Source organism: Pseudomonas fortuita (assembly GCF_026898135.2).
Lineage (GTDB): Bacteria > Pseudomonadota > Gammaproteobacteria > Pseudomonadales > Pseudomonadaceae > Aquipseudomonas > Aquipseudomonas fortuita.
This window is the reverse complement of the sequence record NZ_CP114035.2, coordinates 4,228,908-4,286,172: the sequence shown is the minus strand read 5'-3', so window position 1 is coordinate 4,286,172 and position 57,265 is coordinate 4,228,908. Positions and strand designations below refer to the sequence as shown.

48 protein-coding genes and 2 pseudogenes (2 of these 50 only partly in view) are annotated in these 57,265 nt (G+C 61.9%); 17 read left to right on the top strand and 33 right to left on the bottom strand.

Annotated elements, in window-relative coordinates:
• Window positions 1-2,099: the 5' portion of an aminotransferase gene (locus OZ911_RS19810; RefSeq protein ID WP_070086418.1), read on the bottom strand. The gene continues 832 nt to the left of window position 1, outside the view; the window shows 2,099 of its 2,931 coding nt (coding positions 1-2,099); its start codon is at window positions 2,097-2,099; the stop codon falls past the left edge of the window.
• 191 nt (window positions 2,100-2,290) lie between these two features.
• On the opposite strand from OZ911_RS19810, the gene OZ911_RS19805 reads away from it, so the two are divergent.
• Window positions 2,291-4,480, top strand: a complete 2,190-nt coding sequence (locus OZ911_RS19805; protein WP_031311971.1) for a TonB-dependent receptor — start codon at window positions 2,291-2,293, stop codon at window positions 4,478-4,480.
• 100 nt (window positions 4,481-4,580) lie between these two features.
• Here OZ911_RS19805 and OZ911_RS19800 read toward each other — a convergent pair whose 3' ends face one another.
• The 8 genes from OZ911_RS19800 to gloB all read right to left on the bottom strand — a co-directional run bounded on the left by OZ911_RS19800 (window position 4,581) and on the right by gloB (window position 14,972).
• Window positions 4,581-6,188: an ABC transporter ATP-binding protein gene (locus tag OZ911_RS19800; protein WP_016488247.1), complete on the bottom strand. Its 1,608-nt coding sequence runs from the start codon at window positions 6,186-6,188 to the stop codon at window positions 4,581-4,583.
• 1 nt (window position 6,189) lies between these two features.
• A complete protein-coding gene (locus OZ911_RS19795) occupies window positions 6,190-7,209 on the bottom strand; it encodes an ABC transporter permease (protein WP_016488246.1) in 1,020 nt (339 codons plus the stop codon).
• A 1-nt stretch (window position 7,210) separates the two neighbouring features.
• Window positions 7,211-8,284: a microcin C ABC transporter permease YejB gene (locus OZ911_RS19790; RefSeq protein WP_016488245.1), complete on the bottom strand. Its 1,074-nt coding sequence runs from the start codon at window positions 8,282-8,284 to the stop codon at window positions 7,211-7,213.
• Window position 8,285: 1 nt separating this feature from the next.
• Window positions 8,286-10,121 (bottom strand): extracellular solute-binding protein, encoded by a 1,836-nt coding sequence (locus tag OZ911_RS19785; protein ID WP_268968458.1) that lies wholly within the window; start codon window positions 10,119-10,121, stop codon window positions 8,286-8,288.
• Window positions 10,118-11,947: an extracellular solute-binding protein gene (locus OZ911_RS19780; RefSeq protein ID WP_207268618.1), complete on the bottom strand. Its 1,830-nt coding sequence runs from the start codon at window positions 11,945-11,947 to the stop codon at window positions 10,118-10,120. Before OZ911_RS19780 ends, OZ911_RS19785 begins: the two co-directional genes overlap by 4 nt.
• A 98-nt stretch (window positions 11,948-12,045) precedes the next feature.
• On the bottom strand, window positions 12,046-12,555 hold the full coding sequence (locus OZ911_RS19775; protein WP_016488242.1) for a hypothetical protein: 510 nt from the start codon (window positions 12,553-12,555) through the stop codon (window positions 12,046-12,048).
• Between the two features lie 106 nt (window positions 12,556-12,661).
• Window positions 12,662-14,092: a lytic transglycosylase domain-containing protein gene (locus OZ911_RS19770; protein WP_016488241.1), complete on the bottom strand. Its 1,431-nt coding sequence runs from the start codon at window positions 14,090-14,092 to the stop codon at window positions 12,662-12,664.
• A 100-nt stretch (window positions 14,093-14,192) separates the two neighbouring features.
• Window positions 14,193-14,972: a hydroxyacylglutathione hydrolase gene (gloB, locus tag OZ911_RS19765; protein ID WP_023047866.1), complete on the bottom strand. Its 780-nt coding sequence runs from the start codon at window positions 14,970-14,972 to the stop codon at window positions 14,193-14,195.
• Between the two features lie 85 nt (window positions 14,973-15,057).
• Between gloB and OZ911_RS19760 the strand changes: the two genes are divergently transcribed.
• From OZ911_RS19760 to ldcA, 4 genes are all read left to right on the top strand, one after another.
• Window positions 15,058-15,831: a class I SAM-dependent methyltransferase gene (locus OZ911_RS19760; protein ID WP_016488239.1), complete on the top strand. Its 774-nt coding sequence runs from the start codon at window positions 15,058-15,060 to the stop codon at window positions 15,829-15,831.
• A 15-nt stretch (window positions 15,832-15,846) separates the two neighbouring features.
• Complete coding sequence (rnhA, locus tag OZ911_RS19755) at window positions 15,847-16,293, top strand: ribonuclease HI (RefSeq protein ID WP_016488238.1); 447 nt, start codon at window positions 15,847-15,849, stop codon at window positions 16,291-16,293.
• 51 nt (window positions 16,294-16,344) lie between these two features.
• Window positions 16,345-17,103, top strand: coding sequence for a DNA polymerase III subunit epsilon (gene dnaQ, locus OZ911_RS19750; protein WP_016488237.1), 759 nt, complete (start codon window positions 16,345-16,347; stop codon window positions 17,101-17,103).
• A 146-nt stretch (window positions 17,104-17,249) separates the two neighbouring features.
• Entirely contained in the window at window positions 17,250-19,499 is a 2,250-nt protein-coding gene (gene ldcA / locus OZ911_RS19745; RefSeq protein WP_023047507.1) for a lysine-specific pyridoxal 5'-phosphate-dependent carboxylase LdcA, read from the top strand.
• On the opposite strand, the gene OZ911_RS19740 is transcribed toward ldcA, so the two are convergent.
• On the bottom strand, window positions 19,483-19,701 hold the full coding sequence (locus OZ911_RS19740) for a hypothetical protein (protein WP_016488235.1): 219 nt from the start codon (window positions 19,699-19,701) through the stop codon (window positions 19,483-19,485). The genes ldcA and OZ911_RS19740 overlap by 17 nt on opposite strands.
• A 157-nt stretch (window positions 19,702-19,858) precedes the next feature.
• Between OZ911_RS19740 and chrR the strand changes: the two genes are divergently transcribed.
• Window positions 19,859-20,419, top strand: coding sequence for a class I chromate reductase ChrR (gene chrR / locus OZ911_RS19735; protein WP_023047506.1), 561 nt, complete (start codon window positions 19,859-19,861; stop codon window positions 20,417-20,419).
• 76 nt (window positions 20,420-20,495) lie between these two features.
• On the opposite strand, the gene OZ911_RS19730 is transcribed toward chrR, so the two are convergent.
• Entirely contained in the window at window positions 20,496-22,568 is a 2,073-nt protein-coding gene (locus OZ911_RS19730; protein ID WP_070086419.1) for a TonB-dependent receptor family protein, read from the bottom strand.
• A 219-nt stretch (window positions 22,569-22,787) separates the two neighbouring features.
• Between OZ911_RS19730 and OZ911_RS19725 the strand changes: the two genes are divergently transcribed.
• The 3 genes from OZ911_RS19725 to OZ911_RS19715 are packed head-to-tail and all read left to right on the top strand — an operon-like array spanning window position 22,788 to window position 23,750.
• A complete protein-coding gene (locus tag OZ911_RS19725; RefSeq protein ID WP_024717878.1) occupies window positions 22,788-23,036 on the top strand; it encodes a helix-turn-helix domain-containing protein in 249 nt (82 codons plus the stop codon).
• 11 nt (window positions 23,037-23,047) lie between these two features.
• Window positions 23,048-23,395, top strand: coding sequence for a head completion/stabilization protein (locus tag OZ911_RS19720; protein WP_016488231.1), 348 nt, complete (start codon window positions 23,048-23,050; stop codon window positions 23,393-23,395).
• Window positions 23,388-23,750 carry a hypothetical protein gene (locus OZ911_RS19715; RefSeq protein WP_023047504.1) on the top strand — a complete coding sequence of 121 codons (363 nt, stop codon included), beginning with the start codon at window positions 23,388-23,390 and terminating at the stop codon, window positions 23,748-23,750. The genes OZ911_RS19720 and OZ911_RS19715 overlap by 8 nt, the downstream gene beginning before the upstream one ends.
• Here OZ911_RS19715 and OZ911_RS19710 read toward each other — a convergent pair.
• Window positions 23,747-24,115, bottom strand: coding sequence for a helix-turn-helix domain-containing protein (locus OZ911_RS19710; RefSeq protein ID WP_016488229.1), 369 nt, complete (start codon window positions 24,113-24,115; stop codon window positions 23,747-23,749). The two genes, OZ911_RS19715 and OZ911_RS19710, sit on opposite strands and share 4 nt — an antisense overlap.
• A 179-nt stretch (window positions 24,116-24,294) precedes the next feature.
• On the opposite strand from OZ911_RS19710, the gene OZ911_RS19705 reads away from it, so the two are divergent.
• Window positions 24,295-24,558 (top strand): Ogr/Delta-like zinc finger protein, encoded by a 264-nt coding sequence (locus tag OZ911_RS19705; RefSeq protein ID WP_016488228.1) that lies wholly within the window; start codon window positions 24,295-24,297, stop codon window positions 24,556-24,558.
• Window positions 24,559-24,638: 80 nt separating this feature from the next.
• Here OZ911_RS19705 and nuoN read toward each other — a convergent pair whose 3' ends face one another.
• From nuoN to OZ911_RS19635, 14 genes are all read right to left on the bottom strand, one after another.
• The gene (gene nuoN, locus OZ911_RS19700; protein ID WP_016488227.1) at window positions 24,639-26,108 is read right to left on the bottom strand and encodes an NADH-quinone oxidoreductase subunit NuoN; all 1,470 of its coding nucleotides are present in this window, start codon (window positions 26,106-26,108) and stop codon (window positions 24,639-24,641) included.
• A 7-nt stretch (window positions 26,109-26,115) separates the two neighbouring features.
• Complete coding sequence (gene nuoM / locus OZ911_RS19695; protein ID WP_023047503.1) at window positions 26,116-27,648, bottom strand: NADH-quinone oxidoreductase subunit M; 1,533 nt, start codon at window positions 27,646-27,648, stop codon at window positions 26,116-26,118.
• Between the two features lie 40 nt (window positions 27,649-27,688).
• Window positions 27,689-29,542 (bottom strand): NADH-quinone oxidoreductase subunit L, encoded by a 1,854-nt coding sequence (gene nuoL, locus OZ911_RS19690; RefSeq protein WP_016488225.1) that lies wholly within the window; start codon window positions 29,540-29,542, stop codon window positions 27,689-27,691.
• Window positions 29,539-29,847: an NADH-quinone oxidoreductase subunit NuoK gene (gene nuoK / locus OZ911_RS19685; RefSeq protein WP_003251446.1), complete on the bottom strand. Its 309-nt coding sequence runs from the start codon at window positions 29,845-29,847 to the stop codon at window positions 29,539-29,541. Before nuoK ends, nuoL begins: the two co-directional genes overlap by 4 nt.
• 3 nt (window positions 29,848-29,850) lie before the next feature.
• The gene (gene nuoJ, locus OZ911_RS19680; protein WP_016488224.1) at window positions 29,851-30,351 is read right to left on the bottom strand and encodes an NADH-quinone oxidoreductase subunit J; all 501 of its coding nucleotides are present in this window, start codon (window positions 30,349-30,351) and stop codon (window positions 29,851-29,853) included.
• A 10-nt stretch (window positions 30,352-30,361) separates the two neighbouring features.
• Complete coding sequence (gene nuoI / locus OZ911_RS19675; protein WP_016488223.1) at window positions 30,362-30,910, bottom strand: NADH-quinone oxidoreductase subunit NuoI; 549 nt, start codon at window positions 30,908-30,910, stop codon at window positions 30,362-30,364.
• An 11-nt stretch (window positions 30,911-30,921) separates the two neighbouring features.
• Window positions 30,922-31,929: an NADH-quinone oxidoreductase subunit NuoH gene (gene nuoH / locus OZ911_RS19670; RefSeq protein ID WP_016488222.1), complete on the bottom strand. Its 1,008-nt coding sequence runs from the start codon at window positions 31,927-31,929 to the stop codon at window positions 30,922-30,924.
• A complete protein-coding gene (nuoG, locus tag OZ911_RS19665; protein WP_060516973.1) occupies window positions 31,926-34,640 on the bottom strand; it encodes an NADH-quinone oxidoreductase subunit NuoG in 2,715 nt (904 codons plus the stop codon). Before nuoG ends, nuoH begins: the two co-directional genes overlap by 4 nt.
• 132 nt (window positions 34,641-34,772) lie before the next feature.
• Window positions 34,773-36,134 carry an NADH-quinone oxidoreductase subunit NuoF gene (nuoF, locus tag OZ911_RS19660; RefSeq protein ID WP_016488220.1) on the bottom strand — a complete coding sequence of 454 codons (1,362 nt, stop codon included), beginning with the start codon at window positions 36,132-36,134 and terminating at the stop codon, window positions 34,773-34,775.
• A complete protein-coding gene (gene nuoE / locus OZ911_RS19655) occupies window positions 36,131-36,628 on the bottom strand; it encodes an NADH-quinone oxidoreductase subunit NuoE (protein ID WP_016488219.1) in 498 nt (165 codons plus the stop codon). Before nuoE ends, nuoF begins: the two co-directional genes overlap by 4 nt.
• 2 nt (window positions 36,629-36,630) lie before the next feature.
• Entirely contained in the window at window positions 36,631-38,412 is a 1,782-nt protein-coding gene (nuoC, locus tag OZ911_RS19650; RefSeq protein ID WP_016488218.1) for an NADH-quinone oxidoreductase subunit C/D, read from the bottom strand.
• A 79-nt stretch (window positions 38,413-38,491) separates the two neighbouring features.
• Entirely contained in the window at window positions 38,492-39,169 is a 678-nt protein-coding gene (locus OZ911_RS19645) for a NuoB/complex I 20 kDa subunit family protein (RefSeq protein WP_012313769.1), read from the bottom strand.
• A 10-nt stretch (window positions 39,170-39,179) separates the two neighbouring features.
• Window positions 39,180-39,593: an NADH-quinone oxidoreductase subunit A gene (locus tag OZ911_RS19640; RefSeq protein WP_003251427.1), complete on the bottom strand. Its 414-nt coding sequence runs from the start codon at window positions 39,591-39,593 to the stop codon at window positions 39,180-39,182.
• Between the two features lie 381 nt (window positions 39,594-39,974).
• The gene (locus OZ911_RS19635) at window positions 39,975-40,637 is read right to left on the bottom strand and encodes a lysoplasmalogenase (protein ID WP_031311858.1); all 663 of its coding nucleotides are present in this window, start codon (window positions 40,635-40,637) and stop codon (window positions 39,975-39,977) included.
• A gap of 875 nt (window positions 40,638-41,512) precedes the next feature.
• Here OZ911_RS19635 and OZ911_RS19630 point away from each other — a divergent pair.
• Window positions 41,513-41,776, top strand: a complete 264-nt coding sequence (locus tag OZ911_RS19630) for a DUF3077 domain-containing protein (protein WP_023047501.1) — start codon at window positions 41,513-41,515, stop codon at window positions 41,774-41,776.
• 235 nt (window positions 41,777-42,011) lie between these two features.
• Here the strand turns inward: OZ911_RS19630 and OZ911_RS19625 are convergent.
• A pseudogene (locus OZ911_RS19625) lies at window positions 42,012-42,470 on the bottom strand (isocitrate lyase); the annotation flags it as partial.
• A gap of 668 nt (window positions 42,471-43,138) precedes the next feature.
• On the opposite strand from OZ911_RS19625, the gene OZ911_RS19620 reads away from it, so the two are divergent.
• Window positions 43,139-44,278 (top strand): MFS transporter, encoded by a 1,140-nt coding sequence (locus OZ911_RS19620; RefSeq protein WP_019470491.1) that lies wholly within the window; start codon window positions 43,139-43,141, stop codon window positions 44,276-44,278.
• An 18-nt stretch (window positions 44,279-44,296) separates the two neighbouring features.
• Window positions 44,297-45,037, top strand: a pseudogene (locus tag OZ911_RS19615) (SDR family NAD(P)-dependent oxidoreductase).
• 97 nt (window positions 45,038-45,134) lie between these two features.
• Here the strand turns inward: OZ911_RS19615 and aceA are convergent.
• Together aceA and OZ911_RS19605 are read right to left on the bottom strand one after the other, a co-directional pair.
• On the bottom strand, window positions 45,135-46,460 hold the full coding sequence (aceA, locus tag OZ911_RS19610) for an isocitrate lyase (protein ID WP_023047499.1): 1,326 nt from the start codon (window positions 46,458-46,460) through the stop codon (window positions 45,135-45,137).
• A 493-nt stretch (window positions 46,461-46,953) separates the two neighbouring features.
• Window positions 46,954-47,718 (bottom strand): secretin N-terminal domain-containing protein, encoded by a 765-nt coding sequence (locus OZ911_RS19605; RefSeq protein ID WP_172901768.1) that lies wholly within the window; start codon window positions 47,716-47,718, stop codon window positions 46,954-46,956.
• Between the two features lie 112 nt (window positions 47,719-47,830).
• On the opposite strand from OZ911_RS19605, the gene OZ911_RS19600 reads away from it, so the two are divergent.
• A complete protein-coding gene (locus OZ911_RS19600) occupies window positions 47,831-49,540 on the top strand; it encodes a S8/S53 family peptidase (protein ID WP_023047498.1) in 1,710 nt (569 codons plus the stop codon).
• A 74-nt stretch (window positions 49,541-49,614) separates the two neighbouring features.
• Complete coding sequence (locus OZ911_RS19595; RefSeq protein WP_016488212.1) at window positions 49,615-51,057, top strand: SulP family inorganic anion transporter; 1,443 nt, start codon at window positions 49,615-49,617, stop codon at window positions 51,055-51,057.
• Window positions 51,058-51,169: 112 nt separating this feature from the next.
• Here OZ911_RS19595 and fusA read toward each other — a convergent pair whose 3' ends face one another.
• Together fusA and OZ911_RS19585 are read right to left on the bottom strand one after the other, a co-directional pair.
• Window positions 51,170-53,281 carry an elongation factor G gene (fusA, locus tag OZ911_RS19590; protein WP_016488211.1) on the bottom strand — a complete coding sequence of 704 codons (2,112 nt, stop codon included), beginning with the start codon at window positions 53,279-53,281 and terminating at the stop codon, window positions 51,170-51,172.
• A gap of 73 nt (window positions 53,282-53,354) precedes the next feature.
• Entirely contained in the window at window positions 53,355-53,780 is a 426-nt protein-coding gene (locus OZ911_RS19585; RefSeq protein WP_023047497.1) for a hypothetical protein, read from the bottom strand.
• A 140-nt stretch (window positions 53,781-53,920) separates the two neighbouring features.
• Here OZ911_RS19585 and OZ911_RS19580 point away from each other — a divergent pair, with 140 nt between their 5' ends.
• Complete coding sequence (locus OZ911_RS19580) at window positions 53,921-54,223, top strand: hypothetical protein (protein ID WP_016488209.1); 303 nt, start codon at window positions 53,921-53,923, stop codon at window positions 54,221-54,223.
• A gap of 3 nt (window positions 54,224-54,226) precedes the next feature.
• Here the strand turns inward: OZ911_RS19580 and OZ911_RS19575 are convergent, their stop codons facing one another.
• Window positions 54,227-55,477: a 2-aminoadipate transaminase gene (locus OZ911_RS19575; RefSeq protein ID WP_023047496.1), complete on the bottom strand. Its 1,251-nt coding sequence runs from the start codon at window positions 55,475-55,477 to the stop codon at window positions 54,227-54,229.
• Window positions 55,478-55,598: 121 nt separating this feature from the next.
• Entirely contained in the window at window positions 55,599-56,495 is an 897-nt protein-coding gene (gcvA, locus tag OZ911_RS19570; RefSeq protein ID WP_016488207.1) for a transcriptional regulator GcvA, read from the bottom strand.
• Window positions 56,496-56,751: 256 nt separating this feature from the next.
• Between gcvA and OZ911_RS19565 the strand changes: the two genes are divergently transcribed.
• A protein-coding gene (locus OZ911_RS19565) for an amino acid permease (RefSeq protein WP_016488206.1) crosses the window boundary here: on the top strand, window positions 56,752-57,265 show its start. 869 nt of this gene lie beyond the right edge of the window; only the first 514 of its 1,383 coding nucleotides appear in the window; the start codon lies at window positions 56,752-56,754; its stop codon lies off the right edge, out of view.

Sequence of the window (57,265 nt, the reverse complement as noted above, 5' to 3'; positions counted from 1 at the left end):
TGCGGGTTGTCGGCGATCGACGTGGAGATGGCATCGGTGGCAACCGACCAGCCGTGGTAGGCCTCCAGCACACTGAGCAGGTCACGCCCGCCGCTGTAGGCCCAGGCCAGGCGGATTGCCAGGTCGTTGGCTTCGGTACCGCTGTTGACCATGAACACCCGGTCGAAACCTTCGGGGGCCAAGTCCAGCAGCCGTTCGGAGAACTCGGTGATGGCTGCGTAGTGAAACCGCGAGTTGGTGTTCAGCAGTGACCACTGTCGTGCCGACTCGGCGACCATGCGGGGGTGGCCATGGCCCAGTACCGCGACGTTGTTCAGCATGTCGAGGTAAGAGCGACCCTGCATGTCGATGAGGTAGTTGCGCCAGCCGCGTTCGATGTGGGGTGGCTGCGCGTAGTAGTGCTTCTGCGAACGGGCGAAGCTGGCATCGCGGCGTGCCAGCAGGGCCTGCGGATCAGGCAGCGGATCGGCATCGCAATCGAAGCCCAGCAGTGCGGCTGGTGACGGGCACAGCGCCAGCCAGGCGGCAGCCTGGGACGGGGTGGCGAACAATGGCGGCTGAATGCAGTTGTCCAGGCACAGCTGCACGGTGAGGAAACCGCAGCTGATGCCCAGCGACTGGCCTTGTTCAACGGCCAGGCCATTTGCCGGGGCATTTTCCAGACCCTGCAGCCACAAGGCCCAGTGCGCGGTGCGCAGGCAGCCACGGCCATCCCCATGGCGATGCCAGGTGCCCGCTGCCGGCGCTTGCACCGCGCTACCGTTGGCTACATGCAGCTCTACGCCAAGGGCGCAGGTGGCTGGCTCCTCGGGGCGGTCGATATGGGTTTGCGACAGGCGATACTGCCCGTGCAGGCTGCAGGCCGGGGCAGGGTGCAGGGTTAGCAGGCGTTGGTCGAAGCCGGGTTGCTCCCAGTTGCCCGCTTCACAATGCTTGCTGAGCACACCGAGGTCGATGCGCGTCACAGATTGCCCCGCCAGTTCGGGCAGCAGGGGCGTGCAGCCGTTCAGGTCTGGCGTGGCGGGTTGCACGCCGGCAGCCTGCAGGATGGCCGCTTGCATGAGTGCGAAAGGCACGGCGGTAGCGGTGTCGAAAATTTCCCACTCATGGGCCACGTTGTCGCGGGTGTACTGGTTACCCGGGTCCACGGCCAGTTGCTGCGCGCTGCTCAGCACCAACACTGCCGCGCGGTTTAGTACCAGAGGCCACAGGGCACGCAGCTCGGCGTCGGTCAGCGGGTTGAGCGCCTGGTAGGCGCTGACCGCCGGCAGGACCCGCAGCGGGTCGCCTTCGGCGTGGTGCAGCAGTGCTGCACAGGTCACTGACAGGTCGGCGATGCGCCAGGTGCGCAGCAGGTCGCCGAAGTCGATCACCCCTTGCAACTGCCACTGGCGCTCGCCGTCAAGGGCCCACACGGTGTTGTCGTCGGTGATGTCCAGATGCACGGCCTGGCTTGGCAGTTGCTCGGCAAGCGGGGCGAGGTGTTGGGCGGCGACGCCGGTGGCGTGTTCGATGCGGGCGCGTTGCTCGCTGTTGTCCAGTACGGGCAGCAGGTGCTGGATCAACGCCTGGGCGTGTTGCGGGTCCCATTGCAGGGTGCGCGCAAGGCCGGGGTGGTCGAAGTCGGCCAGGGTGCTGTCGAGCCGCGCACACAGCCTGCCCATTTCGGCCATCAGCTGCGCCGGCATGTGCTTGAGGCGCGTCAACGGTTGACCTTCGATGTAGTCGAGCAGGCGTACGCGCAGTGGTTGGCCACCAATCTCCACGGCCAGCAAGTTTTCGCCGCTGTGCGCCGCACGTACGGCAGGCACCGACAGGCCGTGCTCACGCAAATAGGCGAGGGCGGCATGCTGCGCCTCCAGCTCCAGCTTTGCGTAGCTGCCATGGCAGGCCTTGAGGACGAACTGCCCTTGGGCCGTATCGACCCGGAAGTTCAGGTCCTGCTGGCTGCCCAGTGCCGACAACCCACCGGCAACGCCGTAGTGCATCTGCAACAAGGCATGTGCCTGGGTTTCGCTGAGCGTGGGGCCGGGCAGGCTGGCGCGCTGGATCATCTGCTCAAGGGCAGGGGAGACGTTCTTTTGTGGATGACTGGGCATGGGCTCTACCGTTGAAGCAGGAGTGACAGCAGCGACTGTATGCCCGATCTGACTGATGATGAAAGACGATCGTGATCAGAAATCCTGATAAGTGGCGGCCCTTTGCCACAGCCGCAGGTTGATGTTTGTGTTTGGTAAGCATTACCATTTGCGTTCTGTTTCACATCCTCCGCGCTGTCAGGAATTATCCCATGCCTTCCCGTGTCCCCTCGCGTCCCGCATTACTGGCGATCTGCTGTTCCGTAACCCTGATGGCGCAGGCTGCCGAACCGATCCAGCTGGAGGCGACCGATGTCAGCGCCGATGCCCTGAAAGCGCGCCCCGACGCATTGCCCGACGAGTTTGCCGGCGGCCAGGTGGCCCGTGGCGGGCGAATGGGCGTGCTGGGTAACCAGGACTACATGGATGTGCCCTTTACCATGACCAGCTATACCGCCAAGGTGATCGAAGACCAGCAGGCGGAAGACATCGGTGACGTCCTGGCCAACGACCCCTCGGTGCGTGAATCATTCGGCTTCGGTAACCAGTCCAAGGTCTTCGTGATCCGGGGGTTGCCGCTGGCCGGCGATGATATTTCCTTCAATGGCCTGTACGGCATCTTGCCGCGGCAGATCATGTCCACCGACGGCGTCGAGCGGGTCGAAGTGTTCAAGGGGCCCAATGCCTTCCTCAATGGCGTGAGCCCGACCGGCACGGGCCTGGGCGGCAACGTCAACCTGCAGCCCAAGCGCGCCGGTGATGAGCCGACCCGCCGCTACACCCAGGACATCAGCGCCGATGGCCGTATTGGCGAGCACCTGGATATCGGCCAACGCTTCGGTGAGGACAACCGTTTCGGCGCGCGCCTGAACCTCAGCCAACGCGAAGGTGAAACTGCCGTGGATGACCAGGACCAGCGCACCAAGCTGTTCACCGCTGGCCTGGACTACCGTGGCGACAACTTCCGCGTGGCGACTGACATCGGCTACCAGAAACAGCGCATCAACCATTTGCGCAATTCCGTGCGCCTGGGCAGTACCACGACCAAGGCCCCGACCGCGCCGGACGCCAGCCACAACTATGGCCAGAGCTGGAGCTACAGCGAGTCGGAAGATACCTTCGGCATGGTCCGTGGCGAATGGGACCTGAGCGACAACTGGACCGCCTACCTCGCCGGCGGCGCCCGGCACACGCGCGAGCAGGGCACCTACGGTACCCCGGTACTGGTCGGCAACAGCGGTGCAGCGACGATGACCCCTTCGGACATCGTGCACGGTGAAGACAACACCAGCTTCAGTACTGGCCTGAATGGGCGCCTGCAGACCGGGCCGATCAGCCACCAGATCGCCTTGGGGGCCAATACCATGTGGACCCAGGCGGAAAACGCCTACACCTTCTATTCGCCGGTCAGCACCAACATCTACGACGGCGTGCAAAAGGCCAAGCCGGGCACTGTCACCAGCACGGGTGGCGAAATGGGTGACCCCGGTGTTACCGGCAAGACCCGCGCACGGAGCATCGCCATTTCCGACACCATTGGCGTCTTCGATGATCGCCTGCTGCTGACTTACGGCTTGCGGCGGCAGCAGCTGCGGGTGGAAAGCTATACTTACGATGGCACGACCTCTCAAGGGCAGGCCAACCTGGCGAATGACGGCAGCCGCAAAGGCGACCCGTACGAGGAGTCGATCACCACACCGGTGTATGGCATCGTGTTCAAGGCCACCGACAGCATTTCCTTGTATGCCAACCGCATCGAAGGCCTGGCTCAGGGGCCAACGGCGCCAGCGAATGTGTCGAATGCCAACGAGATGTTCCCGCCAGGCCGCACCAAGCAGCTTGAGGCTGGTATCAAGTTCGACCGACAGACCTTTGGTGCGAACCTGGGCGTATTCCGTATCGAGAAGCCTTCAGACGGCTATACGTTGAACAATGTCTTCATTCGCGACGGTGAACAGGTCAACAAAGGCCTGGAGTTGAGCCTGTTCGGCGAGCCGGTCCAGGGTCTGCGCCTGATGGCTGGCGGCACGCGCATGACCTCGGAGCAGAAAAAAACAGCCAACGGCAGCAACGATGGCAACCATGCCATTGGCGTGCCGACGTTCCAGCTCAATGCCAGCGTCGACTGGGACGTGCCTGGCGTACCTGGGCTGGCGCTGAATGCGAGGATGCTGCGCACCGGTGGCCAGTTCGTCGATGCGGCGAACAACGTCAGTTTGCCGACCTGGAACCGTTTCGATGCCGGTGCCCGTTACAAGTTGAAGGTAGCGGAGAAAGACCTGACCCTGCGGGTGAATGTGGAAAACCTGACCGACAAGAACTACTGGGCCTCGGCTAACGGTGGTTACCTGACCCAGGGCGATCCGCGACTGCTGAAGTTCTCCGGCACCATTGACTTCTGATAATCCGGGCGGTGGTGGTGCGATGTCGCGTAAATCGAGCGCCGCCCGCGCGGCGCTGGATCTGCAACGTGCAACAAGGAGCGAGGCCAACACGCAGCCCCTACGAAACTTCAACCTCTAAGAACGCCGCCTCCAGCAACTGTCGCGTGTACGGGTGCTGCGGCGCATGGAAGATCGCCTGCGCATCCCCTTGTTCAACCACCTGCCCATGCTTGATCACCATCAACTGGTGGCTCAGCGCCTTGACCACCGCCAGGTCATGGCTGATGAACAGGTAGGTCAGGTTGTACTTCTGCTGCAGACTGCGCAGCAACTCGACCACCTGCCGCTGCACGGTACGGTCCAGCGCTGACGTGGGTTCATCCAGCAGAATCAGTGCTGGCTTCAACACCAGCGCCCGGGCAATGGCGATGCGCTGGCGCTGGCCGCCGGAAAACTCATGGGGGTAGCGGTGGCGTGTGCGGGGGTCCAGGCCTACCTCCTCCAGGGCCGCGATAATCGCTGCTTCCTGTTCCTGCGCGGTGCCAATGCCGTGAATGCGCAGCCCTTCGCCCACAATGTCCGCCACGCACATACGCGGGCTCAGGCTGCCAAACGGATCCTGGAACACCACCTGCATTTCCCGCCGCAGCGGCCGCACGGCCTTCTGGTTCAGCCCTTGCAAGTCCTGCCCATGGAAACGGATGCCTCCCTGGCTGGAAATCAGCCGCAGGATCGCCAGACCGAGCGTTGACTTGCCCGACCCGGACTCCCCGACAATCCCCAGCGTTTGCCCTTGGGGCAAGCTGAAGTTGACCCCGTCCACGGCCTTTACATGGTCAACCGTGCGCCGCAGCAGCCCCTTCTTGATCGGGAACCACACCTTGAGATCATCCACCTCCAGCAGTGGCGCGCCGACCGGGTTGTGGGCCGGCAGCCCGCTGGGCTCAGCATTGATCAGCATCTGTGTGTAGTGGTGCTGTGGCGCGCTGAACAGCGTGGCACATTCGGCTTGCTCGACAATTTGCCCGCGCTGCATCACGCACACGCGGTGGGCGATGCGACGCACCAGGTTCAGGTCATGGCTGATCAGCAGCAGCGCCATGCCCAGGCGCGCCTGCAGTTCCTTGAGCAGGTCGAGAATTTTCAACTGCACGGTCACGTCGAGCGCCGTGGTCGGCTCATCTGCAATCAGCAGTTCAGGCTCGTTGGCCAGTGCCATGGCGATCATCACCCGTTGGCGTTGCCCGCCCGACAGCTCATGGGGCAGGGCCTTCAAGCGCTTGTGCGGCTCGGGAATGCCGACCAGATCCAGTAGCTCCAGGGTGCGAGCGGTCGCTTCCTTGCCGCTCAGGCCCTTGTGCAGCAAAAGGATTTCGTTGATCTGCTTCTCGATGCAGTGCAGCGGGTTGAGCGAGGTCATCGGCTCCTGGAAGATCATCGCGATGCGGTTGCCTCGGATTCGCTGCAAGGTCTTCTCGTTCTGCTGCAGCAGGTCCTTGTCCTGGTAACGGATGCTGCCGCTGGGGTGGCGGGCCAGGGGGTAGGGCAGCAGGCGCAGGATCGAGTGCGCCGTGACCGATTTGCCTGAGCCGCTTTCGCCCACCAGCGCCAGTGTCTCGCCTTTGCGGATATCGAAGCTGATGCCGTCTACCACCCGGTTGATCTGGTCCCCGGTCACGAACTCCACTGCCAGGTCCCGCACTTCGATCAGGTTCTGTTCACTCATGTCACTTCCTCGGGTCGAAGGCATCGCGGGCGGATTCGCCGATGAACACCAGCAGGCTCAGCATCAGCGCCAGCACCGCAAAGGCGCTGATGCCCAGCCATGGCGCTTGCAGGTTGGACTTGCCCTGGGCTACCAGTTCGCCCAGCGATGGCGAACCGGCGGGCAGGCCGAAGCCGAGGAAGTCCAGGGCAGTGAGGGTGCCGATAGCGCCGGTGAGAATGAACGGCATGAAGGTCATCGTCGAGATCATGGCGTTGGGCAGGATATGGCGGTACATGATTGCGCCGTTGCGCATGCCCAGGGCACGGGCGGCGCGCACATATTCCAGGTTGCGCCCGCGCAGGAACTCGGCGCGGACCACATCCACCAGGCTCATCCACGAGAACAGCAGCATGATACCCAGCAGCCACCAGAAGTTAGGCTGCACGAAGCTGGCCAGGATGATCAGCAGGTATAGCACCGGCAGGCCCGACCAGATTTCCAGGAAGCGCTGCCCGGCCAGGTCGACCCAGCCGCCATAGAAGCCCTGCAAGGCGCCGGCGATGACGCCGACGATGGAGCTGGCCACCGTCAAGGTGAGGGCGAACAGTACCGAAATGCGAAAGCCGTAGATTACCCGCGCCAGCACGTCTCGGCCCTGGTCGTCGGTACCCAGCCAGTTATCGGTCGAGGGCGGAGCGGGGGCGGGCACGCGCAGGTCGTAGTTGATGCTTTGATAGCTGAACGGGATTGGCGCCCACAGCACGAAGCTGTCTTTCTTCGCCAGCAGTTCGCGGATGTACGGGCTTTTGTAGTTGGCCTCCAGCGGGAATTCGCCGCCGAAGGTGGTTTCCGGGTAGCGCTTGAACGCCGGGAAGTACCATTCACCGTCGTAACGCACGGCAACGGGCTTGTCATTGGCGATCAGCTCAGCGCCCAGGCTCAGGCCGAACAGGATCAGGAACAGCCACAGCGACCACCAGCCACGGCGGTTTGCCTTGAAACGCTCGAAGCGCCGGCGGTTGAGGGGGGACAAGGCCATGTCAGTGCTCCCGGCTGGCGAAGTCGATGCGTGGATCGACCAGGGTGTAGGTCAGGTCGCCGATCAGTTTCACCACCAGCCCTAACAGGGTGAAGATGAACAGGGTGCCGAAGACCACCGGGTAGTCGCGGTTGATGGCCGCTTCGAAACTCATCAGGCCCAGGCCGTCGAGGCTGAAGATGACCTCGATCAGCAACGACCCGGTGAAGAAGATGCCGATGAACGCCGACGGGAACCCGGCAATCACCAGCAGCATGGCGTTACGGAATACGTGGCCGTACAGCACCCTTGGCCGGCTGAGGCCCTTGGCCTTGGCGGTGACCACATATTGCTTGTTGATCTCGTCGAGGAAGCTGTTTTTGGTCAGCAGGGTCATGGTGGCGAAGTTGCCGATGACCAGTGCGGTGATCGGCAGCACCAGGTGCCAGAAGTAGTCCAGCACCTTGCCGGTGGTGCTCAGTTCGTCGAAGTTGTTGGAGGTGAGGCCACGCAGCGGGAACCAGTCGAAGTAGCTGCCACCGGCGAACAGCACGATCAGCAGGATGGCGAACAGGAACGCCGGGATGGCATAGCCGACGATGATCGCCGAGCTGGTCCACACGTCGAAGTGGCTGCCGTGGCGCACGGCTTTGGCGATGCCCAGCGGGATTGACACCAGGTACATGATCAGCGTGCTCCACAGCCCCAGCGAGATCGACACCGGCATCTTCTCCACGATCAGGTCGATTACCTTGGCATCGCGGAAGAAACTGTCGCCGAAGTCCAGCCGGGCGTAGTTCTTGATCATGATCCACAGGCGCTCGGGCGGCGACTTGTCGAAGCCGTACATGCGCTCGATTTCGGCGATCAGCGCCGGGTCCAGGCCCTGGGCGCCACGGTAGTTGGAGCCGGCCACGGAAACCTCGGCGCCACCACCGGCAATGCGGCTGGTGGCGCCTTCGAAGCCTTCAAGCTTGGCGATCATCTGCTCGACCGGGCCACCGGGTGCGGCCTGGACGATGATGAAGTTGATGATGAGGATACCGAACAGGGTCGGGATGATCAGCAGCAGGCGGCGCAGGATGTAGGCCAGCATCTTAGTTGGCCTCGTCCGCAGGGGCTTCGCTGACCGCCGGGGTTACCCCGGGCTTGATCCACCAGGTGTCGATGCCGATGTCGTATTTGGGCGACACTTTCGGGTGGCCGATGTGGTTCCAGTAGGCCACGCGCCAGGTCTTGATGTGCCAGTTGGGGATCACGTAGTAGCCCCATAGCAACACGCGGTCGAGGGCACGGCAGTGGTCGATCAGGCTCTGGCGGGAGTCGGCGTTGATCAGTTGTTCCACCAACTGGTCGATGGCCGGATCGCGCAGGCCGATGAAGTTGCGGCTGCCGGGGTTGTCGGCGGCGGCACTGGACCAGAACTCGCGCTGTTCGTTACCCGGCGAGTTGGACTGCGGGTAGCCGCCGACGATCATGTCGTAGTCACGTGAACGCAGGCGGGTGATGTACTGGGAAACGTCGACCCGGCGGATGCTCAGGTCAATGCCGAGGTCGGCGAGGTTCCGCTTGAACGGCAGCAGAATGCGTTCGAACTCGGTCTGCGCCAGCAAGAACTCGATGGTTACCGGCTTGCCTTGGGCGTCGACCATCTTGTCATCGACGATTTTCCAGCCGGCGTCCTGCAGCAGCTTGTAGGCCTGGCGCTGCTGCTCGCGGATCATGCCGCTGCCGTCGCTGACCGGGTTCTTGTAAGCCTCGGTGAATACCTGATCGGGGATTTTGCCCCGCAGCGGCTCGAGGATGTTCAGCTCGTTGGGGCCAGGCAAGCCATGGGCGGCCATTTCCGAATTCTCGAAGTAGCTGCCGGTGCGGGTGTAGGCGCCGTTGAACAGCTGCTTGTTGGTCCACTCGTAGTCCAGCAGAAGGCTCAGTGCCTTTCGCACGCGAATGTCCTGGAACACCGGGCGGCGGATGTTGAAGACGAAACCTTGCATGCCGGTGGGGTTGCCATTGGGCAGCTCTTCCTTGATCAGGCGGCCTTCGCGCACGGCGGGCACGTTGTAGGCGGTGGCCCAGTTCTTCGCGCTGACTTCCAGTGCATAGTCGAACGCCCCGGCCTTGAGCGCTTCCAGGGCGACGGTGGTGTCGCGGTAGGAATCGAAGGTCATGACGTCGAAGTTGTAGAAGCCACGGTTGATCGGCAGGTCCTTCGCCCAGTAGTCCTTGACCCGCTCGTAGCGCACCGAGCGGCCGGCCTTGACCTCGGCGACCTTGTACGGGCCGCTGCCCAGAGGGATTTCCAGGTTGCCACGGTTGAAGTCGCGGTTTTCATACCAGTGCTTGGGCAGCACGGGCAGTTGGCCGAGAATCAGCGGCAGCTCGCGGTTGCCCTTGTGCTTGAACCTGAACAGCACCTTCAGCGGGTCTTCGGCGACCACCTCAGCGACGTCGGCGTAGTACTGGCGGTACAGCGGTGCACCGTGCTTGATCAGGGCGTTGAAAGTGAACACCACGTCCTCGGCACGCATCGGGTGGCCGTCGTGGAAGCGGGCTTCGGGGCGCAGGTAGAAGCGCACCCAGCTGTTGTCCGGGGCTTTCTCGATTTTGCCGGCCACCAGGCCGTATTCGGTGAACGGCTCGTCCTGGCTCTGGCGCATCAGCGTGTCGTAGATGCTGGCGATGTTCTCGGCCGATACGCCTTTGTTGATGAACGGGTTGAGGCTGTCGAAGCCGCCGAAGCTGGACTGGCGGAAGGTGCCGCCCTTGGGCGCGTCGGGGTTGACGTAGTCGAAGTGCTTGAAGTCGGCAGGGTACTTGGGTGGCTCGTCGTACAGGGTGAGCGCGTGCTGCGGTGCGGCCAGGGTGGGAAGGCTCAGGCAGGCGAGCAACAGGCTGCATGCCAGCCGGCGCAGACGGTGCGTTGGCGTCATTGGGCTTTCTCCGAAGTCTTGATCCACCAGCTGTTCAGCCCGAGGGTATAGGGCGGCGTGGTGACGAAGGCGAACCGGTTGCGGTAGGCCAGGCGATGGTTGTCGAGGTACCAGTTGGGGATCATGTAGTACTGCCATGAGAGCACGCGGTCCAGGGCGCGGGCGGCGGCGACCTGATCGTCGCGGGTGCGTGCGGCCAGCAGGGTGTCGAGCAGGTGATCGACCACCGGGTCCTTGACCCCAGCATAGTTCTTGCTGCCCTTGGTCGCGGCCTGGCTGGAATGGAAGTACAGCCACTGCTCCAGGCCGGGGCTCAGGGTCTGGTTCAAGGTCATCAGAATCATGTCGAAATCGAACTGGTCCAGACGTTGTTTGTACTGGGCACGGTCCACGGTGCGCAAGCGTGCATCGATGCCGATGCTGGCCAGGTTTTCGACATAAGGTTGCAGGATGCGTTCAAGGTTGGGGTTAACCAGCAGCAGTTCCATGCGCAGTTGCTGGCCCTTGCTGTCGAGCAGGCGCTGGCCGTTCAGCTTCCAGCCAGCCTCGGCAAGCAGGCCCAAGGCCTGGCGCAGGGTCTGGCGGTTGATGCCGCGGCCATCGGTCTGGCTGACCTTGTAGGGTTCGCTGAACAGCTTGGCCGGCAACTGGTCGCGGAACGGCGCCAGTAACAGCCATTCCTTACCGGTAGGCACGCCGCTGGCGGCGAACTCGCTGTTGGGGTAGTAACTGGTCGAGCGGCGGTAGGCGCTGCTGAACAGGGCGCGGTTGGTCCACTCGAAGTCCAGCATCAGGCCCAGCGCCTGGCGTACCCGTGGGTCGCTGAAGGTGGCCCGACGGCTGTTCATGAACAGGCCCTGGGTTTGCGTGGGGATGCGGTGCGGGATCTGCGCCTTGATCACCTCGCCGCGGCGCACGGCCGGGAAGTTGTAGCCGTTGGCCCAGTTCTTCGCCTGGTGCTCGATGTAGATGTCGAATTCGCCAGCCTTGAACGCTTCGAACGCGACCGTGGCGTCGCGGTAGAACTCGTATTCCACGCGCTTGAAGTTGTACTTGCCACGGTTGACCGCGAGGTCCTTGCCCCAATAGTTCTTCACCCGTTCGAACACCAGCCGGCGCCCGGGTTGTACCTGGGTGATGCGGTAGGGGCCGCTGCCCAAGGGTGGCTCGAAGGTAGTGGCTTTGAAGTCGCGCTTTTGCCAGTAGTGCTTGGGCAGCACCGGCATTTCGCCCAGGCGCAGGATCAGCAGCGGGTTGCCGGCGCGCTTGAACACGAAACGGATGCGCAGCGGGCCGAGGATGTCTACCCGCTGCACTTCCTGCAGGTTGGTGCGGTAGATCGGGTGGCCGTCCTTGAGCAACGTGCGGTAGGAAAAGGCCACGTCTGCCGAAGTGATCGGCTGGCCGTCATGCCAGCGGGCTTCCGGGCGCAGGTTGAACACCACCCAGCTGCGGTCCTCGCTGTATTCGACCGAACGGGCGATCAGGCCGTAGCTGGAGGTCGGCTCGTCACCCGACGGGTCGTACTGGCCGGTGCCGACCATCAGCGGCTCGTTCAGCTCGCTGATGCCGTACTGCTGGAAATTGGGCGTGGTGATCGGGCTCGACCCCTTGAAGGTGTAGGGGTTGAGGGTATCGAAGGTGCCAAAAGCCATGGCGCGCAAGGTACCGCCCTTGGGCGCTTGCGGGTTGACCCAGTCGAAATGGGTGAATGTGGCTGGGTACTTGAGCGTGCCGAACTGCGCGTATCCGTGGCTTTCGCTCACCATCGCGGCTACGGGAAAGCTCAAGGCCAGGCTGAGTGACAGCAGGAGGGGACGTATCAAGTCGGCATCCGATCCAGAGGCGTTGGGCTTTGATCGGGTACAGTAACAGCTTGGTGAGATTGGAAAAAGAGCGTCCGAATGGACGCTCCATCTTGATCTCAACCTGGATAACGGGCGATGCCGATCAAGTTGGCGTTATCTTCTGAAGTGAATTGGATTTTGTATTCGGTGCCGTGCTGGTCGGTCAGAACCCAGTACGTGTTCGCAACCCAATTGTCCGGCACATCCCGCTCTTGGCGAAAGCGCAGCGCGTTCATCTGCCCAGGTACCTGATTGACGGTTATGTCGGTGTTGAGCACTTTGTGCGTCAGCTGCTTTCCAGCAGGATATACAAAATGAAGATACGAAATGTGAGAGGAGAAAGTACCCCTCATGAAATGGTCTGAATAGGCTACCAGGATAGGCGCCACGGCCGGCTTCAAGCGCCTATGGTCGCCTCTGTCATGTTGCGCAGATTTGGTGATCTGGTACTGGGGATCGATAAAACGCAAGGTATAGAGGTCGAAGTCGCCATCATCGTTGATCAGGTACTCCGCCCGGGTAAAGCTGAAGACATCATGAATGTTGGCTTCGAAGCGTTGGAGCTGGCTGTTTTGAGACGGTGCCATGGGTGCAGCCTCTTTGATGGAGTGGAGGCTGCAGCTTCAGCTGTTGGAGGTTGCGCGAGGTATTAGCCGATTACCACACCATGGCAGGTGTACCCGGAGCTTCAGATCAATGCGACAAGTAAACGGTCAGTGTCTGCCCGGGCTTCAATGCATGCCCGCTGCGCGGGTTCCAGCGCTTGAGGTGCTGCATCTCAACGTTGAAACGCTTGGCCACCAGGTACAGCGAGTCGCCCTTGCGTACTTTGTACTGGGTAGAGCGCTTGCCGGAAGCAGCAACCCGATTGCCGGCGGCGCTCGGCCCATTGCCACCGCGCAGGGCCAGCACCTGGCCGGCACGCAGGCTGTTGCCGGACAGGCGGTTCCAGCGCTTGATGTCACTCACCGAAACGCGGTTGGCCTTGGCGATGGCGCCCAGGTTGTCGCCACGCTTGACCCGGTAGCTGCGTGCCGCTACCGGCGCCTTGGCTTCGGCCACAGCGCGGGCGAACACGGCCTTGTTTGGTTGCAGGCTGACCAGTTGCTCGGGCTTGAGGTTGGACAGGCTGTCGCTCAGCAACTGCGCTTTGGCGGTTGGTACCAACAGCTGCTGCGGGCCGTCCACGGTCATGCGCTTCTTGAAGGCCGGGTTGAGCTGGATCAGCTCGTCTTCGTCGATATTGGCAAAGGCCGCCACCCGCGACAGGTCCAGGCGATCATTGATGGCTACCGCTTCGAAGTAGGGCTCGTTGGCGATCGGGTTCAGGTTGACGCCATAGGCTTCAGGCGTGAGTACCACCTGCGACAAGGCCAGCAGCTTGGGCACATAGTCGCGGGTTTCCTGCGGCAGCGGCAGGTTCCAGTAGTCGGTTGGCAGGCCGAGCCTTTCGTTGCGTTCCATGGCGCGGCTGACCGTGCCTTCGCCGGCGTTGTAAGCGGCCAGGGCCAGCAGCCAGTCGCCGTTGAACATGTCGTGCAGGCGGGTCAGGTAATCCAGTGCTGCGTTGGTCGACGCGGTGATATCGCGGCGGCCATCGTAGAAGTTGGTCTGGCGCAGGTTGAAGTGGCGACCTGTCGCTGGCATGAACTGCCACATGCCGGCAGCGCTGGCACGTGAATAGGCCATCGGGTTGTAGGCGCTCTCGATGGCGGGCAGCAGCGCCAGCTCCAGCGGCATGTCGCGCTCTTCAAGACGCTCGACAATGTAGTGCAGGTAGAGGCTGCCGCGCTCACCGGCGCTTTCGATGAAGGTGGGGTTGCTGGCGAACCACAGGCGCTGCTGCTCGATGCGCGGGTTGACGTCGATGCTGTCCTGCAGGGCGAAGCCCTGGCGCATGCGCTCCCAAACGTCCTGCGGCGTTTTCTCAACCGGCTTGACCAGCAGCGGTGCAGGCTTGTGCTTGATCCGCGCCTGGTAATTGTGCGCGCGAACGCTTTCGGAGTCGTCAAGCTGACGGGTGCTCTGGCAGCCCACCAGGGTGGCGGCCAGCGCCAGCGCACTGATTTGGGCCAGGCGCGTCAAGGCGACTGAATGAGCGGTTCTGCGGCTACGGGAAGACATCGGCTGGGACAGGTATCCGGGCAAAAAATTTCGGCGATTCTAGAAACCGCTCCCGGCCGGGTCAACCGTTGTCAGCGCTTTGCGATATATCTTGAGGTTATCAGAAGGTGTCCTTCCAAGACCTCAAGGCAGCAAAAACAGTGACCTGCGAGTCGTTTGAATGTCCCTTCCATTCGTCTGCTTTTTGTTTAACTAATGTTTCAGAGGTGCGCAGGAAGGGGTTGGTGAGGCGTTCCAGGCCAATCGTTGATGGCAAGGTGATGCGATTGTCGGCGCGCAAACGGGTAACGTCCTCGAACCGCTCAAGAACGTGCAGGTTGGTGGGTTCCACCGCCTTGGCAAAGCGCAGGTTGCTGAGGGTGTATTCGTGGGCGCAGTACACTTCAGTTTGTGGCGGCAGCGCCGCCAGGCGGGCGAGGGCCGGTTGCATCTGTTCGGGTGTACCCTCGAACATTCGCCCGCACCCGGCGGCGAACAGGGTGTCGCCACTGAACAATACTGGCGTCGGCGGCTGATCGCTGAAGAACGCGATATGCCCCAAGGTGTGGCCAGGCACCGCCAGGACCTGAAACGTCACGCCAAGCACCGTCACTGGGTCGCCGTCGTCCAGCGCCAGATCGCGGCAGGGAATGTGCTCGTTGGCCGGGCCGCAGACCCGTGCGTCGGTCAGTTGCTTGAGCCGTTGCACGCCGCCGACATGGTCGTTGTGGTGGTGGGTAATCAGGATGTCGCTGAGCACCCAGTCTGGGTTGGCCGACAGCCAGCGTTCCACTGGGCCGGCATCTCCGGGGTCGACCACCGCGCAGCGGCGTTTGGCAGTATCCTGTAACAACCAGATGTAGTTGTCGGAGAAAGCGGGGAGAGCATCGATCTGTATCATGGTGCGGATCCGATTCGCCAAGCGTGGCACATGAAGGCATCTTAGCCGCGATGGCGCGGTGGGAGAACCTTCGAGGGAGAGCGCAATGACCGACCAAGCCTTTGCCCAGGCCGACCCGGACTGGGTCAAGCTGATCAGCCTGGCCCGTGAGTGGTTCAATGGCCCGCTCGGCCAGCTGATGCTCAAGGAAGAGGAAAAACTGCTGGAAGAAGAGCTCGGGCGCTTCTTCGGGGGTTACCTCGTGCACTACGGCCCCTGCGCGGAGCCGCCGCCCAGCGCTCCCCAGGTGCAGCGCAACGTGCGCCTTGGGGCGCCGCTACCGGGGGTGGAGATTGCCTGTGAAGAACAGGCCTGGCCATTGAGCGAGCACGCCGCCGATGTGGTGGTGCTGCAACATGGCCTGGATTTCAGCCTGTCGCCTCACGGTTTGCTGCGCGAGGCCGCCAGCGCCGTACGCCCGGGCGGGCACCTGCTGATCGTCGGGATCAACCCGTGGAGCAGTTGGGGCATGCGCCACTTCTTCAGCCATGATGCCCTGCGCAAGGCCCGCTGTATCTCGCCGTCGCGGGTAGGCGACTGGCTCAACCTGCTGGGCTTCGCGCTGGAGAAACGCCGCTTCGGGTGCTATCGTCCGCCGCTTGCCTCACCGGCCTGGCAGCAGCGCCTGGCGGGCTGGGAACGGGTGGCTGGCGGCTGGCAGACCTCTGGTGGCGGGGTGTACCTGCTGGTGGCGCGCAAGATGGTGGTGGGCCTGCGGCCGTTGCGCCCGGAGCGCCGAGAGCCGATGGGCAAGTTGCTGCCGCTGCCGCTGGCCAAGGTGAACCGCACGGCGGCCAACCCTGAAACTGACAAGCACTGAATTCAAGAGTGGTACATGAGCGATAGCGTCGAAATGTTTACCGATGGTGCCTGCAAAGGCAATCCTGGCCCGGGTGGCTGGGGCGTCCTGATGATCTACAAGGGCGTCGAGAAGGAACTGTGGGGCGGCGAACGTGAAACCACCAACAACCGCATGGAACTGATGGCGGCCATCCAGGGGCTGATGTCGCTCAAGCGTGAGTGCGACGTGGTGCTGACCACTGACTCGCAGTACGTGATGAAAGGCATCAACGAGTGGATGGTCAACTGGAAGAAGCGCGGCTGGAAAACCGCAGCCAAAGAGCCGGTGAAAAATGCCGACCTGTGGCAGCAGCTCGATGAACAGGTCAACCGCCACAAGGTGAGCTGGAAGTGGGTGCGCGGCCACATTGGTCACCCCGGGAACGAGCGCGCCGACCAACTGGCCAACCGTGGGGTCGATGAGGTGCGCGCCCAGCGTTGAGCTGGGGTACAATTGCGGCCTTTGTAACTGATGCAAGTTGGAGCGCCCCGCGTGGAGCAGCAGCAAGATAAACGCTTCGTCATTCTCGATACCGAAACCACGGGTATGCCGGTCAGCGAAGGCCACCGCATCATCGAGATTGGCTGTGTCGAGGTCATCGGCCGGCGCCTCACCGGGCGGCACTTCCACGTCTACCTGCAGCCGGACCGCGAGAGTGACGAGGGCGCTATCAACGTCCACGGCATCACCGATACCTTCCTGGTCGGCAAGCCACGCTTTGGCGATGTAGCCGAGGAATTCTTCGAATTCATCCAGGGCGCCACGCTGGTCATCCATAACGCGGCGTTTGACGTTGGCTTCATCAACAACGAATTCGCCTTGCTGGGCCAGCAGCATCGCGCTGACATTTCGCAACATTGCACCATCCTCGACACCCTGTTGCTGGCGCGCTCGCGCCACCCGGGGCAGCGCAACAGCCTCGATGCGCTCTGTAAACGCTACGACATCGACAACTCGGGCCGTGAGTTGCACGGCGCATTGCTCGACTCGGAACTGCTGGCTGACGTCTACCTGGCGATGACCGGTGGCCAGACCAGCCTGTCGCTGGCTGGCCATGGGGCGGATGCCGAAGATGACGGGCAGGGCGCTGGCGGCAGCGAGATCCGCCGCATTGTCGGGCGTACGCCGGGGCGGGTGATCATGGCCAGTACCGAGGAACTGGAGGCGCATGCCGAGCGGCTGGCCGCCGTTGCCAAGTCGGCGGGTGGGCCCTCCATGTGGCAGGTCCTTACCGAGACGCCAACAGGGTAATTTTTTCTGCTTGCCGTGGGTTGTGTGGCGCCTTTGAGATCGAGCGCCGCCCGCGCGGCGCTCGATCTACGCGTCACCTCAACGCTCAAGACCGGCCCGTCAACTACCCTGAAGTGGACGCCATGTCCTTCGGAGGTAGCCACCTGATGTACAAGGACCTCAAGTTCCCGATCCTCATCGTCCACCGCGCCATCAAGGCCGACAGTGTCGCTGGCGAGCGCGTGCGGGGTATCGCCGAGGAACTGCGCCAGGATGGCTTCGCCATTCTCGCCGCCGCTGACCACGCCGAAGCCCGTCTGGTCGCCGCCACTCACCACGGCCTGGCCTGCATGCTGATCGCTGCCGAAGGCGTGGGTGAGAATACCCACCTGCTGCAGAACATGGCCGAACTGATCCGCCTGGCCCGCCTGCGCGCACCCGATCTGCCGATTTTCGCCCTGGGTGAGCAGGTAACCCTGGAAAACGCCCCCGCCGAAGCCATGAGCGAGCTTAACCAGCTGCGTGGCATTCTTTACCTGTTCGAAGACACCGTGCCGTTCCTCGCCCGCCAGGTGGCGCGTGCCGCACATACCTACCTTGACGGCTTGCTGCCGCCGTTTTTCAAAGCCTTGGTGCAGCATACCGCGCAGTCCAACTATTCCTGGCACACCCCGGGCCACGGCGGTGGCGTGGCCTACCACAAAAGCCCGGTGGGCCAGGCGTTTCATCAGTTCTTCGGGGAAAACACCCTGCGCTCGGACCTCTCCGTATCCGTGCCGGAACTCGGCTCGCTGCTCGACCACACCGGCCCCTTGGCCGAGGCTGAAGCCAGGGCGGCGCGTAACTTCGGTGCTGACCACACCTTCTTCGTCATCAATGGTACTTCCACGGCCAACAAGATCGTCTGGCACGCCATGGTCGGCCGTGACGACCTGGTGCTGGTGGACCGCAACTGCCACAAGTCGGTGGTTCACGCAATTATCATGACTGGCGCCGTTCCGCTGTACCTGTGCCCGGAGCGCAACGAGCTGGGTATCATCGGCCCGATCCCGCTCAGCGAATTCAGCCCCGAGGCTATCGAGGCGAAGATCCAGGCCAACCCCCTTGCCCGTGATCGCGGGCGGCGCATCAAGCTGGCGGTGGTGACCAACTCCACCTACGACGGGCTGTGTTACCACGCCGGGATGATCAAGCAGTGCTTGGGTGCGAGTGTAGAGGTGCTGCACTTCGACGAAGCCTGGTTTGCCTATGCGGCGTTTCATGATTTCTTCACCGGGCGCTATGCCATGGGCACGGCCTGCACGGCGGGCAGCCCGCTGGTGTTCAGTACCCATTCCACCCACAAATTGCTGGCCGCGTTCAGCCAGGCCTCGATGATCCATGTGCAGGACGGGGCCAGGCGGCAACTGGACCGAGACCGCTTCAACGAAGCGTTCATGATGCATATCTCGACCTCGCCGCAGTACAGCATCCTTGCCTCGCTGGATGTAGCCTCAAGCATGATGGAAGGGCCGGCGGGGCATTCACTGCTGCAAGAGATGTTCGACGAAGCGTTGAGTTTTCGTCGTGCCCTGGCCAACTTGCGCGAGCACATTGCTGCGGATGACTGGTGGTTCAGTATCTGGCAGCCGCCGGGCACCGAAGGTATCCAGCGCCTGGCCGCGCAGGACTGGTTGCTGCAACCGGGTGCCGAGTGGCATGGCTTTGGCGAAGTGGTGGACGACTACGTGCTGCTCGACCCGCTCAAGGTCACATTGGTAATGCCGGGCCTGAGTGCGGGTGGTGTGCTGGGCGAGCATGGCATCCCGGCGGCGGTGGTCAGCAAATTTCTCTGGGAGCGGGGGCTGGTGGTGGAGAAAACCGGCCTGTACAGCTTCCTGGTGCTGTTTTCCATGGGCATTACCAAAGGCAAGTGGAGCACTTTGCTGACGGAGTTGCTGGAATTCAAACGCCACTATGATGGCAACACAGCCCTGAGCAGTTGTCTGCCGAGCGTGGTGGCAGCTGATGCTTCACGCTACCAGAGGATGGGGTTGCGCGACCTGTGTGACCAGTTGCATGACTGCTACCGCGCCAATGCCACGGCCAAGCAACTGAAGCGGCTGTTCACGCGTTTGCCGGAGGTGGCCGTGAGCCCGGCCCGTGCCTATGACCAGATGGTGCGTGGGGACGTGGAGGCGGTGCCGATCGAGGCGCTGCTGGGGCGTGTGGCAGCGGTGATGCTGGTGCCGTATCCGCCCGGTATTCCATTGATCATGCCGGGCGAGCGGTTCACCGAGGCGACCCGCTCGATACTCGACTACCTGGCCTTCGCCCGGGCATTCAACCAGGGCTTCCCCGGTTTTGTCGCCGACGTGCATGGCCTGCAGAACGAGAGCGGCCGTTACACCGTGGACTGCATCACGGAATGCGAATGATCTCGACGCCGCTGCGCGCCAGTTCGAAGCGGTTTTCACCGAGGTGGTTGACCTTGTCGCCGATGGCCAGGCGGTAAGTGGTGATGGGGGCGCCCAGCGTGCTGCCGTCAAGTTGCAAGGTGGACTCCTGGAACTCGTGCACGGGGTAGATACGGCCTTCGGCGTCACGGGCGTGGAATTGGCCGACCATTACTGCTGCCATTTGGGTGGAAACCTCTGAATTACGTAGAAAATGTCTGAAGGCATAGACCGTGCAACAGCCTCGGAAGTTTTCACCCTGAGGAAAAAAAACCAAAGCGCCGAGCAACGGTCATCTATAACTACAACGTCCCTTTACCCAGCAAAGGTTGGAAATTGCCATGAGCCAGGTGTATTCGGTAGCGGTTGTCGTGGGTAGCTTGCGCAAGGAGTCGTACAACCGCAAGGTCGCCCGCGCACTTTCGGAGCTGGCGCCGTCCAGCCTTGCCCTGAAGATCGTCGAAATTGGCGATTTGCCGTTGTACAACGAGGACGTCGAGGCCGAAGCGCCGCCAGAGGCCTGGAAGCGTTTTCGCGAGGAGATCCGCCGCAGTGATGCGGTGCTGTTCGTTACCCCGGAATACAACCGCTCGGTGCCTGGTTGCCTGAAAAATGCCATCGACGTGGGTTCGCGGCCCTACGGGCAAAGTGCCTGGGGTGGCAAGCCGACGGCGGTGGTGAGTGTATCGCCCGGGGCCATTGGAGGCTTTGGCGCCAACCATGCCGTGCGCCAGTCGCTGGTGTTTCTGGACATGCCATGCATGCAAATGCCCGAGGCCTACATTGGCGGGGCAGCAAGCCTGTTCGAGGACTCGGGCAAGCTCAACGACAAGACCCGGCCATTCTTGCAGGCGTTTGTCGACAAGTTTGCTTCGTGGGTGAAGTTGAACAGGGCGGTTTGATCCGCAATCATTGGGGAGCGCGGTCTTTGTAGGAGCAGCACAAGGCTGCTCCTGCAGAAACACTGCGCTGCATGTTCTAGCGGAAGCTGTAGGAAACACCGGCGTAAACGCCAAACCCTTCGCCCGGCGTCGAACGGGCGTTGTCCTGGCCGGCATCGTTGTAGGTGGGTGTCACTGTCGCCGCATAGCGCTTGTTGGTCAGGTTGCGCAGGTCCAGCCACGTCTGCCAGTCCTGTTTGGGTGAATTCCAGCCCAGGCGCGCGCCTAGCAAGGCATATGCATCGGCGTGATAGCTGTTGGCATAGTCCACCTGCACTTTCGACGCCATTTGCGTGTTGACCCCGGCGTAGAAGCCGCTCGGCCAGTCATAGCGCAGTTCGGCCTGGTAGTAGTGCATGGGGATGCCGGGCAGGCGGTTGTCGCCAAACTTGTCGTCATCACGGTAGTGGAAGTCGCTGAAGGTGTAGGCTTGGCGTACGCTCAGCTTGCCGGTACCGGCGCGTTCCCATAGGGTGCTGTCGAGGCCGGCTTCCACGCCTTGATGCACGGTGGCGCTGGCGTTGAACTCCGAGGTGAAGTTCGGCACCACTTCCACGGCCAGCAGTTCGTGGCGCACTTGCGAGTAGTACCAGGCAAGGTCCCAGTGGCCAAACGCCGAGTCGCCACGCGCCCCCAGCTCAAGGGTAGTGGCGGTCTGGTTCTGCATCTCGATCGGCTGGATCTGCTTGCCGCCTGTGCTGGGGGCGCTCCAGATCAGCGACCACGGGTGTGGCGGCTCTACCGAGCGGCTGAGATTGCCATACACCTGCAGGTCCGGGCGGATGTCGTAGCGCAACCCCAGGCGCGGTGCAAAGTCCCAGTCATGCATGCTCACCTTGCCGCCTTCGGCCGGGTAGGTCACGTCACTTTCGCGGCGCGTGTAGATCATGGCCAGGCCGGTGGTCAGCCAGAGGTTGGGCACCAGCTCCAGGTCATTACCTGCATGCACAACGGTGTCCGACCCCTGGTAAGTGAAATCGCGGGTACGTGCGCCGAACACATCGCCATTGCGCGCGAACTGCGAGGCTCCGCTGTTGGGCAGGTGCTTGGTGGTGCGCCAGCCGATGGTGGTCTTGCTCTCATGACCGAACAGGGTGTCGCGGCGGAAATAGTTCAGCGTACCGCTGACATCGGTGTAGGCCACTTTCAGGCGCATCGGGCCTTCGCGCAGGTCCATCGGGTAGTCGTGGTAGACCAGGCCGGCTTCCAGGCGCGTATCGTCGTCGAGGTAGAAGGTGGTTTTGTTGCCCACCCAGGTGCTGCCTGGCTGCGGGCGGCTGTCGTCGCGCGCCAGATAGGCGGGGTTGGCCGCGCGGGGGTGGTGCTTGATCTGGTCTTTGGTCAGGCGCCCGGCCAGTTCGTTTTCGGTCTCCCGGTAACGCAGGTAGAAGCGGGTTTCAAGGTTCGGGTTGAAGCGGTAGCCGACATTGGCGGCAATGCCCTTGGCGCTGCCGCTGCTGTGAGCCTGATAACCGTCATATTCCGAATCGGTCAGGGCCACGTAGTAGTCGAGATTGCCCAGCACTTGACCTGAGCTGATGTGCCGGCGCTGGTAACCGCGGCTGCCGACTTCGTAGCGCACCTGTAGCGGGGCGGCGTCGTAGCCGGTGTGGGTGACATAGTTGATCGCACCGCCCAGCGCAAGGGCTCCCTGGTCGAAACCGTTGGCGCCGCGCAGCACTTCGGCACGGCTCAGCCACAGCGGCTCGAACAGCTCGTAGGGGGTACCGCCCGGGCCCGTCAGGGGCAGGCCGTCGAACATCGTGTAAACCCCGGAGCCGTGGGCCCCTGGAGCGCGGTTGATGCCCGAGCCGCGGATCGACAGTTTGATGCCATCGTTGCCCGCCGATTGGGCAAAAACGCCGGGCTGGTAGGCCAGCACATCCTGGTTGCTGGCAACCCGGCCTTGCCCTGCGCGTTGCATGTCTACCAGATTACTGGCGCCTGGCACCTCGTGCAGGCGTTCGCTGGCAGCTGACAGGTCGTTCTGCTCCTCATCGGTGATCAGCACCTGGCCTAATTCGACCGAGGTTGCTGCCAGGGCCGGCTGGGTGGCAGCAAAGGCAGCCAGCAGGCCAAGGCAGTGCGATGGGGGGAAAACGGAACGCATTGTACGACTCCAGGCGAAAAACGGATGGATAACGGCGTTGAGACGAGCGAAATGCCGCTTGGAGCACGCAGGAACTCAGCAAATTTCGTGAAGCCTTCATCAGATGGTTTTGTACGAAAGTTCTTTACAAGCCGCATCGGTGGAGAGGGGGGCGTGCGCTTCGTAAGGTGGCTGCAAATTGGCAGCGATGCCTCGCTCAACCAGCTGCGGAGTTCAAACATGACTGACAATGCCCGACATTTGCTGCAACACCCCGCTGACGCTCCGGTTCGCTTGACGCCACGTGAACAGCAGGTGCTGTTGTGGTGTGCCTATGGCAAAAGTTCCTGGGAGATAGGCCAGATCCTGGCGTGCAAGGAGTCGACCGTGAACTTTCATGTGTCCAACATCCTGCGCAAGTTCGATGTGCCTACACGGGTGGCGGCAGTGATCAAAGCCATCCGCTACGGCATGCTGGCCGGGCAGTGAGGGGGTGATGCATGGATAACGATCCTCGGCTGCCGCGCTTTGCCGATAGCCACGACCCGTTCTGGCCGCGGGTGGACCTGGGCAGGCTGCGTGAGCGCCTGCAACTGCAAGCGCCTGTCAGTGAGGTTGCACTTGAAGTAGCTGCCCGCTGTGCGGCCATCGACGCGGCACGCGAATTCGCTCGCTGGCGGGCAGTATTGCGAGAGCGCGGCTACAAGCGCCTCGAAGATGTCGCCGGGCATGACCATGGGCGTGCCTTGCGGGTGTGCTACATCCGGTTCGTCGAAGCGGCGGTCATGTACAGCCTGCGTTCGACGGCCTGCCTTTCTGTGCCGCGACGAGGGCAGTCCCATGCCTGAGCAATCTGTGCTGGATAACCTGGCATCGGCCTTGTTGGCGCTGCTCGGTGTGGATGGCAATGTACTGTTCGCTGCGCTGCTGGGGGCATTGCTGGTCAGTGCGGCGCGCGATCGGTTGATTACCAATACAGCCAGGCGCCTGACGCTGAGCAAGAAATTGCTGTTGGTATTCATCACCGTGGGTGTGGGCCATTTATTCGAACCACTGGTTTCGTCACTGGTGCCACTGTTGACCCGTGGCATGGCGGCATTCGTGGCTGCCGTGGTGGTGATCCCCATCAGCCTCAAGGTCATGGTGCTGGTGGACACGCTTGACCCGCGTGAGCTGATCCAGCGCTGGCGCCGGCGGGGTTAGCCACCAAGCTCACTCAACTGCCGCTCCAGTTGCTGGATACGCTGCTTGTCCTTGATGAACAGCAGGATGGCCTGGCGATCACTGGGCGATAGCGTACGCAGGCGCTCAAGCATGTCGCATTCCCAGCCTGCTTCATCAGGGCCTGCGGGGTGCTGATCGGCCTGGCCCAGCAACAGCCAGTCCAGTGAGCAGTCATACTGCCTGGCGATATCTATGCAAAGTGAGTATGGAATGCTGTCGCGCGTCTTCCAGCTGCTCAGCGTTTGTGGGCTCACCGAAAGTGCCCGGGACAGCTCGGCATCGGACTCTGAGCCGGTCAGCAGTTTAAGGCGCGTGAGCACAGCAGCAAGTACGTGAGTACTCATAACAAATATCCATGACTGGTTTAATGATATTCCATGGGCTTAAACTACTCGTTATGAATACAGCCCTGCGTTTTAAGGAGCACTTCTGCAATGAGAACCATCCAATTGAAGAATACACCCACAGTTGCAGCCAATACTTACACACAGGCTGGCTTGGGCAATGCTAGCAGGTACTTGCCGTGAGTACTTACAAGCTGGTTTGCCCGCATTGCCACAGCCGGATGCGCATACGTACTAGCGAGGGGCGCCATATTTTCCTGCGTATCGCTTATTTGCAATGCACCACCGAGGCGTGTGGCTGGTCAGTACGTGCCGAATTCGAAATGACCCATGAACTGTCCCCTAGCGGGATGCCCAATCCGGAAGTGTACCTGCCTTCGGCCAATGGTGATTTGCGCCAGGCCGCCCTGCCTGGAGCAGGCCAGCCCAGCCGGGTTGAGTGAGGCGTCACTGGGGGCAGGCCAAAAATACGCCGATAAAAAAACACCCCGCATAGGCGGGGTGTTTTGTGTTGCCGGGGCAATCAGCCTATCAGTTGCAGGCCGGCTTGCTGGACCAGCTCCAGCAGCGGTTGCGGGTAGACGCCGAGTACGAAGGCAAGAATGGCGATGGCCAGCAGCATGACGCCACCGGTGCGCTGTTCCCACTTCAGCGGGGCGTCATGGCGACGCAGGTTCGGCTCGACCAGGTACAGGGTGACCATGACGCGCAGGTAGTAGTAAACGCCGATGGCGCTACCGATCACCAGGGCACCGACCAGCCACCACAGGTGCGACTCTACGCCAGTGGCGATGATGTAGAACTTGCCGATGAAGCCAGCGGTCAGCGGGATGCCCGCCAGCGACAGCATCATCACGGTCAGTACGGCCGTCAGGTACGGACGGCGCCAGAACAGGCCGCGGTACTCATACAGTGCATCGGCGTCACGGCCGCCGTAAGGCGAGGACATCAGGGTGATGACACCGAAGGCACCCAGGCTGGTGATCACGTAGGTGACCAGATAAACGCCCATGGCTTCCAGGGCCAGGCCCTTGCTGGCAACCAGGGCAATGACCAGGTAGCCGAAGTGGGCGATGGACGAGTAACCCAGCAGGCGCTTGAGGTTGCTCTGGGTCAGCGCCAGCAGGTTGCCAATAAGGATCGAGGCCACGGCAATCACCGCCAGTACGGTGCTCAGCGCGCCGCTGCTGGCAGCAGGGGAGAGCATGAACAGGCGCACGACCACAGCGAACACCGCGACCTTGCTGGCGGTGGCCAGGAACGCGGCGACCGGCGCCGGGGCGCCTTCGTACACGTCCGGGGTCCACAGGTGGAACGGTACCAGCGACAGCTTGAAGGCCAGGCCGACCAGCATCATGCCCAGGCCCAGTTGGGCCACCAGGCTTGGCATGCTGGTGGTCGCCAGGGCTTTGCCGATCTGGTCAAAGCTCAGGCTACCTGCATCCGCGTACAGCAGGGCCATGCCGAACAGCAGGAAAGCCGAGCCTGCAGCCGACAGCACCATGTACTTGATGCCGGCTTCCAGTGAACGCTTGTTGAAGAACGCATACGCCACCAGGCCGTAGACCGGTACCGACAGCAGCTCCAGGCCAATGAACAGGCCGGCCAGGTGGTTGGCGCTGACCAGTACCAGGCCACCGAGTGCCGACATCAGCAGCAGCAGGTACAGTTCTTCACGGTTGCCCGGGAAGCCCTTGGAGCCTTCGCCAAGGTAGGCGTGGGCCAAGGTGACGCACGCCAGCGTCGCCACCAGGATGATCGCCATGTACAGGCAGGCGAACTTGTCGATGGTGATCAGCGCGGTGACGGCCAGCGGCGCTACCTTCAGCGCCGGCAGGATCGACAGCAGGGCCAGGTTCAGGCCCACGGTGGACAGCAGGAAGGTCTGCGAGTGGTTGCGCTTCCAGGCGATCGCCAGCATCACCACCACCGTGGTGATGGTGGTGATCAGCATCGGCGCCAATGCGATGAAGTGTTGAGTGGTGAATTCCATAGCGCTCTTACCGGGCCGAAGCGAGTTGAGTGAAAGCGGAACCGAGCCACTGCTGCACACCACTCATGGTGGCGGCAGAGGTGTCGAGGAACGGCTGCGGATACACGCCCAGCAGAATCAGCAGTCCCGCCAGGCCCAGCACCATGATCAGCTCGCGACCATCCATGCCAGCCAGCACGGTGTCGGCCTTGGCCGGGCCGAAGTAGGCGCGGTGGATCATGATCAGCGAGTAGACCGAACCGAATACCAGGCCGGTGGTGGCGATCACGGTGATCCATGGTACATGCGCGAAGCTGCCGATCAGGATCAGGAACTCGCCGACGAAGTTGCCGGTACCTGGCAGGCCCAGGGAGGCAGCGGCGAAGAACAGGCTGATCGCCGGGAGGTAGGCGATGCGGTGCCACAGGCCACCCATCTGACGCATGTCACGGGTGTGCAGGCGCTCGTACAGCTGGCCGGACAGGATGAACAGCGCCGCAGCCGACAGGCCGTGGGCCAGCATCTGGATCACCGCGCCTTGCAGGGCCTGCTGGCTGCCGGAGTAGATGCCGATCATCACGAAGCCCATGTGCGAGACGCTGGAGAAGGCGATCAGGCGCTTGATGTCGGTTTGCGCAAAGGCCAGGAAGGCACCGTAGAAGATACCGATCAGGCCCAGGGTCATGGCGATGGGCGCGAACTCGGCCGAGGCGTTCGGGAACAGCGGCAGGGCGAAGCGCAGCAGGCCGTAGGCCGCGGTCTTCAGCAAGATACCCGCCAGGTCCACGGAACCTGCGGTCGGTGCCTGGGCGTGGGCATCAGGCAGCCAGGAGTGGAACGGTACCACTGGCAGCTTCACCGCGAAGGCGATGAAGAAGCCCAGCATCAGCAGGTACTCGACACCGGCTGGCAGCTCGGCCTTGAGCAGGTCGCTGTAGTTGAAGGTGAGCACGCCGGTGGTGTTGTAGTTGACCAGCACCAGGCCCAGGATCGCCACCAGCATGATCAGGCCGCTGGCCTGGGTGAAGATGAAGAACTTGGTCGCCGCGTAGATCCGGGTCTTCTTGCCGTCTGCCGAGCTATGACCCCAGAGCGCGATGAGGAAGTACATCGGCACCAGCATCATTTCCCAGAAGAAGAAGAACAGGAACAGGTCCAGGGCCAGGAACACACCGACCACGCCGCCGAGAATCCACATCAGGTTGAGGTGGAAGAAGCCGACGTGGCGCTGGATCTCTTTCCAGGAGCACAGTACCGACAGCACACCGAGCAGGCCGGTGAGCAGGATCATCAGCAGCGACAGGCCGTCGAGGGCCAGGTGGATGCTGATGCCGAAGCGCTGGATCCACTGGAGTTTGTATTCCAGGGCCCAGGCAGGTTCGGCGCCCGGAGCGGGGGCGAGGGTGTAGTCGCCGGTCGCCCACAGCCACAGGCCGATGCCGAGCAGCAGGGACATGGTCAGCAGCGCGATCCAGCGCGGCAAGGTGGCGCCGAAGCGCTCACCCAGCCAGCACAGGAAGCCGCCGATGAAGGGGATCAGGATCAGCCAAGGCAAAATCATGACGGGTTGGTTTCCTTTGGCAAAGTCGCAAGATTCATTGTCATACCGCAGCCACTAACACGGCACCGAGCACCAGCACGGCACCCACGGCGATAGAGGCGGTGTACCAGCGCAGTTGGCCAGTCTCGGTCTTGCTCATGGCGACATGACCGCCACGCGCCATCCGAGGAATCAGGCCGATGCTGCGGTCTACCGGGTCCTTGCGCAGGATGTGGCAGATCAACAGGTACGGTTTGACGAAAAGCTTGTCGTAGATCCAGTCGAAGCCCCAAGCGGCGAACCACCAGGCCGACAGGACGCGGCCGATGCCGCTGTTGGCGACTGCGCTGACGAAGCTGCGCTTGCCCAGGAACAGCAGGGCCGACAGCAGGATACCAGCGATGGCGATGGCACCCGAGGTGATCTCCAGCGCATGCTTGGCTTCACCACCGGCGTGGCCGGCGCTCTCAGGCAGCACGCCTGCCAGCGGCGGGGTGATCCAGGCACCCACGAAGGTCGACAGCACGATCAGCACACCCAGCGGCAGCCAGTGGCTGATGCCGTGACCCGCGTGAGCTTCGGTCTTGGCTTCGCCGTGGAAGGCGATGAAGATCAGGCGGAAGGTGTACAGCGAGGTCATGAACGCACCGACCAGGCCGGCGTACAGCAGGCCGGTGTTACCGCTGGCAAACGCTTCCCAGAGGATTTCGTCCTTGGAGTAGAAGCCCACGGTCACGATCGGCAGGGCGGCCAGGGCAGCACCACCGACCACGAAGCTGGCGTAGGCCAGGGGCAGTTTCTTCCACAGGCCGCCCATCTTGAAGATGTTCTGCTCGTGGTGGCAGGCAACGATCACCGCACCGGAGGCAAGGAACAGCAGGGCCTTGAAGAAGGCGTGGGTCATCAGGTGGAAGATCGCCGCATCCCAGGCGCCAACGCCCAAGGCCAGGAACATGTAGCCGATCTGGCTCATGGTCGAGTAGGCGAGGATACGCTTGATGTCGGTCTGTACCAGCGCGGCGAAGCCGGCCAGTACCAGGGTCACGCCACCGACAACACCTACCAGGTGCAGGATGTCCGGTGCCAGCAGGAACAGGCCATTGGTCCGGGCGATCAGGTACACGCCCGCAGTCACCATGGTTGCCGCGTGGATCAGTGCCGAAACCGGGGTTGGGCCCGCCATTGCGTCGGCCAGCCAGGTCTGCAGTGGCAGCTGGGCCGATTTACCGACCGCACCGCCCAGCAGCATCAGCGTTGCCAGCACCATCCAGGTGTCGCCCGCCTGGAACTTCTGCGGTGCCAGCACCAGCAGTTCCTGCACGTTCAGGGTACCCAGCTGGGCGAACAGGATGAACAGGCCGATGGCCAGGAACACGTCGCCGATACGGGTAACGATGAATGCCTTGAGCGCCGCGTTACCGTTATTGCGGTTGCTGTAGTAGAAACCGATCAGCAGGTACGAGCACAGGCCTACACCTTCCCAGCCGAAGTAGATGAACAGCAGGTTATCGCCGAGGATCAGGAACAGCATGCTGGCGATGAACAGGTTGGTGTACGAGAAGAAACGCGAGTAGCCGGCTTCGCCACGCATGTACCAGGACGCGAACAGGTGGATCAGGAAGCCGACACCGGTGACCACGCCGAGCATGGTGACCGACAGGCCGTCCAGATACAGGGTGAAGTTCGGCGCAAAGCCGTCCACCGACATCCACTGCCACAGCAGTTGGCTGTACGCGCCACCTTCAGGTGGTGCGACATTGAACTGCCAGATGACATAGGCGGCGGTGGCGGCCGAAAGGCCCACCGAGCCGACGCCGATCAGGGCGGACAGGTTCTCCGAGAACCGCCCGCGCGAGAACGACAGCAGCAGGAAGCCGACGAGGGGGAAGACGAAAGTCAGGAAGAGAAGGTTCATCCGCGCATCTCACTGGCAGCATCGATGTCGAGAGTGTGGAAGCGGCGATACAGCTGCAGCAGGATGGCCAGGCCAATACTGGCCTCGGCGGCTGCCAGGCTGATCACCAGAATGAACATCACCTGGCCGTCGGGCTGGACCCAACGGGCCCCGGCGACGACGAACGCCAGGGCAGAGGCGTTCATCATGACTTCCAGGCTCATGAGCACGAAGAGGATGTTGCGGCGGACCATCAGGCCAACCAGACCTAAGCAGAACAGGATACCGGCGACCGCCAGGCCATGCTCGAGAGGGATAGCACCCATGATTTACTCCTTCGCCTCGTTGCGGCCCAGGTGGAAGGCGGTGACGGCTGCAGCCAGCAGCAGCATCGAGGCCAGTTCGACCACCAGCAGGTACGGCCCGAACAGGCTGATGCCCACTTCTTTCGGGCCCACGGTGGTGCCGCTGATGCCAGCGCCGCTCGGGGCGACGAACAGCACGTACAGCAGTTCCAGCAGCAGCAGGGTGCCGAGGATCACCGGCCCTGCCCAGATGCCGGGCTTGAGCCAGCCCCGTTCCTGGGCGACCGAAGCCGGCCCCAGGTTGAGCATCATCACCACGAACACGAACAGCACCATGATGGCGCCGGCGTAGGCGATCACTTCCAGGGCGCCGGCGAACGGCGCACCCAGTGAGAAGAAGATCATGGCCACGGAGATCAGTGAAATGATCAGGTAAAGCAAGGCGTGCACGGGGTTTGTGCCGGTCACCACCCGAAGGGTGGAGACCACGGCGATCCCGGATGCGAAGTAGAAAGCGAATTCCATCTTTCTGTCCTTATGGGAGCAAGCTCTTCACGTTGATCGGCTCGGCTTCGTTCTGCGCAGCGCCTTTCGGCTTGCCAGCGATCGCCATACCCGCAACACGGTAGAAGTTGTAGTCAGGGTTTTTGCCGGGGCCGGAGATCAGCAGATCTTCTTTCTCGTACACCAGGTCCTGACGCTTGAACTCGGCCATTTCGAAATCCGGGGTCAGCTGGATTGCGGTGGTCGGGCACGCTTCTTCACACAGGCCGCAGAAAATGCAACGCGAGAAGTTGATGCGGAAGAACTCCGGGTACCAGCGACCATCCTCGGTCTCGGCCTTCTGCAACGAGATGCAGCCAACCGGGCAGGCCACCGCGCAGAGGTTGCACGCTACGCAGCGCTCCTCGCCATCGGGGTCGCGGGTGAGGACGATGCGGCCGCGGTAGCGCGGCGGCAGGTACACGGGTTCTTCGGGGTATTGCAGGGTGTCGCGCTTGCGGAACCCGTGGGAGAACACCATGGCCAGGCTGCGCAGCTGTGTGCCGGTGCCCTTAACGATGTCGCCGATATACTTGAACATGGGTCAAATCCTCACTGGGCCGCGACGGCTGGCGTGTTGTAGAGCACGATCGCAGCGGTCACCAGCAAATTGATCAGGGTCAGCGGCAGGCAGAACTTCCAGCTGAAGTCCATCACCTGGTCATAACGTGGGCGCGGAATCGAGGCGCGCAGCAGAATGAACAGCATGATGAAGAACGCGGTCTTCAGGGCGAACCACAGGAACGGCAGTTGCGGCAGGATGCCGAACGGGCCGTGCCAGCCACCGAAGAACAGGGTTACCAGCAGCGCCGAGATGAGGATGATGCCGATGTACTCACCGACAAAGAACATGCCCCATTTCATGCCGGCATACTCGATGTGGTAGCCGTCGGCCAGTTCCTGTTCTGCTTCTGGCTGGTCGAACGGGTGACGGTGAGTCACGGCGACGCCAGCGATGAAGAAGGTGCAGAAGCCGAAGAACTGCGGAATGATGAACCACAGGTTCTGCGCCTGGTACTCAACGATGTCGCGCATGTTGAACGAGCCCACCTGCACCACAACGCCCATCAGCGCCAAGCCCAGGAACACTTCGTACGACACCGTCTGTGCCGAAGCACGCAAGCTGCCCAGCAGGGCGTACTTGTTGTTCGACGACCAGCCGGCGAACAGCACCGCGTAGACTGACAGGCCAGCCATGGCGAAGAAGAACAGCAGACCGATGTTCAGGTCGGCAACGCCCCAGCCCGGTGTGATCGGGATGATCGAGAAGCCGATCAGCAGGGCGCTCATGGCCACGACCGGCGCCAGGGTGAAGATCATCTTGTCGACGAAGGGTGGGTTCCAGTCTTCCTTGAAGAACATCTTCAGCATGTCGGCGGCGATCTGGAACATGCCGAACGGGCCGACACGGTTAGGACCGTAGCGGTCCTGCCACCAGCCCAGCAGGCGGCGCTCGACGAAGCTGAGCAGGGCGCCGCAGACCACTACGGCCAGCAGCACCACGATAGCCTTGACGACCTGGATGATCACATCGATCACTTCGGGGGTGAACCAGCTCATTGTGCTGCCTCCTGCAGACCTTCGACGGATGCACCGAAGATGGCAGGCGGGATGCCGGCCAGGCCTTTCGGCAGCGCGACCAGGCCAGCGCCCAGCTCTTCATTGATGCGCAGCGGCAGGCGCAGGGCCACACCGGCCACGTTCAGGCTCAGCAGGGCGCCCTCGTTGACACCCAGGCGGTCGGCTTCGGACTTGGCCAGGGCCACGTAGGCAGCCGGGATACGTTCTTGTACCGGCGCGGCCCGCGAGGAGCTTTCTTCGCTGCCGAAGAGGTGGAAGAACGGTACCGCGGTCCAGGTGCCACGGGCCGGGTTGAAGGCGCCCGGAATGGCGTTGAACCAGTTCAGGCGATCGCCTTGCGACTCGATCAGGCGTACGCCAGGGTCACCGGCACGCAGGTGGCCACCGACCTCGTCCTGGAACTTGTTCCAGGCTTGCGGCGAGTTCCAGCCCGGCGACCAGGCGAACGGCACCTGCTGGCGCGGTTCGGCGGAGCCCGAGTAACCTTCCATGGAGAAGGCGAACGCGGTGTCCTTGTCTTGCGGGGTGCGCGGTTCGTGCACGCTGATGTTGGCGCGCATGGCAGTACGGCCAGAGTAGCGCAGCGGCTCACGGGCCAGCTTCATGCCCTTGATGCGGAAGGCGGCGCTTGGTGCAGCGTTGACGATGCCGGCCAGTTGCGGGGCGGCTTCGGCGCAGGCGCTGGTAACGTGGTCCAGCTGGGTCCAGTCGACCGGCTTGTTCAGCAGGGTGGCACGCAGGGCGTGCATCCAGCGCCAGCCTTCGTGGATCTGGATGCTGCTGTCCAGGTACTGCGGGTCGAACACCTGGAAGAAGCGCTGGGCGCGGCCTTCCTGGCTGACGAGGGTTCCGTCGCCTTCGGCGAACGAGGCGGCCGGCAGTACCAGGTGGGCGCGGTCGACCGTCGGCGTTTTCGAGTGGTCGGCAACGATCACCACCTTGGCCGCAGCCAGGGCGGCGTCGACCTTGGCGGCCGGCACGCGGGCGTACAGGTCGTTTTCCAGCACGACGATGGCGTCGGCCTTGCCGCTGATGACCGCGTCCAGCGCGGCATCCACGGACTCGCCGCCGAGCATGGCCAGGCCGATGCTGTTGGCCTCAGGTACCACCAGGCTCAGCGAACCGTCCTTCTCGCGCAGCTTCAGGGCCTTGGCGATGTTGGCGGCGGCTTCGATCAGTGCCGGGTCGGCCAGCGAAGTACCGGCGACAACCAGTGGGCGCTTGGCGGCAACCAGCGCGTCGGCGATGCGTTGGGCCAGGGCCTTGGCTTCGTCGTCCAGGCCGGCGACGGCTGGTGCGCTCGGGTCGATGGCGTGAGCCACTGCGAAACCGATGCGGGCCAGGTCGGCAGGCGCGGCGTGCACGCATTCTTCGGCAACGTCGTCCAGCTTGGTTTCAGCCAGCGAGGCAATGAACAGCGGGTACAGCGCGTGCTGGCCGATGTTCTTCACGGCGGCGTCGAGCCATGGCTGCACTTTCATCGCTTCGGCCATGGCCTCGGCCTTGCCCTTGGTGGCCTGGCGCACGGCGAGGGCCACGCGGGCAGCGGTCTGGGTCAGGTCTTCACCGAGCACGAACACGGCGTCGTGGTCTTCGATGTCGCGCAGGGTCGGCACCGGCAGCGGGCTGTTGTTCAGCACGTTCAGGGCCAGGCGCACGCGGGCCAGTTCGCCCGCTTCCATGCCGGAGTAGAAGTACTCGGCACCGACCAGCTCACGCAGGCCGTAGTTGCTTTCAAGGCTGGCGCGTGGCGAGCCGATACCGACGATGGTACGGCCGCGCAGCAGGTCGGCAGCCTTGTCCAGGGCGGCGTCCAGGCCCAGCTTGGTGCCATCGGCCAGGTGTGGCTGGCGTGGGCGATCCTTGCGGTTGACGTAGCCGTAACCGAAGCGGCCGCGGTCGCACAGGAAGTACTGGTTGACCGAGCCGTTGAAGCGGTTTTCGATCCGGCGCAGTTCACCGTAGCGCTCGCCCGGGCTGATGTTGCAGCCGCTGGAGCAGCCATGGCAGATGCTTGGGGCAAACTGCATGTCCCACTTGCGGTTGTAGCGCTCGGAGTGGGTCTTGTCGGTGAACACACCGGTCGGGCAGACCTCGGTCAGGTTGCCGGAGAACTCGCTTTCCAGCACGCCGTCTTCGACACGGCCGAAGTACACGTTATCGTGGGCGCCGTAGACGCCCAGGTCGGTACCACCGGCGTAGTCCTTGTAGTAGCGCACGCAGCGATAGCAGGCGATGCAGCGGTTCATCTCATGGGCAATGAACGGGCCGAGGTCCTGGTTCTGGTGGGTACGCTTGGTGAAACGGTAGCGGCGCTCGTTGTGGCCGGTCATCACCGTCATGTCTTGCAGGTGGCAGTGACCGCCTTCCTCGCACACCGGGCAGTCGTGCGGGTGGTTGGTCATCAGCCATTCGACGACGCTGGCGCGAAACGCCTTGGACTCGTCATCTTCGATGGAAATCCAGGTGCCGTCGGAGGCTGGGGTCATGCAGGACATGACGATACGACCACGGGTGTCGTTCTCGTCGGTGTACTGCTTGACCGCGCACTGCCGGCAGGCACCGACGCTACCAAGCGCCGGGTGCCAGCAGAAATAAGGGATGTCGAGGCCTAGCGACAGACACGCCTGTAACAGGTTATCTGCACCGTTGACTTCGAGCGCTTTGCCGTCTACGTGGATAGTGGCCATTGTTCAAAGTTCTTCGTTGGCCCGCGTGAGCGGGCGTGGCTAATGGAAATCTGTATGCCTGCGGCACGCCACACTTCATGCGGGCCGGCCGACAGGCTGGCGGGTGGCACGGACCACCCGCGTTCTATCTTGTTATGCGCCTACCACAATGGGCTTCGCCAGGTTCGGGCGCAGGGTGCCAGCGCTTTCCGGTGCTACACCGGCCTCGAACTCCGAGCGGAAGTATTTGATGGCACTGCCCAACGGCTCCACCGCCCCCGGTGCGTGAGCACAGAAGGTACGGCCGGGGCCGAGGAAGTTGACCAGGCCCAGCAGCGTCTCGATGTCTTCGGCGCGGCCCTGGCCGTTTTCCAGTGCGCGCAGCATCTTCACGCTCCACGGCAGGCCGTCACGGCATGGGGTGCACCAGCCGCAAGACTCGCGGGCGAAGAACTCTTCCATGTTGCGCAGCAGCGACACCATGTTGATGCTGTCGTCCACCGCCATGGCCAGGCCAGTACCCATACGGGTGCCGACCTTGGCGATGCCACCGGCGTACATCTGCGCGTCGAGGTGCTCGGGCAGCAGGAAGCCGGTACCGGCGCCGCCTGGCTGCCAGCACTTGAGCTTGAAGCCATCACGCATGCCACCGGCATAGTCTTCGAACAGCTCGCGGGCGGTGACGCCAAACGGCAGCTCCCACAGGCCTGGGTTCTTCACCTTGCCGGAGAAGCCCATCAGCTTGGTGCCGTGGTCTTCGCTGCCTTCGCGGGCCAGCGACTTGTACCAGTCGTTGCCGTTGGCCACGATGGCTGGCACGTTGCACAGGGTTTCGACGTTGTTCACGCACGTCGGCTTGCCCCACACGCCGACGGCGGCAGGGAAGGGCGGCTTGGAGCGCGGGTTGGCGCGGCGGCCTTCCAGCGAGTTGATCAGTGCAGTTTCTTCACCGCAGATGTAACGGCCGGCACCGGTGTGCACGAACAGCTCGAAATCGAAACCGGAGCCCAGGATGTTCTTGCCCAGCAGGCCGGCGGCCTTGGCTTCATCAATGGCGCGGTTGAGGTTTTTCGCCGCCGTGGTGTATTCGCCACGCAGGAAGATGTAGCCACGGTAGGCCTTCAGGGCGCGGGCGCTGATCAGCATGCCCTCGACCAGCAGATGGGGCTGTTGCTCCATCAGCATGCGGTCCTTCCAGGTGTTGGGCTCCATTTCGTCCGCGTTGCACAGCAGGTAGCGGATGTTCATGGATTCGTCTTTGGGCATCAGGCCCCACTTCACGCCAGTGGGGAAGCCTGCGCCACCACGGCCCTTGAGGCCGGAGTCCTTGACGCTCTGCACGATATCGTCTTGCGACATCTCGCCCAGCGCCTTGCGGGCAGCAGCGTAGCCGTTCTTGGCCTGGTATTCGGCCAGCCAAACAGGCTCGCCGTCGTCACGCAGGCGCCAGGTCAGCGGGTGGGTTTCGGCCGAGCGCGCAATGCGGTTGGCCGGGCCGAAGGAAGTAATGGTCATACGTAACCCTCCAGCAATTGGGTGACGCCAGCGGGCTGCACGTCGCCAAAGGTGTCGTCGTCGATCATCAGCGCCGGGGCCTTGTCGCAGTTGCCCAGGCAGCACACCGGCAGCAGGGTGAAGCGGCCGTCGGCGGTGGTCTGGCCGAGGCCGATGCCCAGCTCGCTCTGGATCTGGCTGACGACCGATTCATGGCCGCCGATGTAGCAGACCATGCTGTCGCACACGCGGATGATGTGGCGGCCAACGGGCTGGCGGAAGATCTGGCTATAGAAGGTGGCTACACCCTCCACGTCGCTGGCCGGGATGCCCAGCACCTCGCCGATGGCGTGGATGGCGCCGTCCGGCACCCAGCCACGTTCCTTCTGGACGATCTTCAGGGCTTCGATGGACGCCGCGCGCGGGTCTTCGTAGTGATGCATTTCGTGCTCGATGGCCGAGCGCTCTGTTTCGCTCAGGGCGAAACGGTCTGTCTGGATAAGCGTGCTGTTCATGCTTAGCGGTCCACGTCAGCCATAACGAAGTCGATACTGCCCAGGTACGCAATGAGGTCGGCGACCATGCTGCCTTTGATCACCGAAGGGATCTGCTGCAGGTGCGGGTAGCTCGGGGTACGGATCCGGGTGCGGTAGCTCATGGTGCCGCCATCGCTCGTCAGGTAGTAACTGTTGATGCCCTTGGTCGCCTCGATCATCTGGAACGACTCGTTGGCCGGCATGACCGGGCCCCACGAGACTTGCAGGAAGTGCGTGATCAGGGTCTCGATGTGCTGCAGGGTGCGCTCTTTCGGTGGCGGCGTGGTCAGCGGGTGATCCGCCTTGTACGGGCCTTCCGGCATGTTGCGCAGGCACTGGTCGATGATGCGGATACTCTGGCGCATCTCCTCGACACGGACCATGCAGCGATCGTAGGCATCGCCGTTGTGGGCCAGCGGTACTTCGAACTCGAAGTTCTCGTAGCCGGAGTAGGGGCGGGCTTTGCGCAGGTCGAAATCGCAACCGGTGGAGCGCAGGCCGGCACCGGTGGTGCCCCATTCCAGGGCTTCCTTGGTGTTGTATGCAGCAACGCCAATGGTACGGCCCTTGAGGATGCTGTTCTGCAGGGCAGCCTTGGTGTACTCGTCGAGGCGCTTGGGCAGCCATTCAACGAAGTCCTTGACCAGTTTCTCCCAGCCGCGCGGCAGGTCGTGGGCGACGCCGCCGATGCGGTACCAGGCCGGGTGCAGGCGGAAACCGGTGATCGCTTCGATCACGGTGTAGGCGCGCTGGCGGTCGGTAAAGGTGAAGAATACCGGGGTCATGGCGCCAACGTCCTGGATGTAGGTACCCAGGAACAGCAGGTGGCTGGTGATGCGGAAGAACTCGGCCAGCATCACGCGGATAACGTCGACCTTCTGCGGCACCTTGATGCCCGCCAGCTTTTCCACCGCCAGTACGTACGGCAGGTTGTTCATCACCCCACCGAGGTAGTCGATACGGTCGGTGTAGGGGATGAAGCTGTGCCAGGACTGGCGCTCGGCCATTTTTTCGGCACCACGGTGGTGGTAGCCGATGTCCGGTACGCAGTCGACGATCTCTTCACCGTCCAGCTGCAGAACGATACGGAACGCACCGTGCGCCGAAGGGTGGTTAGGGCCGAGGTTGAGGAACATGTAGTCCTCGTTGGCGCCCTGACGCTTCATGCCCCAGGCTTCCGGGTTGAAGCGCGCCGACTCTTCTTCAAGCTGTTGCTTGGCCAGGGTCAGGCTGTAGGGGTCGAACTCGGTGGCACGGGCCGGGTAGTCCTTGCGCAGCGGGTGACCTTCCCAGGTGGGCGGCATCATGATGCGGCTGAGGTGCGGGTGGCCGGCAAAGTCGATGCCGAACATGTCCCACACTTCGCGCTCGTACCAGTTGGCGTTTGGCCAGATACCGGTCACGGTCGGCAGGTTCAGGTCGCCTTCGCTCAGCGACACCTTGATCATCACGTCACTGTTACGCTCGATCGACAGCAGGTGGTAGAACACACTGAAGTCGGCGGCCGGCAGGCCACGGCGCTGGGTGCGCAGGCGTTCGTCCACGCCGTGCAGGTCGTACAGCATGCTGTAAGGCTTGGCGACACCGCGCAGGAAGCTGAGCACCTCTTTGAGCTGGGCGCGCTTGACCCACAGCACGGGCATGCCGGTGCGGGTTTCCTGGGCGACGAATGCTTCGGCGCCAAAACGGTTGTTCAGTTCGACGACCACATCCTGGTCGTCAGCCTTGTAGGGCGGAATATAAATAGCGTTGTCCGCTGTCATGGTCTCGGTCGCTTTGGGTCAACGTTAAGAATGAAGCCAGGCCGCCGGCTCCAGGGGGAGCGGGCGGCAGGTCGCTGGATCAGACTTCGTCGGGGCTGCGCAGGTTGGTTACTGCAATGCGCTGCTCACGACGCAGGTCTTTCTGGGCTGGCATCTCGGCACGGTAAATACCTTGATCACCAACAACCCAGGAAAGCGGGCGTCGTTCTTGGCCGATCGACTCCTGCAACAGCATCAAGCCTTGCAGGAAAGCCTCAGGGCGTGGCGGGCAGCCAGGCACGTAGACGTCCACAGGGAGGAACTTGTCGACCCCCTGAACGACCGAGTAGATGTCGTACATGCCACCGGAGTTGGCGCACGAACCCATGGAAATGACCCATTTCGGTTCGAGCATCTGCTCATACAGGCGCTGGATGATCGGCGCCATCTTGATGAAGCAGGTGCCGGCGATGACCATGAAGTCGGCCTGACGCGGCGAGGCCCGGATGACTTCGGCGCCGAAGCGGGCGATGTCGTGGGGTGCCGTGAATGCCGTGGTCATTTCCACGTAGCAGCAGGACAGGCCGAAGTTGTACGGCCAGAGGGAGTTCTTGCGACCCCAGTTGACCGCGCCACGCAGCACATCTTCGAGTTTCCCCATGTAGATGTTCTTGTGGACCTGGTCCTCCAGCAGTTGGTCGGTGACGGTTTCCCGTTCACCTACCGGGTACTGCTCGTTAGGCGCATCCGGATCGATTCTGGTGAGATTGTATTGCATTGCCAAAGCCTCATTGTTTCAGCTTCGCTTGCCGCTTGCGGCGACCTTCGGGAGCCCAATCAAGAGCACCGACGCGCCATAGGTAGACAAGACCTGCCAACAGAATTGCTATGAAAACGAGTGCTTCGACGAACCCGGTCCAGCCGCTTTCGCGGACGGACACAGACCATGCAAAGAGAAAGAGGGCTTCGATATCGAAGATCACGAACAGCATCGCGACCAGATAGAATTTGGCGGACAGGCGCAGGCGGGCGCTGCCGACGGGCAGCATGCCGGATTCGAAGGGTTCGTTCTTGGCGCGGCCCCAGGCCTTGCTACCGAGCAGGCTGGACAGGCCGAGCATGAAGGCACACAGGCCGACGACACCCAGGAGGAAGATGGCAAAGCCCCAGTTGTGGGCGATGAGTCCTGCCGAATCGGACATGCTAGAGATCCTTATACAGAGACCCAGCTCTGCAGTCTGAAATAAGTAGAGCGGCGACGTGGTGTCGCAGGTGCAGTGACCAAATGTCGCAGCTGAATCAATCGCGCTGATTTTATGGGTAAACCCGGTGCAAGTAAAATTTCTGTCGCAAATTTATTCGTAGGATTAAGAACAAAAGGCAGTCGTAAATGGCTGAAAGCCTTGATATTCGGGCATTGCGTGCGGTTTTGTTAATTATGTTTCTTGCGGCTGGTAACGAATTACAAGTTTCGTAATGATAATTAATATCATTTGACCTGGTGCCATGTAATTTGGCTGTTCTGTGCCTTGTAAAGTTCATCCGGCGATGCCCCCTACTTGCAAATGCGAAAGACTCCTGTTCTAGCAGCTTTCGACGCGGCGCGTACCGCTCTGGATCAATACTTTATCGGTTGAGCGTTGATTGGCTGATGCCGCAATCGCCCACTGGCCAAGCCAGTAGATGAGGATGATCAGATAGGGCGCGGCGGCGAACGGGCTGACGAAGCGGTCGATGCCGATCAGGCTGTCCGAGATCACGAACAGGCCGGCGCCGATTGCGGCCAGCCCGCCACAGGCCAGGGCGCGCCAGAGCATGGCGCTGATGACCAGGGCGTACAGCGCGACCGGGATCAGCAACGGGCCGAGGCCGTGGCTGGCCAGTACGCCGAGCAGCGCGATGCCGGTGATGGCGCTGAAGATCAGTGCGGGCAGGGTGGGGCGCAGGGTAATGCCGCAATAGCCGCGCAGGTAAGCCAGGTGGGCACAGAGGAAGGCGGCCAGGCCGAACACGAACAGGTCGGCGGGGATGGCCAGCAGTATGTCGCCCAGTACCGAGAAGCCCAGGCCGATTGAGAGCCACTTGCGATAAGGTGTGGCCGGGGCCCTGCGCAGCCAGGCGACAAGCGCCAGGACGGGAACCGGTTTGGCCAGCAGGCCGAGCAGGGTGTTGTCGCTGGCCAGTGCATATATATAGAGGGCGACGGCGGCCAGGGCCATAATCATCAGGTGGCTTGGACGAGGCATGGGCGGTCCTTGCTGCTGTGCTGCCTCAAGCATAGACCTGATCCTGGGTTTTGCTGGTGATGCCTTTGGATTGGGTTAGGGCTGGCATGGGTATGGCGAAAGGAGTGCAGCGCCTATGAGATCGAGCGCCGCCCGCGCGGCGCATCGCGAGCGAAGCTCGCTCCTACATTTGTTTCGGGCCAGTATCGCCTGTGTCAGCGCGCGCGACCGCCTTGTTTGTTCGACGCGATTCCGAGGTGGGCGCCAAGGGCCGCGCGCCTCCGCCTCAGGAATAACTGGCCCGAAACAAATGTAGGAGCGAGCTTCGCTCGCGATGCGCCGCGCGGGCGGCGCTCGATCTACGCATCACCACAAAATTCAAACCGGTCACATCGCCGCCCTGACGCAATCGCGCGCAGAACACCTGACATGTCGGATTTAACCCCTTCCCTGTAGGCCATTTCCCAAACATACTCCCGCCGCGCATTTTCCGTTGCCGCTGCCTTGGCAGCGCTCTAGTCTCGGCATGTCGTTGCTCATCAACGATTCAGCTTTGACAGGCTGTGACGGTAAGTCGGATGCGGTTCGCCTTTATGGCGGCTGTACGTGCGGGCACGCTTGCGTGCGCCGGAACTTTACGATTTCCGCCGGTCTGTCAACCCACGTACAGCTGCCACCCAACTGTTTGACAGCAGGCCGGAGGCGGCACCGATAACGGTAAATCGTAATGCTGAAAGCCATCCCCGATCCACCCCAAAACCCCCATTCCCTCGAAGCACCGCTGATCCGGCTGACCCGGATCCCCACAAGTCTCAAACTTGCACATTACCTGTGGGAGCGGGCGCGCCCGCGAAGAGGCCCGCCCAGGCAATCGAAATATTCCAGGGGATTCAACAATGACAACAGAAGACACCCAATTCACCGTCGGCAAGACCACTTTCTATCAAGGCGAAAACAGCACCCATCCACTGTTCCGCATCGAACCCGGCATCCCCTGTCGGGACGCCCGCGAGCAATCTTCGGAATTGATGGGCTATGTCCGTGAACTGACCATCACTGGCCTGATGGAGGAGAAACCCATGATGATCTGGGCTGCTCACTACCTGAGTGCAATGGCCAAGGCGCTGATGGATGACGCAGAGCTGGGCATGAAGCACTGACATACCGCAGGCCTGCACGATCCCCCCTGTAGGAGCGGCCTTGTGTCGCGAAAGGGCTGCGCAGCGGCCCCAATGTTTTGCGCAGATGCACAAATTGCTAGGGCTGCTGCGCAGCCCTTTCGCGACACAAGGCCGCTCCTACAGGTTCCGTATGTTCCTGGTCGGTCTGTATCGGCAAAGAGAAAGGCCCAAGGCTCGCGAGAGCCCTGGGCCTTTCTTCAGCGGCAAGCCGCTATCAGTGGAACTGCTCTTCCTCGGTCGAGCCGGTCAGGGCAGTCACCGACGATGCGCCACCCTGGATCACGGTGGTCATGTCATCGAAGTAACCAGTACCCACTTCCTGCTGGTGCGCCACGAAGGTGTAGCCTTTGCTGGCGTCAGCGAATTCCTGCTCTTGCAGCTTCACGTAGGCGGTCATGTCGTTGCGGGCGTAATCGTGCGCCAAGTTGAACATGCCGTGCCACATGTTGTGGATACCCGCCAGCGTGATGAACTGGTGCTTGTAGCCCATGGCCGACAGCTCGCGCTGGAACTTGGCGATGGTGGCGTCGTCCAGGTTCTTCTTCCAGTTGAAGGAAGGCGAGCAGTTGTACGACAGGATCTGGTCCGGGTACTCCTTCTTGATCGCTTCGGCGAAGCGACGGGCTTCGTCCAGGTCCGGCTTGGCGGTTTCGCACCAGATCATGTGGGGGAAAAGTTGGGTGAAAATAATCAACTAATTTCAAGATTGGGGAGAAGCTTTGGGTGGGTAGCCAACGCTAAGTGCAACAAATAGTTTCTGGGTGATTGTGGTTGGAGTTTGCCCTTTTCTTGGTGATTTCGAGGGTAGGTGGTGTTTGATATTTTCATTGGAAATCACCTGGGGCATGAGTTTTTGCGCGTCTAAATGATATGGTTTTGTTTTGGGGTTGATCTTCGTGGTTGAATGATGCTGGTATTGTACTCGAGGTAAGGTTTGTTGAGGAGTAGCAAGTAATAGTTTGTATTGGTTGTTGTAGGAAGTTTCCTTTTTCTTTGTCAGTAAAGTATTCGTGCATGCTTATGGAGATGCTATGTCCGAGCAAAGAAACCTGTTCATCAACACCGAGCGCGCTATTGAGTTGGGTAACCCGTCTTGGGAACTCGCCCACGCGTCTGGCCTGGCAGATCGCAGTGTGGTCCACTGTCCATCCAGCCGGCTGCGCGACCAAGAAGGGCATATTTTCATTAATATGTGCTCATGCTCCTATCTGGGGCTTGAGACTGATAAACGAGTGGGTAGCGAGCGTCGCTGGATTTCAAGGTTCAAGGACGGCACGACGTTGTGCCTCGGTCCTCATGGGTAGCGCCGTAAGCCACGGCATTAAGCGAATGAGCCCGCTAATGCATAAGGTGGCATTGCTCAAGTTGCTGTTTGTCCTGGCCAACGGGGTCGGGTCGTTTGCGGCGTTATTTATGAATCGGCACTTTGCTTTGGCAGATGCTGAACTGGCGACTACGGTGTCGCTGATGATCATCAGCTATTTGGCCGGAAACCTGCTGGGTGGACAACTGCCAGGTCGTGTGGGCAGTCGACTTCTTCTGTTGGGCTGTTCGTCGACGGCGCTGCTCGCGCTGTTGGGCAGTCTGCTGCCGATCTTACCCATCGCAATCGGCATGATTTTGCTTTTTATGTTCAGTGCGGGCGCCATCACACCGCTTTTCAGCGTGATGACCGCCCGGGCTGCACCGTCAGACGATCAGGTGGGGGCCTTTGCCTATCTTCATCTAGCCAGTAATGCAGGTGGTGTCCTGCTGTTCGTCGTAGGGGGTGTTCTGCTTAGTTGGCAAAGCCAGTATCTCTTGTGGTTTACCGCAGCGATTAGTCTGGTTTGCCTGGTGACGAGCGCTGCCTTGGCTCTGCCGCTAACCGGAAGTCATCTCGATGCTAAGGATACGCCGCTTAAGGCGAAGGATGTGCCGATACCCGCGGTGGTGATCTTGGCGGGTGTGATGTTTTTCGTATTGTCCCTGCTTGATGGTCAGCGCGAATACCAGTTCCCTCTCTGGTTAGAAGCATTGGGGGTGAGTGATGCGGCTCATCTGTTTGGAGTGGCAGGAATTGTTAATGGGTTACTGGTTATTGTCCTAACTCGACCGCTGATTGCCTTGAGCCGGCGTTGTTCTGCCATGGCTAACATGGCGCTGGCGGCGATCTGCTACGGCATTGGTTTCGGCGCCTATGCCTTGGTCGATACTTGGCCCGCAATACTATTGTTAGTGGTGATCTGGACCTTGGGAGAGATAATCGGTATCACCTACATGGCGACCTTGATTGCCCAGCGAGCGCCGGTGTCGCGACAAGGGTTTTTGTTTTCCTTGATACCTGTAATTCAGGCTGCGGCACGAGTGCTATGCGTAATCTTGGCTGTGCCGATGCTGGCTGGCCTTGGCTTCAGTGTTACCTGGACGGTTTTTGGTTGCGCGGGTGTGATTTTTGGCCTGACCTGTCTCTTCCTACGACGTGGAAGGCTTGATTACTGACAGAAGGGACTTGAAGGCATGAGCAAGGTTGTTGTTATTACTGGTGGCAATTCCGGTATCGGAGAGGCGTGTGCATGGAAATTTGCCAGAGAGCAATACACAGTCATTGTGTGCGGACGTGATCATGTTCGGAACCTTCGTGTGTGTGAGGGTATCAACAGGGAGATGGCGTGTGCGCATTCGTACTCGGTCGATTTGCGTAGCCCTACCGAGTTGACCGACCTTTTTAAGCAACTGGCTCTCGATCACCCACCCATAAATTGTCTCGTCAACAGCATCGGTATTGACGGTCGATCATTCACGATGACCGAGGACTATCCCGAGGCTGATTTCGATGATGTCATGTCCACGAATGTACGTGCGCCATGGCAATGCATCAAGGCGGTGTTGCCTGCAATGCGTGAGGCGGGACATGGCACCATTGTCAACGTCGCCTCGCTAGCGGGTCTGAATGCCAGTGTCACGGGTGGCTCTGTATACACTGCCAGCAAGCACGCGCTAGTTGGAATTACCGGAGCCGTTGCAAAGGAATATGCCCCTTATGGCGTCCGGGTCAATGCCGTGTGTCCGGGGTTTGTATCAACGCCATTGGCGTAGCATGTACTGGGGAGCAAATTTGATTCGGTGTGTGCCTCGCAGCCTATGCGGCGAGTCTGTGAAGCCCATGAGGTTGCTGAGCTTGTGTACTGGCTTAGCTCGGAGGCGGCTTCTTATGTAACTGGTGTGGCGGTACCAATCGATGGTGGATTCCGCGCTTAGAGTTCGCCCGGAGTTTTGGCAGCGCGTAGTCGAATCATGCATGAAAGAAGCCCAGGGCTTTCGCAGCCCTGGGCCTTTCTTCCGCGGCAAGCCGCTATCAGTGGAACTGCTCTTCCTCGGTCGAGCCGGTCAGGGCAGTCACCGACGATGCGCCACCCTGAATCACAGTGGTCATGTCGTCGAAGTAGCCAGTGCCCACTTCTTGCTGGTGCGCCACGAAGGTGTAGCCTTTGCTGGCGTCAGCGAATTCCTGCTCTTGCAGCTTCACGTAGGCGGTCATGTCGTTGCGGGCGTAGTCGTGCGCCAGGTTGAACATGCCGTGCCACATGTTGTGGATGCCCGCCAGGGTGATGAACTGGTGCTTGTAGCCCATGGCCGACAGTTCGCGCTGGAACTTGGCGATGGTGGCGTCGTCCAGGTTCTTCTTCCAGTTGAAGGACGGCGAGCAGTTGTACGACAGGATCTGGTCCGGGTACTCCTTCTTGATGGCCTCGGCGAAGCGACGGGCTTCGTCCAGGTCTGGCTTGGCGGTTTCGCACCAGATCAGGTCGGCATATGGCGCATAAGCCAGGCCGCGAGAGATGGCCTGGTCGAGGCCGGCGCGGACCTTGTAGAAGCCCTCACGGGTACGCTCGCCAATCACGAACGGCTGATCGTACGGGTCGCAGTCGCTGGTCAGCAGGTCAGCGGCGTTGGCGTCGGTACGGGCCAGAATGATAGTCGGCACGCCGGAAACGTCAGCTGCCAGGCGCGCGGCCACCAGCTTCTGTACGGCTTCCTGCGTCGGTACCAGTACCTTGCCGCCCATGTGGCCGCATTTTTTGACCGAGGCCAGCTGGTCTTCGAAGTGCACGCCGGCGGCGCCTGCTTCGATCATGTTCTTCATCAGCTCGTAGGCGTTCAACACGCCACCGAAACCGGCTTCGGCGTCAGCCACGATTGGGGCGAAGTAGTCGATGTAGCCTTCGTCGCCCGGGTTCTTGCCGGCTTTCCACTGGATCTGGTCGGCGCGGCGGAACGAGTTGTTGATGCGCTTGACCACGGTCGGTACCGAGTCAACCGGGTACAGCGACTGGTCAGGGTACATCGACTCGGCCGAGTTGTTGTCGGCGGCAACCTGCCAGCCGGACAGGTAAATGGCCTGGATGCCGGCCTTGACCTGTTGCACTGCCTGGCCACCGGTCAGGGCGCCCATGCAGTTGACGAAATCTTTGTCTGGGCGGAAGGACGGGTGGGCACCTTGGGTGACCAGCTTCCACAGTTTTTCTGCACCCTGGCGGGCCAGGGTGGGCTCTGGCTGCAGGGAGCCACGCAGGCGAACGACATCAGCGGCGGTGTAGGTACGGGTCACGCCTTTCCAGCGCGGGTTCTCGGCCCAATCTTTCTCGAGGGCTGCAATTTGCTGTTCGCGTGTCAGTGCCATGGAAATAAACCTCGTCGCATCGATCTTGGGTTAATTGTGCTGATGCTCGGGTGCAGATCAGGGCGCTTGGCGGCTGTCCTGTTCGCAGGAGTGCGGCGGCGAACGCGAAGGCTCGAAGGGGGAAGGGTGGGCAGGCCGGGCGAAGGTGTGCTCCGGCAGGTCGGCTCGTGGTTGCCTTGCTGCGGTGCTACGCGATTGCCAGTACTGCGGTGATGCGCTTCCGTCCCTCGGGACAACTTCTTCGTTGCAGTCGCAATCCCGTCGAACCGCCTTGTGGGCCGTATAGACACGAGGCGCCTCCGGGGGTGGGAGGAGCACGCCTCGAAGGCCCTTGCCAGGGCCCCTGATTAGCGGGAGCGAGGCCATCATGCCCTTGGGAAAAAGACCCTGTCAAATGTTTTGTAGTGGATTTTTTCACTTACTACATCTTTGGTCTAATGCGACTTGTCAGTCAGTTTCAAGGCCTTTGGTCGAGGCCTTGAATTGCCTGGGATCAGTCCAGAAGGTCGACTTTCACCCGCAAAGTCATGTTTTCACCGCGCTGGGTGCTGTAACTGCGGCTTGACGCGCTGCGCTCGGCTTGGCTCTGCTGGTTGTAGCCTGCCAGGGTGATCCACTCGCCGAGCTTGCCGGTCACGGTCGTGTCGGTGCTCTGCACTTTCACTACATCTGCACGTTCCTGGCTGATGCGGTCATTATTAGTGCTGATTTGCAGACGAACCGTGTCACCGCTCAAACTGGGCGTGACATAAAAGCCCTGGGTCACATTGCGGTATTCGGTGTTGCTCTGGATGCGCCCATAACCGTCGGTGCTGGTGCTGGTAATCGGGATGCTCTGGCCAACCTGAATGAGTGCAGGCTGGCCTTCGCTGGCCTGAACCTGCTGCATGCCGCCGTCACGGTTGCTGGTGCCGTAGTGGATGACGCGTGCGTTACCGCGGTTGTCCTGGAAGTTGCTGTCGTTGTTGTCAACGCTGATCAGCAGGCGTTTGGGAGCGGTGTCCAGTTGCTGCAGCAAAGTGCGCAGGTCGCTGATGCGCTCGGGGCTGGCGTTGACGATCAGCTTGTTTTCGAAAGCGCTGACCGTGCCGTCCTTACCAATGAATGCCTGTGCGGCAGGCAGCAGTTCGGCGCTGGCGCGGTGCTGCAGCGGCACCACCTCGGTGGCCGCCTGGGCGGCGAGGCTGGCAACGAGCAGCAGGGAGGCGAAAAAGGGGCGTAGCGGCATGTCCATGATCTCCGCAGGGGGAATCAACATGATGGCAAATTTGCGGATGTCCTGCTGGATCTGGATCACGCTCCGGGGTGGGCAGATGAACCTTTAAGCTGCGCCGTCAGTCGCACTCACAGGGAACGCGTGGGGTGATTACATGAAGGGTAGTCTGATCCTGCTGTTATGGCTTTGCAGCCTTGGTGCACAGGCTGCAGCGGACACGCTGCGCATCAAGCAGCTGCAGCGGTGCGGCGACTTGTTCGACGATAACCAGCAGCAATGGTGCCTGCGTGCCGAGGGGCTCGGGGCAGATGTGCCAAAGGTATGGCTGGGCGGTGTGCGGCTGCCAACGGCGGATATCGAGCGTCAAGGTGACCGGCTCACGCTGAAGCTGGCGAAGCAAGCCCAGCGCAGCGCGCCGCTTTGGCTGGAATCTGGCAGCAGTACCAGCAACCCTGTATGGCTGACCCGCCAGCGCAGTCATGTGGTCGCCGCAAGGCCTGATGAGGTGGCGAAGAACATGGATGGCCTGACCACCTATGTCGACCTGGTCAGCCTGTTGATTGAGGAGAAACACGAAGGCCTTGGAGAGGCCCGGCGTATTGCCGACAAATACGGCGCCCAGGTTGTCGGTGCGATACCGCCGCTGAATGTCTACCAGTTGCGCTTGCCGGTGGCTGACCTGGTGCAGCGTGACGCGATGATCCTGCGCATGGGCAGTGAACTCAGCGTGGATGCCGTGGTTGTCGAGGAGTCTGCACCGGAGCGCGGTGAAGAAGGCAGCGGCCGCGACGCTCGGGCCATCGACCAGGCGGACGAATGGGCCGCCAACCGGTTCATGGATGCGCTGTATTTCTACCAGCGACGGATTGGCGCTTCGCACTTGCCGGTGCACCCCGTGCGGGTTGGGGTAGTCGAGCGTGAAGTGGATTTTGATGCCCCCGCGTTCAGCCAATACCGAGGCGGCTGCGAACAGGGCCAGACCTGCCTGTACGCGCGCGACGGGGATCGCGCGACCAGCCACGGCAGCCATGTCGCAGGCATTCTCGCCGCACAGGGTGAGGGATTTTTGCCGGGGCTGGGCAAGCACAGCCCTGGCTTCGAGGTGATTGTAGAGCGCAACTCCGATGCAGGTATCACCGCCAACATCGCTGCATCGGTGAACCTGGTCGAGGATGGCGTGCGGGTGCTGAACTGGAGCTGGGGCATCCACCGGGTAGGCGCACGCGATGTCAACGGTGATGAGGTCGATTCGCTGGTGCGTTCCGGGCTGGCGATGAGTGGTTACGAGGAATTGCTTGAGGAGTTCTTTCTCTGGCTGCGCAAAGAGCATCCAGATGTGATGGTGGTGAATTCGGCGGGTAACGGTGCGTCGTGGTCAGGTACCGACGAATACCGCCTGCCGTCGTCGTTCATCTCCGAACAACTGCTGGTGGTGGGCGGGCACCAGCGCAGCGACAAGGCGACTGCGGTCGAAGCCCCCGAGTATGTGCGCAAGCGCCACAGCTCCAACGTCGACATGCGCGTGGATGTCAGTGCCGCTGCCTGCATTCGCCCAGCGGCTGCCGCTGCTGCGCATTGCGGCACGTCGTACGCAACACCCTTGGTGACTGCCACCGTTGCAACGATGCTGTCGATCAACCCGGCCCTGACCCCGGAACAGGTGCGCATGCTGTTGCGGCGCAGTGCCCTGACCCTGGGCACCGAGCAGGATTTCGAGGCGATGGATGCCGAAGACCTGACGGCGCCGATCCTGCCTTCGGAACGTGGAGGGCGCCTGAACCACCCAGACCTGGGGCGTTCAGCGCGGCTGGACATGCAGCGTGCGCTGGACCTGGCAGTGCAGAGCCGGGAGCGGGTGCGCTGAACGGTGGCCGCTGTCAGACAAATTCCGTAACATCGCGCCCTCGTTTTTGTAATGTCCCGCACCACAGGAAACCCATGAAGCCCGCCCGAATACGCGCCGACCTGCTCGCCGGCCTGACCACCTCGTTCGCCCTGGTGCCCGAGTGCATCGCCTTTGCCCTGGTGGCGCACCTCAACCCGCTGATGGGCCTGTATGGCGCGTTTATCATTTGTACGCTGACGGCGCTCTTTGGCGGTCGACCGGGGATGATTTCCGGCGCTGCCGGGTCCATGGCGGTGGTGATCGTCGCGCTGGTGGTGCAGCACGGCGCGCAGTATCTGCTGGCCACGGTGCTGCTGGGTGGCGTGGTGATGATCCTGTTCGGCCTGCTACGGCTGGGCAAGCTGGTACGCCTGGTGCCGTACCCGGTCATGCTCGGCTTCGTCAATGGCCTGGCCATCGTCATCGCCATGGCGCAGCTTGAGCACTTCAAGGCGGGTGAGCACTGGCTCAGCGGCGCGCCGCTGTACCTGATGATCGGCTTGGTGGCACTGACCATGGCGGTGGTCTACGTGCTGCCGAAATTGACCCGTGCGGTACCGCCGGCGCTGGTGGCGATCCTGGGCGTTGGCTTGCTGGTGTACCTGCTCGACCTGCCCACCCGCACCTTGGGCGACATGGCGCACATCGCAGGCGGTCTGCCGGGGCTGGCGCTGCCGGATGTACCCTGGAATCTGGACACCCTGAAGATCATCGCCCCCTACGCGGTGCTGATGGCGATGGTCGGCCTGCTGGAGACCTTGCTCACCCTCAACCTGACCGATGAAGTGACCGAGAGCCGTGGTTTCCCGGACCGCGAATGCGTGGCGCTGGGTGCGGCGAACATGGTTTCGGGCCTGTGCGGTGGCATGGGCGGTTGCGCAATGATCGGCCAGACGGTGATCAACCTCAGTTCCAACGGGCGCGGCCGGCTGTCCGGGGTAGTGGCCGGGGTGATGATCTTGCTGTTCGTGTTGTTCCTGTCGCCGCTGATCGAGCGTATTCCGCTGGCAGCGCTGGTCGGGGTGATGTTCGTGGTGGCCCAGCAGACCTTCGCCTGGGCGTCGCTGCGGGTGCTGCACAAGGTGCCGGTGAACGATGTGCTGGCGATCATTGCGGTGACCGTGGTGACGGTATTTACCGACCTGGCCATGGCGGTGCTGTTCGGCATCGTCATCGCGGCGCTCAACTTTGCCTGGCAGCATGCGCGGGAGCTGTACGCCGACAGCCATGAGGACGCTGAAGGTGGCAAGCGTTATCAGGTACATGGCACCCTGTTCTTTGCCTCGACCGCCTCGTTCCTCAACCAGTTCGACCCGGCCCAGGACCCGGCCCAGGTCACGCTGGATTGCCAGCATTTGAGCTTTGTCGATTATTCGGCAATTGCGGCGCTCAAGACCCTGCGCGAGCGCTATGCCAAGGCGGGCAAGCATTTGCGCGTTGTGCATTTGTCGGAGCGGTGCAAGAAGCTGTTGAAGCGGGCTGGCGAGCAGCATTGAAAAAATTGTGGCTGCCTGTTCCGGCCCCTTCGGCTAAAGCCGCTCCCACAGGGGTATGCGATCCCTTGTGGGAGCGGCTTTAGCCGCGAAGGGGCCGGAACAGGAGAGCCACTTACTCCCCGCGATTTTTCTTGACGATGCCATCGGCAATGCTCGCCGGGGCCTCGGCATAGCGGGTGAACTCCATCGAGAAGCTGGCCCGGCCCTGGGTCATCGACCGCATCGAGGTGGCGTAGCCGAACATCTCGCCCAACGGCACCTCGGCGCGGATCACCTTGCCAGCCGGTGTTTCGTCACCGTCCTGGATCATCCCGCGGCGCCGGCTGAGGTCGCCCAGAATGTCGCCCTGGTATTCCTCCGGCGTCACCACCTCCACCTTCATCACCGGTTCCAGCAACACCGCGCCGCCTTTCTGCGACAGCTGCTTGGTGGCCATTGAAGCAGCGATCTTGTAGGCCATCTCGTTGGAGTCGACATCGTGGTACGAACCGTCGAACACGGCAGCCTTGAGGCTGATCAGCGGGTAGCCTGCAAGCACGCCGTTCTTCATCTGCTCTTCGATGCCCTTCTGGATCGCGGGTATGTACTCGCGCGGTACCACGCCGCCGACGATCTCGTTGATGAACTCCAGGCCTTCCTTGCCCTCGTCGCCGGGGGCGAAACGGATCCAGCAATGGCCGTATTGGCCACGGCCGCCGGACTGGCGCACAAAACGGCCCTCGATCTCGCAGGTATTGCGGATTTTTTCCCGGTAAGCCACCTGCGGCTTGCCGATGTTGGCCTCGACGTTGAACTCGCGGCGCATGCGGTCGACGATGATGTCCAGGTGCAACTCGCCCATGCCCGAGATGATGGTCTGGCCGGTCTCTTCGTCGGTACGTACGCGGAATGACGGGTCCTCCTGGGCCAGCTTGCCCAGGGCGATGCCCATTTTTTCCTGGTCGGCCTTGGTCTTCGGCTCCACGGCCACGGAAATCACCGGGTCAGGGAAATCCATGCGTTCGAGGATGATCGGTTTGTCCAGGTCGCACAGGGTGTCGCCGGTGGTCACGTCCTTCATGCCGATCAGCGCGGCGATGTCGCCTGCGCACACGTCCTTGATTTCGGCACGCTGATTGGCATGCATCTGCACCATGCGGCCGATGCGTTCCTTCTTGCCTTTGACCGAGTTGAGTACCGCGTTGCCGGAACTGAGCACGCCGGAATACACGCGGGCGAAGGTGAGGGTGCCGACGAACGGGTCGGTGGCAATCTTGAAAGCCAAGGCTGAAAACGGCTCTTTGTCGTCGGCGTGCCGTTCCAGGTGCTTTTCTTCGTCGTCCGGGTCGGTGCCGCGGATGGCAGGAATTTCCGAGGGGGCGGGCAGGTAGTCGATTACCGCATCCAGCATCAGCGGTACACCCTTGTTCTTGAACGATGAGCCGAGAATGGTCGGGACGATTTCGTTGGCAATGGTGCGTTGGCGCAGGGCAGCCTTGATTTCTTCGACGCTCAGCTCCTCACCATCGAGAAACTTCAGGGTCAGCTCATCGTTGGCTTCGGCAGCGGCTTCCACCAGGTGAGCGCGCCATTCGTCAGCGAGCGCGCGCAGGTCATCCGGAATTTCTTCTTCGCGGTAGCTGGTGCCATTGTCGGCGTCGTTCCAGTAGATGGCCTTCATCTTTACCAGGTCGATCTGGCCAATGAAGTTTTCTTCGCTGCCGATGGCCAGCTGGATCGGCACCGGGTGGTGCCCCAGGCGCTGGTCGATCTGCTTGACCACCCGCAGGAAGTCGGCGCCCTGGCGATCCATCTTGTTGATGTAGGCCAGGCGAGGCACATGGTATTTGTTGGCCTGGCGCCAGACCGTCTCGGACTGAGGCTCTACCCCGTCAGCGCCGCTGAACACCACCACCGCGCCATCGAGCACGCGCAATGAACGCTCCACCTCGATGGTGAAGTCGACGTGGCCGGGGGTATCGATGATGTTGAAGCGGTATTTGTGCGCGAACTGTTTGGTCGAGCCTTGCCAGAATGCCGTGGTGGCCGCCGACGTGATGGTGATGCCGCGTTCCTGCTCCTGGGCCATCCAGTCCATGGTCGCGGCACCATCGTGCACCTCACCCATCTTGTGGTTGACCCCGGTGTAGAACAGGATCCGCTCGGTAGTGGTCGTCTTGCCGGCGTCCACGTGGGCGACGATGCCGATATTGCGGTATAGCTCGATGGGGGTTGTGCGGGCCATGGCGGACTACCTGCGGATGGGCGGATTCCACCACGTTAGCAGACCGGTGGAATCCTGCCCTGCCGCCGGGCCGTCAGTCGGCCTGGGCTTGCAGCATCCATTGGCCATCCACTTCACGGGCCAGGCCACTGGCCGTGAGCAGCGCCAGCAGGCGCGGGTGCAGGTCCGCTTCGGTGAAGGTCTTGAGGGTGGCCAGGTCCAGTGGGCCGACCAGGTTGAGGTCGGCCTTGGTGTACGACAGCCAGGCCTTTTTCAATACCTGGGCGACATCGCTGCCTGATGTACTGGCGAAGCGGCGATGGCACTGGCGGCTTGCAAAAGTGAAGGTGTGGGCGTGGCTGTAGGTGCCTTCGTCACCCCCTTCAGTGCAGCGGTGGCAGCGGCACGGGCCTTCGCCGAAGGCGTTGCGCAGGTAGCTGTTGAAGTCCACGACGGGCTTGAGGGACAGGCGTTTATCGACATCGAACAGGTCGGCGATCAGGGGTTCTTCGGCGCTCACTCGGGATCCTCGTGTGGTGTGGCGTGCATCGGCGGGCACCCTAACAGATCGGGGCATTCAGATCACCTGTAGAGACAACAGAGACCACCTGCCGTACTCTACGCGCCCTTACGCCTACACACCCACTGAGGTAACCCCGTTTGAGCACCAAGTACCCGTACACCGCCACCGTGACCATCAGCGCCGAAGACCGTGGCGGAGATACCGAAGCTTCGGAAAACCCCAGCATGCGGGTGGGCCTGGAAGCGGTGACCGAAACCCTGAAGAAGGTGCATTTCGTCGGTACGCTCGCGGCACCTGAAAAACAGGCCACGCACATCTGCGTGACCTTGGAGAACGGCCTGACCTACTACGGCCCGATCGTCAACGGCCACGCCGAACTCGAAGGCGGCTGGATCGCCTTCGAATCCGACATGCTGACCCCCGAAGAACTGGGCCTGTAAGCCTCAGTTCAGCTCCACCAGGCACTGCTCGAGGATATCCAGCCCTTCCTCGAGCACCTCGGCTTCGATGGTCAAGGGGGCCAGCAGGCGGATGATGTGTCGCGCCTTGCCGCTGGGCATCAGCAGCAAGCCCTTGGCCCGTGCCGACTCCATTACCTTGGCCAGTTGCGCCGGCGCCGGGCTGCCGTCGGCATTGACGAATTCGATGCCGCGCATGGCGCCCACGCCGGTCAGTCGGCCGATGTACGGGCTCAGGCCCGAAGCCTTCCAGCGCTGGTGGCGGCTGACGATGGCCTGCTCCTGGCGCTCACCCCAGGTGGCGATGTTTTCGTCGGTCATCTGCGCCAGGCTGGCCAACGCCGCCGCACAGGCAATCGGGTTGCCCGAATAGGTGCCACCGAGGCCGCCCTTGGGCAGTGCTGCCATCAATGCCTTGCGCCCGACCACCGCCCCCAGCGGCATGCCGCCGGCGATGCTCTTGGCCAGCAGCAGCAGGTCGGGCTCGATGCCGAGGCGCGGGAAGGCGAAGCGCTGGCCGGTGCGGCCGAAGCCGGACTGGATCTCGTCGATGATGATCAGGATGCCGTGTTGGTCGCAGAAGCGGCGCAAGGCCTGGGCGAAGGCCGGGTCGAGGGCGAGGAAACCGCCTTCGCCCTGAACCGGTTCGAGGATGAACGCTGCCACGTCTTCCACGGCCAGCTCCACGCTGAACAGGCGCTCCATGGCCTTGAGCGCCTGCTCGCCGGTAACCCCGGTATCCACGCTGGGGTAGGGCAGGTGGTACACCGGTCCGGGCAGCTCGCCGACCCGTTGCTTGTAAGGGGCTACCTTGCCATTGAGGTTCAGGGTGGCCAGGGTACGGCCGTGGAAGCCGCCGTCGAAGGCAATGATGGCGCGTTTGCCTGTAGCACCGCGGGCGACTTTAAGGGCGTTTTCTGCAGCTTCCGCACCGCTATTGGTGAGCATGCCGGCCAACGGGTAGCTGACCGGTACGAACTGGCTCAGCTGTTCCATCAGCGCCAGGTATGGACCGTGGGGTGCGGCGTTGAAGGCATAGTGGGTCAGACGGGTGGCTTGCGCCTGGATGGCTTCGACCACGGCGGGGTTGCAGTGGCCCAGGTTGAGCACGCCGATACCGCCGACAAAGTCGATGTAACGTTTGCCGTCGGTGTCCCAGACTTCGGCATTACGGCCATGGGAAAGTGTGATCGGGTGAACGATGGCGATGGATGGGCTGATACTTTCCTGGTTCATGGGCACGCGGGACCTTTGTTCAAGTTTCTTATTATCCAAGCGTGTTGGGGGGTTATTCTGCAAACGAATTATTCGATTGCGGTCATTCCCTGAATTCGTGAACTGGCCGGTATAGGTTAAGTCAGTCCCCCTCAGCCACCCGCTCCCGAATCCACTGCACAAAGGCCCTGATCTTGGGCACTTCGGCCGCATGCTCGGCATGCGCGATAAAGTGCTTGCCGTTGCTCGCCACCGGGTGGTCCCAGGCCACCACCAGCTTGCCCTCGCTCAGCTCCTCGGCCACCAGGTAGCGCGGAATCAGGGCTATGCCGCAACCGGCGATCGCTGCGCGGATGCACAGGTAGAACGTGTCGAAACGCGGCCCGTGGTAGCTGTTCTGGCTGTGTAGCCCCAACCCCAGGAACCATTCATGCCAGGCCTCCGGGCGCGACACGCATTGCAGCAGGCGGTGCTCGGTAAGCGCCTGGGCGCTTTCAAAGGGGTGGTTGGCCAGCAGCTGCGGGCTGCATACCGGTACCACTTCTTCGCTGAACAGCTCGATGCAAGTGGCCCCAGGCCAGGTGCCCTGGCCGAAGAAAAAAGCCACGTCGGCCTTGGCCTGCACCAGGTCGAATGGCTCCAGCTCGTTGCGCACGTCCAGGTGAATGCGGGGGTAGCGGTCGCCGAAACCCTTGAGCTTGGGCACTAGCCAGCGCGCGCCGAAGGTAGGCTGGGTAGCAATACGCAGCACTTCGGTTTCGTCGCCGTAGCTGAGGATGTAGCGGCTGGAAATATCGATCTGGGTGAGGATCTTGTTCACTTCGGTGAGGTACAGCGCACCCGCCGGGGTCAGGTGCAGGCGCCGACGAATGCGCTGGAACAGGGAGTGCGAGAGCATGTCTTCGAGCTGCGCCACCTGCTTGCTGACGGCGCTTTGCGTCAGGTGCAGTTCCTGGGCCGCGCGGGTGAAGCTGAGGTGGCGGGCAGCCGCTTCGAAGCACTGAAGGGCGGTGGTCGAAGGCATCAGGCGTTTGGACATGACGGGCAAATACCGAGCAAAAAAAGGAAGGAGTTCATTCCAAAGCGGAATCATGTGGTTCGAAAAGGTCGTTTGTTGACCCCGGCCTATAGATTAATACTGACCTGGATCAACGATTACAACCGGTCATGTGAAGAGGAGGTCAGTACCCGCTTCCGGCATCTGCAAAACAACAAAAACGACTATCAGAAATTTACAAGAATTCTGCTCCGACCTTCAGCCGCTTTGTCGCGGCCGACCCATTCGAGGGTTCTTCATGGCTTCGCAAGACAACAAGAAACAGCGTTCCCTGCAGCACGGCCTGACTTCCCGTCAGGTGTCCATGATCTCCATTGCCGGCATCATCGGCGCCGGCCTGTTCATCGGCTCGTCGAACGCCATCGCCACCGCCGGCCCGGCCATCCTCATTTCCTACGCCATGACCGGCCTGCTGGTATTGCTGGTGATGCGCATGCTGGGCGAAATGGCCATCGCCAACCCTAACAGCGGCTCGTTCTCCACCTATGCCTCAGAAGCCATCGGCCCTTGGGCGGGCTTTACCATCGGCTGGTTGTACTGGTGGTTCTGGGTGCTGATCATTCCGGTGGAGGCCATCGCTGGCGCCGACATCCTGCATGCTTACTTCCCCGGCGTACCGTCCTGGTTGTTCGCCTTCCTGATCATGCTGGTGCTGTCGTGCACAAACCTGATCAGCGTGAAGAACTTTGGTGCCTTCGAGTACTGGTTCGCACTGGTCAAGGTGGTGGCGATCATTGCCTTCATTGTGGTCT

What these genes read in the sequence shown, in the direction of transcription:
- OZ911_RS19770 (WP_016488241.1), bottom strand. Translation starts at nt 14,092, where the DNA reads ATGTCTTCCCGTAGCCGCAGAACCGCTCATTCAGTCGCCTTGACGCGC.
- OZ911_RS19725 (WP_024717878.1), top strand. Translation starts at nt 22,788, where the DNA reads ATGACTGACAATGCCCGACATTTGCTGCAACACCCCGCTGACGCTCCG.
- OZ911_RS19630 (WP_023047501.1), top strand. Translation starts at nt 41,513, where the DNA reads ATGACAACAGAAGACACCCAATTCACCGTCGGCAAGACCACTTTCTAT.
- OZ911_RS19740 (WP_016488235.1), bottom strand. Translation starts at nt 19,701, where the DNA reads ATGGCAGCAGTAATGGTCGGCCAATTCCACGCCCGTGACGCCGAAGGC.
- nuoE (WP_016488219.1), bottom strand. Translation starts at nt 36,628, where the DNA reads ATGAACAGCACGCTTATCCAGACAGACCGTTTCGCCCTGAGCGAAACA.
- OZ911_RS19620 (WP_019470491.1), top strand. Translation starts at nt 43,139, where the DNA reads ATGCATAAGGTGGCATTGCTCAAGTTGCTGTTTGTCCTGGCCAACGGG.
- aceA (WP_023047499.1), bottom strand. Translation starts at nt 46,460, where the DNA reads ATGGCACTGACACGCGAACAGCAAATTGCAGCCCTCGAGAAAGATTGG.
- OZ911_RS19730 (WP_070086419.1), bottom strand. Translation starts at nt 22,568, where the DNA reads ATGCGTTCCGTTTTCCCCCCATCGCACTGCCTTGGCCTGCTGGCTGCC.
- rnhA (WP_016488238.1), top strand. Translation starts at nt 15,847, where the DNA reads ATGAGCGATAGCGTCGAAATGTTTACCGATGGTGCCTGCAAAGGCAAT.
- nuoK (WP_003251446.1), bottom strand. Translation starts at nt 29,847, where the DNA reads ATGGGTGCTATCCCTCTCGAGCATGGCCTGGCGGTCGCCGGTATCCTG.
- OZ911_RS19600 (WP_023047498.1), top strand. Translation starts at nt 47,831, where the DNA reads ATGAAGGGTAGTCTGATCCTGCTGTTATGGCTTTGCAGCCTTGGTGCA.
- OZ911_RS19635 (WP_031311858.1), bottom strand. Translation starts at nt 40,637, where the DNA reads ATGCCTCGTCCAAGCCACCTGATGATTATGGCCCTGGCCGCCGTCGCC.
- OZ911_RS19785 (WP_268968458.1), bottom strand. Translation starts at nt 10,121, where the DNA reads ATGACGCCAACGCACCGTCTGCGCCGGCTGGCATGCAGCCTGTTGCTC.
- chrR (WP_023047506.1), top strand. Translation starts at nt 19,859, where the DNA reads ATGAGCCAGGTGTATTCGGTAGCGGTTGTCGTGGGTAGCTTGCGCAAG.
- OZ911_RS19790 (WP_016488245.1), bottom strand. Translation starts at nt 8,284, where the DNA reads ATGCTGGCCTACATCCTGCGCCGCCTGCTGCTGATCATCCCGACCCTG.
- nuoM (WP_023047503.1), bottom strand. Translation starts at nt 27,648, where the DNA reads ATGATTTTGCCTTGGCTGATCCTGATCCCCTTCATCGGCGGCTTCCTG.
- OZ911_RS19760 (WP_016488239.1), top strand. Translation starts at nt 15,058, where the DNA reads ATGACCGACCAAGCCTTTGCCCAGGCCGACCCGGACTGGGTCAAGCTG.
- OZ911_RS19800 (WP_016488247.1), bottom strand. Translation starts at nt 6,188, where the DNA reads ATGAGTGAACAGAACCTGATCGAAGTGCGGGACCTGGCAGTGGAGTTC.
- OZ911_RS19605 (WP_172901768.1), bottom strand. Translation starts at nt 47,718, where the DNA reads ATGTTGATTCCCCCTGCGGAGATCATGGACATGCCGCTACGCCCCTTT.
- OZ911_RS19775 (WP_016488242.1), bottom strand. Translation starts at nt 12,555, where the DNA reads ATGGCACCGTCTCAAAACAGCCAGCTCCAACGCTTCGAAGCCAACATT.
- nuoL (WP_016488225.1), bottom strand. Translation starts at nt 29,542, where the DNA reads ATGAACCTTCTCTTCCTGACTTTCGTCTTCCCCCTCGTCGGCTTCCTG.
- nuoC (WP_016488218.1), bottom strand. Translation starts at nt 38,412, where the DNA reads ATGACAGCGGACAACGCTATTTATATTCCGCCCTACAAGGCTGACGAC.
- gcvA (WP_016488207.1), bottom strand. Translation starts at nt 56,495, where the DNA reads ATGTCCAAACGCCTGATGCCTTCGACCACCGCCCTTCAGTGCTTCGAA.
- nuoN (WP_016488227.1), bottom strand. Translation starts at nt 26,108, where the DNA reads ATGGAATTCACCACTCAACACTTCATCGCATTGGCGCCGATGCTGATC.
- nuoJ (WP_016488224.1), bottom strand. Translation starts at nt 30,351, where the DNA reads ATGGAATTCGCTTTCTACTTCGCATCCGGGATCGCCGTGGTCTCCACC.
- OZ911_RS19640 (WP_003251427.1), bottom strand. Translation starts at nt 39,593, where the DNA reads ATGTCCGATTCGGCAGGACTCATCGCCCACAACTGGGGCTTTGCCATC.
- OZ911_RS19710 (WP_016488229.1), bottom strand. Translation starts at nt 24,115, where the DNA reads ATGAGTACTCACGTACTTGCTGCTGTGCTCACGCGCCTTAAACTGCTG.
- OZ911_RS19720 (WP_016488231.1), top strand. Translation starts at nt 23,048, where the DNA reads ATGGATAACGATCCTCGGCTGCCGCGCTTTGCCGATAGCCACGACCCG.
- OZ911_RS19595 (WP_016488212.1), top strand. Translation starts at nt 49,615, where the DNA reads ATGAAGCCCGCCCGAATACGCGCCGACCTGCTCGCCGGCCTGACCACC.
- OZ911_RS19575 (WP_023047496.1), bottom strand. Translation starts at nt 55,477, where the DNA reads ATGAACCAGGAAAGTATCAGCCCATCCATCGCCATCGTTCACCCGATC.
- gloB (WP_023047866.1), bottom strand. Translation starts at nt 14,972, where the DNA reads ATGATACAGATCGATGCTCTCCCCGCTTTCTCCGACAACTACATCTGG.
- OZ911_RS19795 (WP_016488246.1), bottom strand. Translation starts at nt 7,209, where the DNA reads ATGGCCTTGTCCCCCCTCAACCGCCGGCGCTTCGAGCGTTTCAAGGCA.
- OZ911_RS19805 (WP_031311971.1), top strand. Translation starts at nt 2,291, where the DNA reads ATGCCTTCCCGTGTCCCCTCGCGTCCCGCATTACTGGCGATCTGCTGT.
- nuoF (WP_016488220.1), bottom strand. Translation starts at nt 36,134, where the DNA reads ATGACCATTACTTCCTTCGGCCCGGCCAACCGCATTGCGCGCTCGGCC.
- nuoG (WP_060516973.1), bottom strand. Translation starts at nt 34,640, where the DNA reads ATGGCCACTATCCACGTAGACGGCAAAGCGCTCGAAGTCAACGGTGCA.
- nuoI (WP_016488223.1), bottom strand. Translation starts at nt 30,910, where the DNA reads ATGTTCAAGTATATCGGCGACATCGTTAAGGGCACCGGCACACAGCTG.
- ldcA (WP_023047507.1), top strand. Translation starts at nt 17,250, where the DNA reads ATGTACAAGGACCTCAAGTTCCCGATCCTCATCGTCCACCGCGCCATC.
- OZ911_RS19715 (WP_023047504.1), top strand. Translation starts at nt 23,388, where the DNA reads ATGCCTGAGCAATCTGTGCTGGATAACCTGGCATCGGCCTTGTTGGCG.
- nuoH (WP_016488222.1), bottom strand. Translation starts at nt 31,929, where the DNA reads ATGAGCTGGTTCACCCCCGAAGTGATCGATGTGATCATCCAGGTCGTC.
- fusA (WP_016488211.1), bottom strand. Translation starts at nt 53,281, where the DNA reads ATGGCCCGCACAACCCCCATCGAGCTATACCGCAATATCGGCATCGTC.
- OZ911_RS19645 (WP_012313769.1), bottom strand. Translation starts at nt 39,169, where the DNA reads ATGCAATACAATCTCACCAGAATCGATCCGGATGCGCCTAACGAGCAG.